Source organism: Micromonospora sp. NPDC050276 (genome assembly GCF_044459545.1).
GTDB lineage: Bacteria > Actinomycetota > Actinomycetes > Mycobacteriales > Micromonosporaceae > Micromonospora.
The window spans coordinates 1-56,094 of sequence record NZ_JBITJA010000003.1; the positions used below are offsets into that span (position 1 = coordinate 1).

Below are 56,094 nucleotides of genomic sequence, written 5' to 3' on the forward strand. Positions count from 1 at the left end.
AGCCGGCTCTTCGGAGAAGTCACTTCCCGGACCCGCCGAGACCCAGGATAGAACTCTCCTCCCAGCGGTGTCTTGACACAGAGGGGAGCCAGATGCGGATGCCCCGCGCGATCGTCACGCCCCGCTGCGGGCTTCCGCCAGGTACTTGATGTGGGCTGCCCGGCGCGTCAACAGGCGCCGTAGGTACGGCGCGATCAGGGCCCGGCTTACCACCGCGCCCAACGGTCCCAAGGGGGCGCTGATGGTCATGCGGTCGGTCATCTGCGTTCCGAAGCCATCGAGGTCCTCGAGGTGGTGCTCGTGGCGTAGGACGCGGAAGGGCCCACGTGACTGTTCGTCGACGAAGCGGTGCGGACGTTCGTAGGCGGTGATTCGGCTGGTCATACGCCAGCGCACACCCAGGTGGCGGGCCCGGAAGGTGACCTCGTCTCCGAGCGTGAGTTGGCGTCGGCCGCTGCTGGTGTTGGCCGTCTCCTGGCTGCCGGGCAGGGATGCGGCGTGAACGTCGACATCGAGTTCCAAGTCGAACACTACGCTCGGGGCGGCATGGATCAGGGACACGATCTCGATCAGCACCGGCACATCGGCAGGCTAGCCCCGATCGAGGTTGCTGGTCATCTGCTCATCGGCACGGCAGAAACGGGACGTCCGCGACTCGGCTACATGCGGTGATGGCCGGGTAGCCGGACAAGGCGCGAACTGCGGCATGAGCGGACATCTGGTTTAGCCGAAGTCGTCGTGGTGCGGTACACCGTAGGGCGAGAGCCAGATCCATTGGTAGGTTGCCCGCCATGACTGAGCTCGGACCCGTCGCCTGGCCACCTGCCCCGATCAGGACCGAGCGGCTCGTGCTCCGTGAGCCCGAGGCCCGGGACCGCGTGGCGGTCATCGAGCTGTTCGCCTCGCCAGAGGTTGGCACCTACATCGGTGGCCCTCGCCGCCGTGATGAGCTCGAGCATACGGTGCCTGAGGTACCCCGGCGGCGCCCTGGCCTGTTCGTGGTCGATCTTGACGGAGCGTTGATCGGCATGATCACGTTCGATCGGCGCGACGCAGAGCGTCCGGGTCACCTCCGTCCGGATGCCGGGGAGGCTGAGCTGGGCTACATGTTCCTGCCAGAGGCATGGGGATGCGGGTACGCCGGCGAGGCGTGCGCAGCGGCACTCGACTGGTTCGCCGGCGCGCTTCCCAGCGAGCCGGTAGTGCTCTGCACCCAGACCGCCAACGACCGCTCGATGCGCCTCGCGGCGAAGCTGGGGTTCACCGAGGCCGACCGGTTCGAGGAGTACGGCGCCGAGCAGTGGTTCGGCGTGTGGTCCTCGGTCAAGTCGTCCGGTTGAGCTCGTGCTCGACAGTGCAGCGGATCGATAGCCACCCACCACATCGCCTCGGCAGCGTCGCTGATGGCGGCATGAGAGTGTTCTCGTGAAGCCGTCCCCATGAGAAGGTCGGTTGATGTTACGTGGACGACTACTAACCGAGAGCCTGCGCGTTGGCGTCGACGTGCGCGTACCTTCGCTACGCGTCGTCCGAGTGGGCCGACACGATGTATCAAGTTCAACGTCGGCTGACCAGCCGAGTGTCTGGACTTTTCTGGACTTCGAGGCACCCGACGATGTAGCCGACGAAGTGGCAGCGGCGCTGGCGGGATCCTTGGTTAGCGACCAAGGCTGGTACGCGGACTTCGAGGTGGGCGATGATCACGTCGTCGTCTTTCCCGGTCGGGTGTTCCGATACACCAAAGGTGATCGCGCGGGAAGAGACGCCGCCGTGGAGTACGGCCGGACCGTCGGCGTACCCGGCCATCAACTCGACTGGGGCGAATAAGAGCGTCGCTAAAGTCAGGCCAGGAGGTATCAGGCTGCAAACGGGATGCCGGCGTGCACTGACATCGGCATGTGCGGACGCCGCTCTACCGCCTCCGCGGGAGCGCCAACGCTGACGACTTCGGATCCGCTGAAGAGGTCCTTACAGGCGCTTGTAAGATCAGACCATGGAGTCGCCATTCTTCTGGCGCATCGTCGAAGACGCCCGCTCCGAGATGGGCAGCGACAGCGAGCAGGTCGCCCAGGCGTTTGTTCCGCCGCCTCCGAACGCTGGATCCGAACGAGATCGAACAGTTTCAAGAACGCTGGGAGCAAGCGCAGGGCGAGGTCTACCGGTGGCCGATCAGAGACGCCGCGACCCTGCTGCTCGGACCGCTCGACGATGAAGACTTCCTGGCGGTGCAGGACTGGATCGTGTCCCACGGACGGCAAGCCATGCACCGTGTCCGGGACGACCCTGACAGTCTTGTCGAGTTGGTGTCCGATCGGCACAACGCTCGGATTGACTGGTTCTGCGGCCTCCCAATGGACGCACATATAGGCGCGACTGGGGCTCCTTTTGCTGTCGATGGCCCATTCGTGCCGGACACGCCACACGGAACGCCGTCCGACCTAACCGACGAGATTGGCACAAGGCGCCGGTGGCCCCGGCTGACGGCCTACCTGGACGACAACCCGTGGATTGCACCTCCTTGGCAAGATGCCCGCTAGTTGGCCGACCGCGGGCTCAACGGCAGATCCGGACTCTCGATCGACCGCCGGACGTCACGGATACTGCCTCAATGATCAGGTTCCGGTTCGAGCTGTACCCACCGGACGAAGTGTCGCCGGGGAGCAGTGACTAGCCGAGGCTCCACTGGTCCCGCGCTACGGGCCCGCCCCCCAGCGGCATCGGGTCGAAGGGGCGCGCACTACGTTACGTTGCTCCCCTGCTCCGCTACCCAGCCACCGTACGGACCTCGGCCGACGTCATGTCCTCACTTGACCCCGATTGGGACTACGTGCCGGCGGCCTGCCGCATGAGTTCGAACATGAGCCGGTCCTGCGGCTTCAGCGCGCCCCGGCTCTTGTAGTTCGCCTCGCGGAACAGCAGTTGCCGCTGACCGTTGCCGACCTCCCGGTCGAGCATCCGCCGCAATGACCGCTCAACCCGGGCGTTAACGTCATCCGCTGGCCGGTCGGCCAACAGTGACAGGGCACGGTGCAGGGCGGCCTCAGCGTTCGGCACGTACAGGTAGTCCGGGCCGCTCGGCAGGCGCTGCCGAGTCAGGTCCACGCCATAGCGGAACGCCGTATCGACCAGGTCGGCAGCGGAAAAATCATTGCCGTGAAACTCATTGGACTCCCGCAGCGCAAGCGCCCGATACCCCGGCGGTTCCGCCCGCCCCTGCCTCGCCAAAAACGCCAAATTGCTGGCGAACCGCTCCGCGGAGCCGGGCGGCGGAGCGCCCCAGAACGTCGTTGACCTGATCCGCCCGGTGAACACGCAGTCGATGAGCTCCAAATAGCTCGCCGTCAGATCACGGATCTCCGCGTCGCGGAAGGTGCAACCAACAAACCGGGAGTAGCCAGCCCCTCCGGTCAGCAGCGCGCCGTCGAAGGAGCACTCGACGAACTGCGACAACTCCATGCCCGAGCCGAGCGCCACGTCTTGGAACCGCAATCCGTCAAAGCGGCACCGCTCAAAACGGGCACCGACGCCGACGAGCCCGGTCAACCCCTGCCTGGAAAAGTCGACCCCAACAAATTCCTCGTGCTCGACGATCAACCGGTTGCCCTGCTCACCTGCCACGATCTGCCCTTACCGCTCGCATCCGCTACTTCTTCCAGTTGTACAAGGCGTAGTCACACGTCTTGTACTCGCCTCCCTTGTCGACGTGCCGCTTCTTCGAGCCGGGCGACCGGCGGTGGATAGTCCCACAGGTCGTTCTCGCCAGATCGCGGACGCTGGCCTGAGGTATGGCCATCGGAGCAGCCACCTCCCGCAGCTACGGCCATGGCTGACTGTGGGGCCCACCGGAATGGGGAGCAGGAACAACCGGCGACGTATACGAACCCCCTACCAGGGCTTGGACGCACTAACCTCGGAGGCCGGCCTGCCCAACGTGCGGCGCCGGTACCGCACGTCACTGACCCAGGGATGGCAGCACCGTTCGAGCCGGGCCAGGCTCCGGGGAGCCCGCTCATCGTGAGCGGGCTCCAGAAACGGCTCAGCCGGGGCCCAACAGTTCAGCTGCAGTCGCGCGGATCGCGGCTAGATGAGGGCGTCTTCAGGCGCATTCGCTGGGGCCGCCGGAGCACCGCTCTGCGGTGCGGAGGTCGCAAGCAGTGGCGGGCGGTGCAGCGGGTCGACTGCCGTGCGTTGCGGGCGGCCAGGACGGTCACTCCCAAACTCGATGTAAAGAATTCTGGACACCACGTCAAACATCCGTTACGTTCATGGTGTCGAAAATGTTGTACACCGAGGAGCAGGCATGGCGCACAGAGAGAAGCGCGCGTGGATCATGTTGGTCGTCGCCGTGGTGGCGTACGCCGTCTACGTGGTCACTGTGGTGGGCCGCGCGGGTGGGCGGCCGTTGACGGAGGTTCCTTACGCGGCGGCGTTGCTGTGGACCGTCGGTGCGTCGATCGTTGCGAACATCGTGGCCGAGACCGCGATCAGTGTCGTGAGCCCCAAAGCGTCGCGCGCCGCGGACGTGCGTGACCGACAGATTGGCCAACTCGGCGACTACGTCGGTCAGTCGTTCCTGGTCATCGGGGCGGTCACGGCGATGCTCATGGCGATTGCTGGGTGGGACCGGTTCTGGATCGCCAACGTGATCTACCTGGGCTTCACGCTGTCGGCGGTCCTGGGCTCGGTCGCGAAGATTGCCATGTACCGCGGGAGGCTCCCGCAATGGTGAAGCCGACCCGCGTGACGAACTGCATCCGCGCACTGCGCTTCGCGCACGGCGAGATGACCCAGGCCGAACTGGCCGAACGCGTCGGCGTGACCCGGCAGACCGTCATCGCCATCGAGCAGGGCCGGTACTCGCCCTCCCTCGAAGTGGCCTTCCTCATCGCCAACGTCTTCGGCGTACGGCTCGACGAGGTATTCCAGTACCCCAACTCTGGCGAGGAGACATCATGAAGGCGATCGTTCAGGACGTGTACGGCCCGGCGGACGTGCTGGCACTGCGTGACATCGACCGGCCCTCGGTCGGTGACGACGAGGTGCTCGTACGGGTGCGTGCCGCAGGCGTGGACCCGGGCGTCTGGCACCTCATGACCGGCCGGCCGTACCTGGTGCGAGCCTTCGGGTTCGGACTGCGCAGGCCCAAGGTGCCGGTACGCGGCCGGGACCTGGCCGGGGTTGTGGAGGCCGTCGGTGCGCGGGTTACCCGGCTGCGACCGGGGGATGAGGTGTACGGGACCTGCGAGAGCGGCTCCTTCGCCGAGTACGCGACCGCCCGGCAGGATCGGCTGGCGATCAAGCCGGCGAACCTCTCCTTCGAGCAGGCCGCGGTCACGCCCATCTCCGGGATGACCGCGCTGCAGGGCCTGCGCGACTGCGCGGGCATGCGGCCAGGGCAACGAGTCATGGTCATCGGCGCGGCGGGCGGCGTGGGCAGCTTTGCCGTGCAGATCGCCAAGGCATTCGGCGCTACGGTCACCGGCGTGTGCAGCACCGCAAAGGTCGACCTCGTCGGTTCCCTCGGCGCCGCCGACGTCATCGACTACACCCACAGCCAGATCGACGGCAACGGGGCACGGTACGACGTCATCATCGACACGGCGGGCAACCGTCCGGTATCCCTGCTGCGGCGCGCCCTGACGCCACACGGAACCCTGGTCTTGGTCGGCGGCGAGCATGGTGGCGGCCGGCTACTCGGCGGCTTCGACCGACAGATGCTGCGCGCACCGCTCATGTCCATCTTCGTCAGTCAGCGCCTGCGCAGCCTGATGGCCAAGGAACACGCCGCCGACCTCGAGGAACTACGACGGCTCATCGACTCCGGCGCCGTCACCCCCGTCATCGACCGCGCCTACCCCCTCGCCGACGCCGCCGACGCGATTCGCCACCTCGCTCAAGGCCACGCCGCCGGAAAGACCGTCGTCACCGTATAGGTACTCGACCCCGTATCTCAGCACCCGGTCGACAAGCCGCCCGCAGCGACGCGATATCCGCGGGGACACTGCGACACCCGACCACATAGTCATCCAACGACACCCGCACCACCGACGTCCCAACGTCCGCTCATCGGCAGAAGCGGATACGCCATACCGCCGGTGCCGGCTTGCTGGTAACGGAACGTCACGATGGTCGGACGCCTGTTCCTGTGGGGGCTCGCTGAATCCGCTGACCGGCTCGCGGGCGGTTGAAGGCTCGGACGTGCCTCCGCCGTCTGCAGGACGCTGTGCACGTTCAGCTGTACCTGGCTGTGCACCTTGACCCGTGCGCCGACAACATCCGAGCCGCGCGGATTGCCGACACGATCGGTGATCGGTTGAACAGGATCCTCGCTGGCTTGAAAAGATCGACATCTGCTTGAACACGAGGCGGCCGACCGCCTCGGGACCTTGAACAAGATCGCGATGGGGCGTGAGTGCGCCCGGCGAGCGCCGCTCGTGGCCGTCCCGCTTCACCCCGTGGCTGCCTCGCGGGCGGCGCATGTTCAAGGGTGCCGTCTCGACGTGGCTGCGTCCGGCGTGAAGGGCCTTGAACAGCCTGGCCACGGGTTGCACACCCCGACTCGGGGTGTCCGCCGGCTGACGTCGAGGCGCATTGACGGGGATTGGCAACGGCTGGGTTGAACACGGGTCGAGACACCTTGAACAAGATCAAGAGTGTTCATGATCTGTTCAAAGGCCCTGGTGGCGTGGTGGCACAGCGCCGATCGGCATTCCCGCCGGACGGCACACGGTCATCACGAGGGAGCACCACCATGGACCGTCGTACCCCCGCTACCGAGCCAGCCGTCTCCCGGCGCGGCGAGACGCTGCTCAACGACATCGAGTACCGATTCCGGCTGATGGGGCAGGGGCCGAGCCCGCTGTCGGTGGACGGCCGCAGCCTCGGCCACGGCCTGCCCCGCCGTCGCATCGCCCTGCCGGAGCTGTCGGCGATCCTCATGCATCCGTCCTGCGGCTATGCCGCCCGGGACGCGGCGTGGCGGCTGCTGGTGCAGCGTGCCCGTCCTGGTGACCCGGCGTGGCGTGCCGGTGCGGTCGGCGTTGCGCTGCCGGGCTTGCGGTTCAAGGCGTACCTGCTGGCCAAGCTGTTCACCGGGGACGTGCAGGCCGCCATCGTCGAGCACTTCCTTCGGGCTCTCGGCACGGTCGATGTGGCCAAGCCGGGCGTGGTCGGGAACCTGCTGTCCGCCGCGTTCTCCAAGGCCCGCGCCGAGCTGCGCGACCTGGAGCCCGCCTCGTCCGGGGCGCCGAACCACGCCCCGGGGGCGGTGTTGCCGCCGGCCCCGTACGGCCATCCCCGCCCCCGGCAGCTGGGTCTGGGCCTACGGCCTGATCGCGAACTTCAAGCCCGGCAGGCAGGAAACCTGGGTGAACTTCCACAACGAGCAGCGCGCCCCGCTGCTGTTCATCGCCGGCGGCGCCGACCACATCATGCCCCCGTCGGTGAACAAGTCCAACGCCCACCATTACAAGGCCCCCGGCACCATCACCGACTACCACGAGTTCCCCGGCCGTTCCCACTGGACCTGCGGCGAACCCGGCTGGGAACAGGTCGCCGACCACGCCCTCGACTGGGCACTGCGGCACGCCCGATAAGCACCCGAGGCAGGACCTCGCGCTACCGGACGTGGGCTGCCGAGAAGAACCGCCCCGAGCGGCGACGGGGATCGCTGGGTAACGCAGTACCGATCGCCCTACGAGCGCCGCAGGGGGGCACCAGAAAGGCCCTACGGTTGCTCACCAGTTCGGTAATTTCGACCGGTGAGCAACCGTACGCCCGTAACCGTCCAGGATCGAATCCACTCAACCAAGCAGATCCGGGTACCGGGTGGGGTGTGGCCTCACAGGAAACGGCGAACGTTGCGCGCATGTTCGGGACGTGTACGCCCAGCTCAGCAACGGTTCAACACCCACCCGCGGTCGGTAAGCTGGAGCAGGACTACCTGCGCCGCATCCTGCTACGCGAACGCGACAAGCCCGGCGGTGCGGCACCGGCGTTGATCGGGCAGACCGTTCGGTTCGCCCTCGACCATGGCTACCACGTGGTGCTCGAAGGCATCATGCACAGCAGCCGCTACCGCAGCATGCTGACCTCCCTGCGGGACGGTCACCGAGGGCGGTCCCTGTTCTGCTACCTCGATGTGTCCCTGGCCGAGACCCTGGACGATCTGCTTCCGAGCGTTCCGCCTCCGTAGAGCAGCCCAGCCCGTCGAGGGGCCACCCGTCGGACCGCAGCGACACGGCGCACGACCAGAGCCGCTGACGCCACCACCCGCACTATCGGGCGGTCTTGTCGCGGACCGGTCGCGGGTGCCGGAACGCGCTCAGCACGGCGGTGACGAGAGCAGCCGCCAGTAGGACCCGCACCACGTTCAACAGCAGAGTGTCGCCGGTGGAGTGGGGCGGGAAGACGTCCTTGGCGAGCCAGCCGACGCCCATCCCCAACCCAATGCAGGCGTGCATCGTGGCCCGCAGGCGCGGGAGGGGCTGACGACGGCCGAAGATCCGGGGCACCGTCTTGCCGCCACGGCTCCGGCCGATCAGGACAGCGGCGAAAGCCAGGTTGGCTGCTGCGGCGATGACGGCCAGGACCAGGTCCACGGAGCCCATGGCGCGACACGCTATCGCACCGATGCTCGCGGTGAAGATCAGCGGCATGCCGTGGACCGAGCGGCGGGCGCAGCCATCCCACGAGAGGGGGCGAATACATTCCCTGGGTACGACCCTCGCCGCGACTCGAGAAGATGTGGCGGTCATCGACGCCCTTCTCCGGGACATCGCTGACCGTCCGGTGGACCTGGCTGATCCGGACTGGCAGGTGAAGCTGTCGGCCGCCGCGCCGCCTGCGCAGGAAGCCGGGGTGGCAGCCGAGGCCGCAGAAGCCCTGACCGCACTGCTGGACATCCACGAACCAGACCCCGTACGGCTGCCTCAGCAGTTTGGCGGGACCGTGCGCTGGTGATCAGGCAGTCGCCGAGGGGGTCACCGGGCAGGTTGGACGAAGGCGCCGCTGGCCAGCTGCGTCACGCCGTCGGATGGAATTCGTGTTCCAGGCCGCACCGGACACATTGCGTGTGATCCACGCCGGGTGCAAGGCTGGATCGATGGGTTGGTGGAATCGATTTCGACGCGGATCGCGTCACCCGCTACGACGGCCAGGCCTGGGTGTACAACCGGCCTCCGGGTCGTCCGACCTGTGGGAGCTGATCGAGGACCTCTCGTCGGCCCAGCCGGAGAATCGGGCCGAGCTGATGGCTCTGCTGCGGCGGTTGGCGTCGGCGAGGCACCCGCACACACCCGAGCCGGTGTACGAGATCGGCGAGATGATCCGCCGGCACACGTCAGTGCCGGACGACGACGCGACCGCGGCGGCCTGGGCGGTCTGGCACGCCGTGCCGGAGCTGGACCTGATGGCGAGCGCCCGGGATCGCTGCCAGCACGCCAAGAGCCTGCTCGGCACGCTGCGCGAACTGGTGCTGCACGGCCCGGACCCGGCTTTCGAGATCGGCGATCCGGACACCACCATCGCCGATGCCCTCCGGCTTGAGGCGGAGCGGATCGGTCACGCACCGGTGGCCGGCGAGGGCGAACACCAGGCCGGCTACCGGGCCGCGTACGCCGGGTTCGTCAAGCAGATGGCGCATCGGGCGAGGGAACTCGAGGGGATGCCGGAGCGCAACCCCCGCCGCGGCGTCCTGGCCACGACTGCTCCGTCCGCAGACACGGTCGATTCGCCCACCCCGGTGCTGGTGGCCCTACGCGAGGCCGTGGCGGCACTCCCGCACCAGCGGGACGCTCGGCACGAGCAGTGGGCGGCGCGGGTGACCAGCGCCATCGAGCCGTTGCACTTCGGCGGCCCGAGCGTGGATCCGACCGCCCTCGGGCGGGCGATCGTGGCCGACCTGCCGGAGCTCGACCGACTCGATGAGACGCTGGATCGTCTCGAACGGATCGAGGAGCAACTGGCCGCGATGCAGCGTCGGGTGACGGCTCAGCGGGCGCACCTGACCGAGGAGGTGATCCGCTGGCGCAACGCGCTCGCCCGCGAGCTGCGCCAGCAGGCCGACCATCACGTCGCCGCGACCGGTATCTCCCTGGACGTCGATTTCACCGCCGGCTTCACCTTGGCCAGCGACCAGATCGCCCGGCACCTGCGCGAGCGGGCCGACCGGCTTGCCGTCGCGGACCTACCCAAGCCCTCCTTTCCGATGACCCGGGCCAGAGACGCGACCTGACCGCGGACCAGCGTCAGCCGCCATGATGTCGTCGACGGTCACCACGTCGAAGCCCTTGGTGGCGAGCAACATCAGGGCGGCGTCGTGCCTCGGCCTGGTCACCACCCGGGCGCTCGCCGGCCACGGCGCGCGCGTCGTCATGGCCGTCCGTGACGACGAGAGAGACCGCCGGGTGGCCGCCGACATCATCGTGTCCCGGCCCGGCGCCGACCTGGAGGTACGCCCCATCGACCTAGCCGATCTCGACTCGGTGCGGAGGTTCGCCGACCGGATGCACGCCGACGACCGCCGGGTGGACGTGCTGATCAACAACGCTGGGGTGATGGCCGTGCCGCGCACCCTCAGCCCGCAGGGGCACGAGGTGCAGTTCGCCACGAACCACCTCGGGCACTTCGCCCTCACCGGGCTTCTGTTGGAGCTCCGGCTGGCCCAGCCGGTCGAGCGCGGCGTCTGGCCGCAGCTGTTCGCCGCCACCGACCCCGCCGCGCGACCGGGCCAGCTCGTCGCCCCAGGCGGGCCGGCCGAGCTGCGCGGCCACCGCGCGCCGGGGAAGCTGTCCGCGGCGGCGACCGACCCGGAGCACGGCCGCCGGCTGTGGGAGCTGTCCGAACAGGCCACCGGCGTACGGTTCGGCTCGCTGCGGCCTGCCGGTCACCCGTCGATGCCGATGCCCCGCATCCTCCGGCAGGAGGCCGTCGGCCGGATGGTGACATCCGGCCGACGGCCGTGGATCGCCGATCAGCAGCAGCCCGTGGTGTAGCTCACCGAGGACGCGTTACAGTCCCTCGCCGTGTTGGCGTAACAGCGGACCTGTCCCGCGACCACCTTGTTGTAGTAGTAGTAGCAGTACGGGCCTCCACACCCGACATAGGCGAGAGAGCAGACGTTGCACGCGGATGCCGTGGCCTTCGGCAGCAGCGTGGCCAGTAGTTTGTCGGCCAGCCTGTTGATAATCATATGACCTCTCTCCTTCTCCGCCGGTACGGCGGTTCGTCGACAGGGTCACGATGTCATCGACGGCTTACGATCCGCTAACGGTGCGCTAATGCCATCGCAGCCGGCGGTGCGGCGGCATTCTCGCTGGTTATGGGCGGCGGTGACGGCGACGCCGCCTCCCTGGGAGTTCGGCTGCGACGGCGGGCGGGCGAATGTGCTACCGCTGGCTGCTCTCGCGAATGAGGCCGACCAGCCGGCCGATTCGTTGACCGGGTGCGACGCCGAGGTCCCGGGCCAGGATCTCGCACAACTGATCGTGGGCGGCCAGGGCGGACGCGATGTCACCGCGCCTCATGTGTGCCTCGATGAGATGTTCCCAGGCCCGTTCCCGATACGGCCACTGGCGGACGAGAGGTTCCATCGCGTCGATGACGGAGTTGTGGTCACCGAGGACGAGTTGCGCCTCGGCGAGATCCTCCATCGCCCGCCACCGTCGCTCGTCCAGTGACGCCGCCATGACCGCCACCCCGGCTGATCTGGCATCGACGCAGGCGTCCCCCCGCCACAGCCGCAGTGCCGCGGAGAGGGCGGCAACCCGGCGTTCAGCGCCTTCGGGGAGTCGTGCGCCGGCACCACGTTGCGTCAGATCGTCGAAGCGGGCCAGGTCGGTCGACGCGAGACGGGCGCACAACACGTAACCAGGTGGTCGGGTCTGCAGGATGTTCACGGCATCCGGGCCGCCGAGCCGGACGAGGCTTCGCCGCAGGGCGTAGACGTGGCCCTGTAGCTTCGTCGTCGCCGTCGCCGGCGGGTGATCGTCCCAGATGACCTCGATGAGGCGGTTGACAGCGACCACTGTGCCCAGATTGAAGGCGAGCGCCGCCAGCAGTGCTCGTCTTCCCAGGCCGCCAACGGCCATCGGCTGTCCGCCGACACTTGCCTCGATCGGGCCCAACAGTGACACTCTGAGCAGCGTGTTAGCGTTCACATCAATGTCCGAGTGGTGATCGCGTCGTCGTAACCCGATGCCTGGAGATGGAACAGCTCGGCATAGCGCCCTCCCGATGCCATCAGCTCATCGTGGCTGCCCTGTTCGAGAATGCGGCCGTCGGACAGCACAGCGATGCTGTCCGCCTCCCGGACGGTGTTGAGCCGGTGCGAGATGAGCAGGCTGGTGTGTGTGCGGCGCAGCGACATCAGCCGCTGGTTGATCTCGTGCTCGGTCGCTACGTCGAGACCTGACGACGGCTCGTCGAGGATCAACATGTCAGCGCCCTCCCTGAGCACGGCTCTGGCCAGCGCCAGCCGCTGCCACTGCCCCCCGGACAGCACCACCCCCACTCCGGGCAGATCACCGTCGCTGAAGGCGCGCGTCAGCATGGTGTCGTAGCCGTTCGGCAGTGCGCCCAGGGTGGCGTCCATGTCGGCCGTGGCGGCTGCCGCCCGCACTCGGGCGCGGTCGTCCAACGCGCTGACGTCTCCTACCGCGATGTTGTCGTGGGCGGAGAACTCGTAGGTCATGAAGTCCTGGAATGTCGCCCCGAGGCGGGCGCGGAGCGAAGCCGGGTCGATGGTGGTGATGTCGACGCCATCCCATCTAATGACGCCCCTGTCCGGGACGTGGAAGCCGCAGAGGAGTTTGACCACCGTCGACTTGCCGGCGCCGTTGTCGCCGACCAGCGCGAGGGACGAGCCGTAGGGGATCCGCAACGTGAGGCCGCGCAGGACCCAGTCGTGCTCGGGGGCGTACCGGAACCAGACGTCGTCGAACTCCAAGCCTCGCTTCAGCGCAGGCAAGGAGGGCAGCGGAGCGGCACGCCGGGCCTCGCGGATCACCGCGGTGATGTCGACGTAGTGGCCGAATACGATCAACGTCTCGCCGAGCATCGCGATCTGCCGGACCAGGCTTGACGCGGACATCTGCAACGCGGTCAGTGCCGCGATCACGACCACGAGGTCGCCGACGGTGCCGTGTCCGTCGGCCACCCGTGCGACGAAGACGGCCAGCGCGACCAGTGACACGACACCGGTCAGTGTCGCGAGAGCACTGTCGACCCACAGGGCCAGGCGGTCCTGGTGTCGCTCCTGTGCCTGGGCTGCTCGCAACTCGCGCAGCAGACGTCCCTGGAAGAACGGGCCGAGCCCGAACAGTCGGATCTCCTTCGCGGCGCGCATGTCCAGCAGGAGTGCGGCGTAGAACGTCTGCCTGCGAAACATCGGCACGGTGCGCTCCAGCATCGCCCCGCGCATCCGTGCCAAGCGGATCTGGGCCACGAGCGTGGGCAGCACCGCCAGCATGACCAGCGCGCTCACCAGTGGCGACCAGCGCACCAGCGTCACGCCGAAGGCCACAATGGTGATCATCTCCTGCCCGATGCCCAGGACCATGCTGTTCAGCTGGGTCGGCGCGAAGCGGCTCGCCTCATGGGCGAGCCGGAGCCGATCATGAAACTTGCTGTCCTCCAGCTCTGTCAGCCGGGGGTGCGCCGACACCGCGGTGAACAGTTCCTGCTGCGTGCGTATCGTCACCCGCCGTTCGGCGTCCCGCTGTACGTACTGGGAGACGTGCAGGATGAGGGGCGACACGATGGCCAGGGCGCCGAACCCGGCGACACCCAGCCAGATCGTCGACGTGGCCCCGGCGGAGAGGCCATCGATGAGCGCTCGGGTGAACCAGGCGGTGGCCACCGCGGTCAGGCCACCCACCACCATGATCACGATGCTCACCGCCGCCGCCCAGGGCGCGGCGCCGAAGTAGATCCCGAAGGCGCGACGCATCAACGCTGCCGACCGCCTCATCGGCTGCCCAAAACCTCGCTCAGGTCATGCCCGCGTGCCGCCAATCGTCCGTCCGCGCCGAACAGCACGAATGAGGGAGTGCCCTGCACCTGGAACGCGGCCATCACCGCGCTCGGGCTGTCGTCCATGACGAGGAGGCCGGCCTTTCGCAGCGTCGGGCCGAGTTCGTCGGTCATGCCCTCACCCACCGTGAGGAAGCTGATCACGCGTACACCGGCGCCTCCGAACTCCTCGGCGCGGTCGGCCAACTTCTCCGCCTGGGCGGGACAGTGCCGGCACCCGGCCGAGAAGAACCCGATGAGGGCCGGGCTGCCGGTGAGGTCGGCGCTGGAGACCTGGCCGTCGGGCGAGACGAACTCTGGCAGGGGGGCGCCAACGGACAGCCCAGAGGCGGGCGGGGAGGTCATCTCGACGATCTTCGCCTCGGTCTCACGTAGCCGCCTGATGACTGCGGCGCTCAGCGCGAGATCGACAAGGACGAGCGCCGCGAGTATGGCGACAGCAGTGGACAGAAATAGCACGTGGGCTCCTTGGATCGGTGCGACAAAACGCAGCGCACGAGATGCGCGCATTCGATTGGGAGAGATTCAGCGTGCGGGTGACGCTCCGCGGAGGAGCCAGGTGAGGTCGTCAAGCCTGACCAGCGTCGCGACGATGAATCCGGCTAGAGAAAGGGCCAATATGAGATGCGGCGGCTCGAGGCTTCTGGGCGATATTGCGGGCAGCGTAATGGTGCCAATGAGGGCCCCGGCGGCCGCGCTGGCGAGGAAAGCGCTGCGAACGACATGCCGCCACGCGACAGGCGTGTTCGTCGGGCCGAAACAGTGACACCCCGCCGTGGACCCTCGTCGGACGGCCCGCGCCAGCACGACGGTGAACGCGCCGAAGAGCAGTACGGCTGCGGCCAGGCCGACGATCGTGCTGCCAGGCCAGAGAAGAAGCGCCAGTACGGAAATTTCGGCTGCGATCGATGCCATCGCCACCGGGCGGGACCAACGCATGGGGGCGACCCGCAGTTCCGCAATGGCCTCGGCGAACGCACGAAAACTCATTCGGCTGCGCACTTTTGCGATAGCGGATACCGCAAGAACGCCGGCCAGCGTCAACATTGACGCGACAACAACGACGCCCACATCGTCCCCCGTTCCCCGTGGTGCCCACGTGCCGCGGGGCGTGAGTCAAGCAGGACTCAAGAACCCCGGCTGGGAATCTCGAGGCTATCGGCGTACATTGATGTTGTCAATGGGTTGATTTGACGGCGCAAAGATGAGAGTAATACCCCTCAAGGGGGTTTTATGACCGACGAGTCGCAATTCCTGCTAGCTGTGCTGGGCGGGTCTGCCGCGCTTGTGGCACCCGTCGTCGGCGTTGTCGTGGCGCGTCAGCGACTGATGATAGTCGATGTGATGGGGGACAGCATGGCCCCCACTCTGGCTCATGGCGACCGCCTCCTGGTCCGCCGAACGCGCCGGCTTCGGGCCGGTGGCATCGTCGTCGCGCGCCATCAGGAGGGCGGACCCCGGGATGTCGTCACTGGCTCTGCGGCGTCCGCCTGGCTCGTCAAACGCCTCGTGGCGCTACCGGGCGACGCCGTCCCGGCAGCGGTCGCCCCGGCCGTGGGCGACGGGGTGCGACGCGTGCCGGCTGGCATGGCCGTGTTGCTCGGCGAGCATCCAGGCAGCGTTGACTCGCGCCGGTGGGGATTCGTTCCGCTGGAGGACGTCGAGGGCGTCATGGTCGGGCGGCTGAGGTCCAGCGGCGGGTAGGGCCAGCGGGTATTGCCGACCCATTGGCATGGATCTATAGTTGCGCGGATCACAACAATCATGGCCGTGGTGATGCGGCCGGGTCGTCGAAGCGCTTCGACGATCCGTCGTTCAGGCCCGTCAGCCGGGTGTCGAGCCTGGTCACGCCGGTCTCGGCGCCCGCTGGGCGGCTGTCGTACGACATGAGGAGAACCGCATGCGGAACTGGCGCCTTCGGCGCGGAATCACCGCGCTCGCGCTCGCCCTGCTGGCCCTACCGGCCGTTCCCGGCACCGCGCTCGCCGAACCCAGCTACCCGTTCCGAGATCCACACCTGCCCGTGGACGCCCGGGTCGACGACCTGCTCGGGCGGCTCACCCTGGACGAGAAGGTCTCCTGGTTGCACCAGTACCAGCCGGCCGTTCCCCGGCTGGGCATCGGCCTGTTCAAGACCGGCACCGAGGCGCTGCACGGGGTGGCCTGGTCCACCGACATCGACAACAACGGCGCGGTGGTCAAGGCTCGCGGCACCGTCTTCCCGCAACCGGTGGGCATGGCGAGCACCTGGAACCCCGACCTGATCCGGCAGGTGGGGTCCGCCGTCGGCGACGAGGCACGCGGCTACCACGCGCAGGACCCCCGGGTCTGGGGGCTCAACCTCTGGGCACCGGTGGTCAACCTGCTGCGCGACCCCCGCTGGGGCCGCAACGAGGAGGGCTACTCGGAGGACCCACTGCTCACCGCCGCCATCTCCACCGCGTACGGCTCGGGGATGACCGGCGGTGACCCGGACCACCTGAAGAGCGCGCCGACCCTGAAGCACTACCTGGCCTACAACAACGAGGTCCGGCGCGACGTGACCTCCTCGAACGTGCCGCCTCGGGTGCTCAACGAGTACGACCGCGCCGCGTTCAAGCCGGCCATCACCGCCGACGCGGCGACCGGAGTGATGGCCGCGTACAACCTGGTCAACGGCCGTCCGGCCACGGTGGACCCGGACCTGGCCACGGTGGTCCGCGGCTGGACCGACCAGCCGCTGATGAACGTCACCGACGCGTGGGCGCCGAACAACCTCGTCGCCTCCCAGGGGTACTACGCCACCCAGCCGGAGGCGAACGCCGCGATCATCAAGGCCGGTCTCAACAGCTTCATCACCGACGACACCAACGCCCAGCCGACCGTCACCGCCATCAAGCAGGCGCTGGCCGCCGGCCTGCTCACCGAGGCGGACATCGACGCCCGGATCCGGGAGATCCTGAACGTGCGGTTCCGGCTGGGTGAGTTCGACCCGGGCGGCGGCCGGTACGGCGGCATCACCCCGGACGTCATCAACAGCCTGGAACACCAGCGACTCGCCCGGCAGGCCGCCGGCGAGGCGATGGTGCTGCTGAAGAACGAGCGGCAGGCCCTGCCACTGGACCCGTCCCGGACCCGCAAGGTGGCCGTGCTCGGCCCGCTGGCCGACACGCTCTACTCCGACTGGTACGGCGGCGACCTGCCGTACCAGGTGACGGCGCTGGACGGCATCCGTGAACGGCTGGGCAACTCGGCCACTGTGAGCGGGCTCGACGGGGCGGACCGGATCGCCCTGAAGGACGCCGCGACCGGCCGATACGTCACGGCCACCGGCACCACCGATGCCAACCCGGTCACCGCGACCGGTGCCACCGCCTCGCTCGCCGCCCAGTTCGACGTGGTCGACTGGGGGCAGGATGTGGTGACGCTGCGCAATGCCGCCAACGGTCGCTACCTCGGCTACAACTGGGGGCCGTTCCTCACCCGGGACGAGCAGCCGAACGGCTGGTACGTCCAGCAGCAGTTCAAGCTGGAGCCACAGGCCGACGGCACGGTGGCGCTGCGCTACGTCGGCTACGAGACCAAGGAGAGCTGGTTCGGCCCGGACAGGTACGTGACGGTCGGCGACGACGGCGCCCTCAAGCTCGGCGCCGCCACGGCGGCTGACGCGACCCACTTCAGTCGCGAGGTGCTCAGCAGCGGAATCGACCGGGCCGTGGCGGCGGCCAGGGCGGCCGACACCGCCGTGCTGGTGGTCGGCAGCAACCCGTTCATCAACGGCCGGGAGGCGCACGACCGCAGCTCCACCGCGTTGAGCGTCGGCCAGCAGGCCCTGGTCAAGGCCGTGACCAGGGCCAACCCGCGCACCGTGCTCGTGCTCCAGACCAGCTACCCGGTCACCATGAGATGGGAGCAGGAGCACGTGCCGGCGATCGTCTGGACCACCCACGCGGGCGCCGAGACCGGCCACGCCGTCGCGGACGTGCTGTTCGGTGACCGCAACCCGTCCGGTCGGCTCACCCAGACCTGGTACCGCTCGGACTCGCAACTGCCGCCGGACCTGCTGGAGTACGACATCATCTCGTCCAAGCAGACGTACCTGTACAGCGCCGCGAAGCCGCTCTACCCGTTCGGCCACGGTCTGTCGTACACCCGTTTCCGGTACGGCCAGCTACGTGCCGGTGCCCAGTCGGTCGCGGCCGACGGCACGATCGCGGCCAGCGTCGAGGTGACCAACGTCGGCAGCCGGGCCGGGACCGAGGTGGTGCAGCTCTACACCCACCAGCGCACCTCGCGCGACACCACCCCGATCCGCCAGCTCAAGGCGTTCCAGCAGGTGAAGCTCGCACCCGGGCAGACCCGGATGGTGACCCTGCGCCTGCCCGCCGCCGACCTGGCGCACTGGGACGTCACCCGCAGCCGGTGGGTCGTCGAGTCGTCCGTCTACGACCTGATGGTCGGGGCGTCCGCCGAGGACATCCGGGCCCGCGGCGCGGTCCGGGTCCGCGGTGAGACGATCCCGGCCCGCGACCTGTCCCGGCCCACCAGGGCGGAGAACTTCGACCGGTACGCGGGCGTCCGGCTCGTCGACGAGACGAAGCCCAGCGGTACGGCGGTCGGTGCCACCGCGGCCGGTCAGTGGATCTCCTTCGACGGATCCGCGCTGCGTGCCGGCGCGCACACCTTCAGCGCGAAGGTCGCCAAGGCCGGCGCGGAAGCCGGCAGCATCCAGATCCGGTTGGGGTCGCCCACCGGCCGGCTGCTCGGCACGGCCACCGTGCCCAGCACCGGCGACGACTACCGATACGTCAGCACCAGCACCGAGTTGGCCCGGGCCGTCGGCACCCAGGACGTGTACCTGGTGTTCGACTCCCCGCTGCGGCTGGCGGAATTCTCCATCGGTTGACCGGAGCCCGGGGCCGGGTCGATCGTCGACCCGGCCCCGGGGCGGTCGCTGCGTCGTCGCTGCGGATTCGTCGGACGACGCGAGCTGGGGCGCGCGGCCAGTGTGGGCGATCTGCCCGATCCGGGACCATTTCTGTATAGACGCCCTCCAATTGACGGTTGCATTGGTCAGACGTGTGACCTACGCTCCCAGTAAGAATTTCGGGGCGGTTAACAAAGAGTGCGGTCGGGGCGACGGAAGTCCCGCCGGCCCTTAGTGGCGTCGCTGTTCCGTACTCGTCGCTCGATACGCACGTTGGGCACCACGTCGACGACCAGTGAGAGGAACAGAAGTGAAGTCAGCCGTATCCACCGCTCGAATGTCACTGTTGGCGGTGGCGGCGCTTGTCGCCGCCATGTTGCCGGCAGTGCTGACACATCAGTTGCCGGCGTCGGCAGCGGTCCAGGCGAGCTACTACGTCGCCCCCGACGGAAACGACGCCAATCCGGGAACGCTGCAATCGCCGTTCCGGACTCTGCAGCGCGCACGGGACGTCGTTCGCACGATAAACGCGAGCATGACCGGTGACATCAACGTATATCTCCGTGGTGGCACCTATCCGGTGACCAGCACCGTCGAATTCGGGGCGGGCGACTCCGGCACCAACGGATTCCGCGTCTCCTATGCCGCCTACTCCAACGAGAAGCCCGTCCTCGACGGTGGCGTCCAGGTGACCGGGTGGACCCAGCACAGCGGCAACATCTGGAAGGCTCCGCTCGACCGGGCCAACAAGCTGCGGGCGCTCTACGTCAACGACAAGCGCGCGTACATGGCGTCGAAGACGATCAGCTCGGCGGGCTGCTACGGGACGTACAACATCACGGCCAACCAGGCCGCGTGGGCCTGGGAGTCGGGGTCGCAGTGCGACGGCGCCAAGTACAGCCTGAACGACTTCCCCGCCGTCCCGCGTAACCAGGACGACATCGAGATCGAGACGGGTACGACCTGGACCACTGCCATCGTGGGCGTCCGCCAGGTGACCACGAGTTCCGACGGCGCGAACCGGGTCGCCCTCTTCCAGCAGCCGGGCGCGGCCATCGCGCAGGGCGCGTTCAACGGCAATGCCCAGGTCGGCGGCACCCACAAACTCATGAACGCGTACGAGTTCCTGGACGCGCCCGGTGAGTTCTATTTCGACAAGGGCACCAAGACGGTCTACTACTACAAGGCCAGCGCCGAGAACATGTCGACCGCGACGGTCTACGCGCCGAACAACGTCACCACGGTGCTGCGGGTGGCCGGCACCTCGACGACCAGCCACGCCCGCAACATCACGTTCTCCGGTCTGACGGTGCGGCACTCGGACTGGAACCTGTTCAACGTCGCCGGTTCGTCCTTCAAGCAGGCGCAGCAGGGCAATCTCGGAGCGCAGGTGTACGCGAAGGGCAACTTCCACGTCTACTACTACCGCAACGTGGACGTCACCCCGGGCATCATCCAGATCCAGAACGCCGACGGCCTCCTGCTGCAACGCAACCGGATCGAGCACACCGGCGCTGACGGAATCAACATGGTCAACGACGTGCAGGGCACCCAGTTGATCGGGAACGCCACCAACGACATCGCCGGGTCGGCCATCACCGTCGGCCATCCCCAGCACGTCTACATCGGGGACGGCACGTCGACCAACCGGGAGAAGTACTCCGCGCAGGTCGAGGGACTGCCGAAGAACATCGACATCAAGAACAACTATCTCTACGACAGCGCCGTCCTGTTCAACGGGCACAGCCCCATCTCGGCGTATTTCGCGGACACCCTCACGATCCAGCGCAACCGGATCGAGAAGGCCCCCTGGTCCGGCATCACCCTCGGCTGGGGCTGGTGGAACTTCGACGGCTCATCGGGCTCGATCGTGCCCAACCGGCCCACCACGACGGCGCGGAACAACACCATCAGCTACAACCACATCATCGACACCGTGCAGCGGCTCAGCGACACGGCCCCGATCTACACATTGGGCAGCCAGCCCGGGACCACCATCACCAACAATTACCTCCAAGGCGTGCCGTCGGGCCACAAGTACGGACTGCACCCGGACGAGGGATCGGCGTACATCACGTTCCGGGACAACGTTCTGAGCATCGACAAGAACGTCACCTGGATGATCAATTCCGACGACTTCGGCCGGAAGCACGATCTGAGCATCACGCAGATCTACGGCCCGATCAACAAGGTCTCGAACAAGAACCTGCCGAACAGCACGGTCGCCGACATTCTCGTCTCCTCCGACTATGTCTGGCCGGCGGCGGCCTATGCCATCGCGGCGAACTCCGGCCTGGAGGACGCGTACCGGGACATCATTCCGGCGAGCAATTTCTCCGCGCCGAACTATGTGCTGTCGGCCAGCACGTTCGTCACCAGCGCCACGGCGTCTATCCCGATCCGGAGCACGGGCGACGCCACCAAGTCGGTCTGGCTGGCCCCGTACGGCACCACGACCTTCACCACCGGGGCGACCATGACCAGGGCGGCCGGCACCGCCACGTCCATCGCCGTGCCGAGCACCCAGGGGGAGTACCGGCTCTACGTCGTCGACGCGCAGGGTAACCGGTCGGCCGAGTCCACCTCGATCGTCCGGCAGCAGCAGGGCGGCGGCAGCGGTACGGGGACCGGACAACTCGTGGGTGGCCAGTCCGGCCGCTGCGTCGAGGTGCCCAACTCCTCGACCACCAACGGCACTCAGACGCAACTCTGGGACTGCTCCAGCGGCACCAACCAGCGGTGGACCCAGACCGCCAGCAAGCAGTTGACCGTGTACGGCAACAAGTGCCTGGACGCCTCCGGGGCCGGCACGGCCAACGGCACCGCGGTCATCATCTGGGACTGCCACGGCGGGCTCAACCAGCAGTGGAACGTCAACACCAACGGCACCATCACCAACGCCCAGTCCGGGCTCTGCCTCGACGCCAACGGCGCCGCCACCGCCAACGGCACCAAGGTCATCCTCTGGTCCTGCAATGGCGGCACGAACCAGCAGTGGACGCTGCGTAGCTGACCGACCAGACTCCGGGGTCAGGCCGACACGGGCCTGGCCCCGGCTTCTTCTTCTTGGCATCGCCGGAGATCATCCGCGGGCCGGTGGGCACCCAGTACGCGGAGTGGTCCTGGACCGGCGTGCAGGAGGTGGCCGTGAACTGCCTTCCAGGCCGTCTTCCTTAAAGTACGACCCCGGTGTCCACATAGGTCGGTGCAACGCTCCTCGTCACAGATGTAGAGCACCTGGATGTTACGAAGGGAATGCTCAGGCTGAGTGACATGTATCGCTTCCCCATTGCGTCGAGGACGAAGGTTGCCTCGGGCTACCTTGACCCCGGATCAATGATCATCGTGGGCGGCCGGCATCCCGGCCGAACCCGCGAGAACCGGGTAATCACCCGAAGGAGGTTCCATGGCACGCACCCGCATGGCTGGGGCGCTCGCCGCTGTCCTCGTCGTACCGGCTCTCACCGTCGTGGTCGCGGCGTCGCCGGCGGCGGCGGAAGCCGCCGCACCGAAGGCCGCCCTGCCGAGTGACATGCGTGAGCTCACCCGCAAGGACTTCACGCTGGACGGTCGGCCGATCGAGACGTCCTCGCGGTATCAGCCGCGTACGAGCGCGCGGAAGCAGGCGGCAGCCGAGACGCCGGCGGTCGGCACGGTCCGCCAGTGGCTCGGCCTCGACGACGTCCAGGGGACGGTCTACCGCAAGGACTACACGTTGCGGGCCGTCGGTGAGCACATCGAGGTCTGGGTCGCCAACGACCTGTCGTTCCCGGCCGGTGACTGCCGCGCCCAGGTGCCGTCCTCGACGCAGGTCACCGACGCGCAGGTGCAGCACCTCGTCGACGAGTTCGACAACAACATGTACCCGAAGGAGACCAACGCCTTCAGCACCCCGCCGAACCGGGACGGCACCAACGCCCAGGTCCCGGCGGACGAAAACGGCAACGGTGGGGTCTACACCGGCGCCGGTGACAAGACCGTCACGCTCGTCGACAACGTGCGCGACGACAACTACTACACGTTCCCGGCGGCCCCGACGTACATCGCCGGGTTCTTCTCCGCCCAGTTCAACGAGCTGTTCGACCGGAACGTGATGACGGTCGACGCGTTCGACTGGCTGCACCGGATGACGGCGAACCCGCCGGATGAGCCGACCAGCGACCTGTGCACCAGCCGTGGCGCACGGCCGAACAGCTACGAGGGCACGTTCGCGCACGAGTGGCAGCACCTCGCGCACTACTACACGGACCCGTTCGAGGAGAACTGGATCAACGAGGGCCTCTCCGACTTCGCCATGTCGTTGACCGGGTACAGCGACTCGAAGGCCACCGTCTTCGACCGCGGCGCCGATGGTCACCTCTTCTGCTACCAGGGGTTCGGCACGGTCCAGACGCCGTACAATACCAACCCGCGCGACTGCGGTGGGCCGGAGAACTCCCTCACCCTGTGGGACGAGAGCCCGAACCCGAACGCGGTCCTGGCCGACTACGGCAACGCGTACTCGTTCATGCTGTTCCTGTACGACCGCTACGGTGCCGACTTCATGTCCCGGCTGCACCGTGACGGTGCCCGGCAGGGCCTCGCCAGCCTGGACGCCGAGCTGGAGACGGTCGGGGTCCACGACGTCTACCAGGTCATCCACGACTTCCAGTCGATGACGCTGCTGGACAAGCTCGTCGGCGAGTCGAAGCTCGGCATCACCCTCGGCGTCGCCAAGAGCCGGGTCACCACGCCGAGCCTGCGCTCCACCGTCAACCTGGCCAGCACGGCGGCCAACGGCACGCCGGGCGTCGCGCCGAACGGCGCCGACTACGTGCAGTTGGGCGCGGCGAAGGGCAAGGTGCTCAGCGGTCGCGACCTGCGGTCGGTGAAGTTCCAGGGCGCGAAGACGCTGCCCGCGCTCCCGCTGTCGTGGACGAGCACCACCCAGGACCCGGACCGGCCGGGCAACGCGGTGCTCTTCTCCGGCAACGCCAACAGCCTGGACTCGGCGGCGGTCACCTCCGTCACCGTGCCGACCGCTGACCCGACGCTGCGGTTCCTCGCCAAGTACGGCGCGGAGCTGGGTTACGACTACGGCTACGTCACCGTGTCGACCGACGGCGGCGCCACGTACACCGCGATCCCCGGTGACAAGACCGTCGACGGGCCGCGCGGTCCGGCGCTCAACGGCACGACGAGCGGCTTCGAGGCGCGTTCCTACGACCTGTCGGCGTACGCCGGCAAGACCGTGCTGCTCGGCTTCGAGTACGTCAGTGATGGTGGCACCAACGAGGGCGGCCTGCTGCTCGACGACATCACCGTCGGCGGGAAGCTGATCAGCGACGGCGCCAGCCTGGCACCGTTCGACTCGCCCACGGAGATCCGGCCGACCCAGATCAGCAACTGGAACCTGCGGCTCGTCGGCATCGACGAGAAGCACTCGATCGCCTGGCAGTTCGAGTCCAACGGTCGCTCCGATGTCACGATCGGCAAGCTTGAGCTGGCCGTGCTGGACGCGTTCCCGAAGGTCGTCGCCATCGTGGCGTACGACGAGCCGACCGAGCAGGTGCGGCAGTACGCGCCGTACCAGCTCACCGTGAACGGTGTGGTGCAGCCCGGGGGCAGCGGTTCGCTGAGCTGATCTCCAACCCCGTTGCGGGGGCACTCGCCGTCGAGGTCGACGGCGGGTGCCCCCGCGCCTGTTCTGGATCGTGCGATGCGGTCGTCGGAGTAAATGTTGGCTGGAGAGGTGCCGCCGGGCAGCGTGCGGGTAATGCGGGAGGATGAAATCAACCTGGAAGCCGCACGAGAAGCACGGTGGCCTGTCGGAGAAGGACAAGCGCGAGCTGCCCGAGACCGTGTTCGCGTTCCCCCGCAAACGCAAGGAACCGATGACCGACGCCAGTCACGTCCGCAACGCCGTCGCCCGGTTCGATCAGGTGCAGGGCGTCACCGACGAGGACCGCGACCTTGCCTTTCAGAACATCCTCGCCGCCGCCGCGCACTACGGCGTCGACGTCGCCGAGACGAACTGGCGGCAACTCGGCAAACTCCCGCACACTCCGAATCCCGCCCACTGACGAGACGGGCGTAGGCGCGCGCCGGACCCCAGCCGTCCGCCCACCCGCCGGTTGGGCCACTCCGGCCCGGTCAGGTCGCCTTCATCGATGCGAGGACGTCGAGGTAGTGCGGGTTCTTCATGACGCCCAGCACGTTGCCGAACGGGTCGACCACCGACGCGGTGATGAAGCCCTCGTCCCCGTGCGCGGTGATTGGTTGGTACTCCGTGGCGCCCATCGCCAACAGCCGCTCGACGGTCGCGTCGAGGTCGTCGACGCACCAGTGCATGACCACCCCGCCTGGCCCGGTCGTCGCGCCGGCCGGAGCCCACCGGCGGTCGATGATGCCCATCTCGGCCTGGTAGTCCCCGATGCGGAACTCGGTGTAGGCCGGGCGTCCGTCGGGGCCGGGGCGCATAAAGTACGCCTCGACGCCGAGAAAGTCCGCGTACCACGCCGTGGCCGCCGCCACGTCGTCCGCCCAGATGTTGAGGGTGGCAAATCCTCGCAGGCTCATCAGGTGTCCTCTCGTCGATGTCGTCGGTGCTGACGCTATCGACGATTGCGGAAGGTTTGCTTCCGCAATGATCGGTCGATTCGCTCGTGTCGAACTGGAGCGGCGAACCAAGTGAAACCTCAACTAGATGCTTGCGATGTCAATAAAGTGCGGCGACGATGGTCGGAAGATCCGTCGACGCATTGGAGTATGTGCATGCGAGCAAGAGCAGCACGGGCCGGCGCAGTGTTGACCATGTCCGCGATCATGAGCGCCGGGCTCGGTGTCCTGGCCTCGCCCGCCTCGGCTCAGGAATCCGGCCTGACCTTCTACAGCGGGACCTTCACCACGGTCGTCGCGCACTTCCCAGCACCGACCGGTGCCTGCACGCCGCTGCCCGCTACCGCCGACAGTCACGTCGGCTGGAGCGGCTTCCGGGACGTCACCTTCTACCGGACTGCGGACTGTTCCGGGCAGGCGACGGGTGCGGGCACGCTCCTGACCTATCCGGCCGGGCAGTACCTGAGTTTCCGCGCGATTTGAGCGCCTGACCGTACTCCGGGACGGGGCCGACGGTGACGGTACGCCCTGTCCCGGGCCGGGAGCCGGCACCCGGCGGGCCGCATCTTTCGTCGGTTGCCGGGTAGTCGCCGCCATTGCCAGCACGAATGGCGGGAGACAGCGTGGAGAGCTACCCGGCAGTCGAGAACCACGGTCTGGTCGGTGAACTGCAGACCGCGGCGCTGATCAGCACGGACGGCACGGTCGACTGGTTCTGCGCGCCGCGCTTCGACTCGCCGAGCCTCTTCGGCGCGCTGCTGGACCGCCGCCACGGCGGCCACTTCCAGCTCTCGCCCGACGGTGTCGACTACCCGAGCAAGCAGCTCTACCTGCCCGGCACGCCAATCCTGATCACCCGGTTCCACAGCGCCGACGGCGTGGGGGAGCTGCTGGACTTCATGCCCGTCACCGGTGAGCGCGCCACCGACCAGCACCGGCTGATCCGCCTGGTCCGGATGGTCCGGGGAACCATGCGGTTCCGGTTCCACTGCAACCCACGGTTCAACTACGGGCGCGATCCGTTCGAGCTGGAGGTGCACCCTGAGGGCGACGTGTTCCGGAGCGCTCGGCCTCTATTCCGAGGAGATCGCGCCGACCGGAGAGCAGATCGGCAACTTCCCGCAGGCGTTCAGCCACCTCTCGCTGATCAGCACGGCGGCCCACCTCGACGACCTGCTCGACCAGCAGGGCTGACCGTCCACCTCAGAACAGCGTCAGCGGCTCGACCGGGATCGGCTCGGGCAACGCGTCGAGCCCGGGTAGGCGGGTCCGTACCTCGTCGTGGAACCGGCGGGCGAGCGCCGGCGCGTCGGCGTTGTCGGGGGTGTGGATGAACATCGTGGGCGAGCGCCCCTCGCGTAGCCAGGTGACGGTCACGTCGATCCAACGCTGCCACCCCTCGACCGTGCGCGTCGAGTCGTCGCGACCGAGGTAGCGGACGATCGGCCGGTCGGTCAGGGCGAGCGACCGCAGCGGCACGCGTGGCTTCTTGGTCCAGGCGTCCCGCTCCGCGTCGCTGGTCGGTGGGCTCGCGAAGAAGGCGGTCGTGTCGAAGGGAATCCACTCGGCGGAGACCGCGGCGAGGGTCGCACCGAGCAGGTGGGCCGCGCGGGCGTCGGTGAAGAAGGCGGGATGGCGGACCTCCACCGCGTACCGGCGCGACTGGGGAAGTTGCGCCAGGAAACGGCTCAGGGCCGGGACGTCGGCGGGTGCGAACGAGCCGGGCAGCTGGATCCAGAGTGCGTGGGCGCGCGGGCCGAGCGGCTCGATGGCGTCCAGGAAGGCACGCAGCGGTTCGCCGATGTCGTTGAGTCGACGTTCGTGCGTGATGACCTTGGGCAGCTTGAGGACGAACCGGAAGTCGGGGTCGGTCTGCGCGGCCCACGAGGCCACGGTCTCCCGTGCCGGGGTCGCGTAGAACGTCGTGTTGCCCTCCACGGCGTCGCACCAACTGGCGTAGTGCCGCAGGCGCTCCGTGGGCGGCAGCCGGTGGCCCGGCCACGACCGGTGGCTCCACATCGCGCACCCCACGTGCAGACGCATGACCGCCCTTTCCGCCGGTGAACCGCCCTCGACCGGAGCCCACCGTATCCAGACCGTCGGACCGGACCGGAGCCGACGGTGCGGCAGGTAGGGTCCGACGCCATGCGCGTGTTGTTCGCCAGTCTCGCGTCCGTCGGTCACACCTACCCGCTGATACGCCGCCTGACCGAAGTCGTCAACTAAAGGTTGACGGGACACATGCGTCAACTTATGGTTGACGCATGACGGATCCTCTCCAGATGAGCAACAACGTCAAGCTTGACGACCTGATCCAGGCGATCAAGAAGGTGCACACCGACGCGCTCGACCAGCTCACCGACGCGGTCATCGCCGCCGACCACCTTGGTGAGGTCGCCGATCACCTGATCGGGCACTTCGTCGACCAGGCCCGGCGCTCGGGCGCCTCCTGGACCGACATCGGCCGCAGCATGGGGGTCACCAAGCAGGCCGCCCAGAAGCGCTTCGTGCCGAAGGCGACCGACGCCGCGGCGCTCGATCCGAACGCCGGCTTCGGCCGGTTCACTCCCCGCGCCCGCAACGTGGTGATGGCCTCCCAGGAGGAGGCCCGGGCCAGCGGCAACGCCGAGATCGGCCCCGAGCACCTGGTGCTGGGCCTGCTGGCCGAGCCGGACGGGCTGGCTGCCAAGGTGATGGCTGGCCGGGGCGCCACCCCCGAGGCGGTACGGGAGGCGGTCGGTGCCGTCCTTCCGCCCCGGGCCGAGCAGGTTCCGGACCTCATCCCGTACGACGCGCGGGGCAAGAAGGCGTTGGAGCTGACCTTCCGGGAGGCGCTGCGCCTCGGGCACAACTACATCGGCACCGAGCACCTCCTGCTCGCCCTGCTGGAGCAGGAGGACGGCGCCGGCGTGCTCACCACCCTCGGCCTGGACAAGGCGGCGGTCGAGGCCGACCTGTCCGCCGCTCTCGCCGCCGTCGTCGGTAAGGAGTAAAAACCCGGGGTCAGGACGCCTCAGGGAAGCCGTAACGCAGGGCGTGCTCCGGATCGGCCGGGTCGATCTGGCGTACGCCCGCGTCGGCGAGGCGCTTGTTGACCTCGTCGAGCTGCTCGCGCACCAGTCGGGCCTCCTCCTCGGTGACCCGGCCCCGGTGTGGCTTTCCGGCGTGCTCCAGCGTGCCGTAGTCGATCTTCTCGGCGCTCTTGCGGGCCTTGGGCGGGCGGACCCGCTCGGCCGTCTTCAACAACTGCGCCATCGGCACGTCGGTGGCCATCGCGTCGAACTCGCTGGCGGTCAACACCACCCGGCGGGGCTCGCCACCACCGTGCCGGTCGTGGATCTCCACCACCGCCACGTCCAGCGCGGCATCGTCGATGTTCTCCACCTCGCCGGGGGTGGCGTCCAACTGCACGGGCCCGGCGACCAGGTCCGGGTGCTCCAGCACGACGACGCGGACCACCTCGTCGTCCTGCTGCAGAACCGTGCCGGTGAAGTCGGAGACGTGGATCGTCTTCTTGCCCATGCGCGGAGCTTCTCCTGTCGTAGGCCGGGATGACGGACCACAAGAAATTACCCGACAGGTGTGCGAAAGCCGCCGCTGGACCTCCTCCGGTGTGTCGCCCAGCGGCGAACGTCGGAGGCTGCCTTTGCTGCCACCCAGTCGGTGACTGGCCGGCGCTGCGTCAGTGGGTGTTCAGGCGGTGCCGACTGGAGTTGCCGGCGGACAGTTTGTTCAGCCCGGCCCAGGACAGGGCTCCGCCGCCGGCCGTCCGGGGGTTTCGGTAGCGCGGCTGCGGCGGATTGCCTCCGACGGCCTCGGCCGCCCGCCAGAGTCGCTCAGGGTCCTGCTGGTAGTGGTCGTTCGGCTGAATCGGCATGCGCCTACCGTCCCAAACAAAGGTGTCCAGATATGGAAATACCTATGACGGTCGATTTGTGCGACGCGTTTCCGCACCCCTGGCACTGACGTATCCCGCGCCCGGCCCTGCCGTCCGGCGTACGGTGATCTACGACTTGTCGGGTGACGGGGAGGTGCGCATGCTCAACCGGCGCCTGCACCTGCATCTGGCCAGCTGGCTCGGTCAGTGGCCGGCCGGGCCGGGGTTGCACGTGGTCGCCTCGCGGCGGCGGGCCGAACCGGCCTGGGACGGCCGGCTGCGTCCCGCGCTCGCCGTGGACACCGGCCAGAGCGCCGTGCTCTCCGTGGTGCCGGACCGGGTGGAGGCGATCCGCGCGTTGGTTCGACGTACGCCGGCTCGGCTGCTCGCCGCGCTGCCGGACGCCGTCGGGCGGCCCGACTTCTGCGTGCACGACGGCCCCTTCCGGTGGAGCCTGGCACCCGCGCCGCTGCCCGACGTGGGGGAGTGGGCCGAGCCGACGGCTCCCGGGCTGCCGCCCTGGCTGCGACTCTTCGACCGGCCGGTGTTGGTGGTCCGCGACCCGGACGGTGCCTACCTGGCCGGCGCCGGCATCAAACGGCACGACGCGTACGGGCATGAGTTGGCCGTCGGCACCGTGCCGGCGGCCCAGGGGCGGGGCCTCGCGCGTCGACTGGTGGCCCAGGCGGCGCGGCGGGTCCTCGACGAGGGAGCGGTCCCCACCTACCTGCACGAGCGGGACAATCACGCCTCGGCCCGGGTGGCCGAGGCGGCCGGTTTCCCGGACCGGGGCTGGCGCTCGTACGGGGTCTATCCGCGCTGAGCGGGCAATGGGCGCGGACCGTGGATCCCGGGCCGGATCCACGGTCCGCAACCTCCCCCCAGGCCCCGGTTCCGAGGTAACGGCCTCGCCGGGGGGCGAGCCGCTACGTGTCGATCACGCTACGTATCGAACAGGCGCGGGGCAAGGTTGGAGCTGTCGGTTCGGAGTGTCGAAAAGTGGACTTGACCTGCGGCTGGTCCTGTCAGCGAGCCGGCCTGTCCAGTGACGTAGCGTGCGGTCAGCGGGTCAGGCCGAGTGCCTCGGCCGCCGCGCGGCCGTTGGCGTGGCTCGCGCCGTACGTGGTGACGAACGCCCGGACGCCCGCCGGACGCCACTGTGCCGGCCAGCCCATCTCGACCACGGTCACCGGATGCTGGGCGGCCAGGTCGGCGATCAGTTCCGGACCGCCGGGCAGCCGGTGCAGGTGTCGCCCGACCAGCACGATGGGGCGGTCGCCGGCCAACCCGCGCAGGGTGGCCGGGTCGGTCTCGGTGGCGATCACCCGGATCTCGGACACCCCGTCCAGGTGTGGACCGAGGCCCCACGGCACCCGCCCCTCGGCGATCGTCGACTCGGTGTGCAGTTGCACCACCAGTGGCTGATCCAGGCCGGTGAGCAGGCCGTCCACCCGGATCGCCCGGCGCGCGGCCGCGTACCCCAGCTCGGTGTCGTCGGTGGCCGGCGGCCTGCCGGCGGCCCGGGTCCAGGCGGCGAGGTCGGCGGCGCGGCCGGCGGCCTCCTCGACCCGAGCGGTCGCGAGCCGGCCGTCGGCGAGCGCGTCGACGATCTCGGCGGCCACCCGCTCGACCAGCTCGGCGTCGACCTTCGCGCCGATGCAGAGCAGGTCGGCGCCGGCGCTCAGGGCCCGGACCGCGGCCGGGCCGACGCCGCCGGCGGCCACCGCGGCACCCTTCATCTCCAGCGCGTCGGTGACGATCGTCCCGGTGAAGCCGTATTCGGCACGCAGCAGGTCGACCAGGACGGCTCGGCTGAAGGTGGCCGGGTCGGCGCCGGTGAGCGTCGGCACCCGAATGTGGGCGGTCATCACGGCGCGTGCGCCGGCGGCGACGACCGCCGCGAACGGCGGCAGGTCCCGCTGGCGGAGCAGGCTCAGCGGAGCGTCCACCGTGGGCAGTTCGTGATGGGAGTCGGTAACGGTGGCGCCGTGCCCGGGGAAGTGCTTGGCGCAGGCGGCCACGCCGGCGGCCTGCAACCCGGTTACGGCGGCGGCCGAGTGGGCGGCCACCCGGACCGGATCGGCGCCGAACGACCGGGTGCCGATCACCGGGTTGTCGTCGGCGGTGTTGACGTCCACGGTGGGGGCGAGGTTGACGGTGATGCCGAGCGCGGCCAGTTCGACGCCGATCGACTGGTAGACCCGGCGGGTCAGGGCCACGTCGCCGATCGCCCCGAGGGCGGCGTTTCCGGGGTACGGGCTGCCGGTGGCGTGCGCCAGTCGGGTCACGTCGCCACCCTCCTCGTCGATGGCGATCAGCGCGTCTGGTCGGCCGGCGCGCAGCGCGGCGGTGCTCGCCGCCACCTGGGCGGGGTTGTGCACGTTGGTGCCGAACAGGGTGTGCCCGGCCAGCCCGTCGGCCAGCAGGTCGACCGCCCAGTCCGGCGGGACCGGTCCGGGGTACGCGGCGAGCAGCGTGCCCAGCGCGAGCCGGCGCAGTCCTGGATCCAACCCCACGTGATCTTCCCCCTTCGGTGCCCCGCGGGTACGAAACGTCGTACCGGTGGTGGTCTTGGCCCTGCCGAGTCGGCGGAGCTTCCCACCGTCGGGTGGCCGTTACGCTACGGCTACCCGTTCGCAGGTCGGTTTACAGTTAGCAAAGTTTACTAAAACTAGAGGACGTGTCATGAGTGCGACCCGGCTGCCCGGCACCCCCCGCCTGTTGCGGGCGCTCAACGACCGTGCCGCGCTGGAGCTGCTCCTCGAACGCGGCCCGCTGACCCGGGCTCGACTCGGTGAGCTGACCGGGCTGTCGAAGGTCACCGCCTCGCAGCTGGTCGAGCGGTTGGAGGAGCGCGGCCTCGTCGCGCGGGTCGGCGAGCAGGCCGGCGGGCGGGGACCGAACGCCCAGCTCTACGCCGTCCGCCCAGGAAGCGCGCACGTGGTCGGCGTGGATGTCGGGCCGGACCGGGTGGTGGCCGCGTGCGCCGACATCACCGGTGCGGTCATCGGCCGGGTGGAGCAGTCGACCCGGGACACCGACGACCCGGTGGGCGTGGTGCACAACGCCGTCGTGCAGGCGGCGAGCAGCGCCCAGGCGCAGCTGAGCAGCGTACGACGGGTCGTGCTCGGCACGCCGGGTCTGGTCGACCCCGGCACCGGCGACATCACGTTCGCCTTCAACCTGCCGCGCTGGCACAGTGGCCTGCTCGCCGCGCTGCGGGAGGACCTGCACACGCCGGTGGTCTTCGAGAACGACGTCAACCTGGCCGCAGTGGCGGAGGCGCAGTCCGGCGCCGCCCAGGGGCTGTCGGACTTCGTGCTGGTCTGGGTGGGCGCCGGCGTCGGCCTGGCGATCATGCTGGGTGGGCGGTTGCATCATGGCAGCAGTGGCGCGGCCGGCGAGATCGGCTACCTGCCGGTGCCCGGCGCGCCCATCCCGCGCGACGTCTCCCGGCGCGCCAAGCCGGCGTTCCAGCAGTTGGTCGGTGCGGACTCGGTGCGCGCGGTGGCCCGCGAGCACGGCTACCCGGACGCCGACGCCGCCGAGGCGGTCCGCGCGGCCGTCGCGGCCGGCGCCGACGGCGGCCCGATGCTCGACGAGTTGGCCCGTCGGCTCGCGCTCGGGGTGGCCAGCACCTGCGTGGTGCTGGACCCACCGCTGGTCGTGCTCGCCGGTGAGGTGGGCCAGGCCGGTGGCGTCGCGCTCGCCGACCGGGTGCAGCAGGAGGTCGCGGCGATCACGCTGGTCCGGCCTCGGGTGGTGCCGACCGGGCTGACCGAGGAGCCGATCCTGCACGGCGCGCTGCGCACCGCCCTGGACGCCGTACGCGACGAGGTGTTCGGCTCCACCGTCGGCTGAGCCCGCTGCGGCGGTCATGTGAAGGAATATTTCACCGCGTGTCCGCAGGTTGCAAGCTCTTGCCGCGCATCGGTCCGCCCCGTCCGTCGGGCCGCCCCGAGTAGGGCGACCCGACGGACCGTGCCTCAGATCAGGTCGCGGCGGCGGAACACGGCGAACGCCGCGGCGGTCAGCCCGCCGGTGAGCAGGACCAGCACCGCCAGTGCCGTTGGCCAGGTCAGGTCGTAGAAGCCCTCGCAGTAGCCGGTCCCCGCGCTACCGACACAGAGCCGGGGGTCGAAGAACCGCGCCCCACCGCCGAGCCACGCCCCGATGTGGCTGGAGAGCATCAGCCGATCCGGCCGCCGGGCGTCGATGATCTCCAACACCAGCCGACCACCCAACTCCCAGACCACCCCGTACGCCGCCACCGCTCCCAGCGCCGCCGACGTGTGCCGACCCAGCGTGGCGATCGCGAAGCCCAGCGCGGAGGCCAGCAGCACCAGCACCAGGCCACGGCCGTGCACCGCGCCGAGTGACTGCCAGAAGTCGCCATCCAGCTGGCCCGGCAACCCGGCGGTCTGCCCGATCATCCAGAACGTGGCGAGGTAGAACGCCGACGCCAGCAGGGCCAGGATCAGCACCGCGCCGAGCAGGGTGCCCAACTTGGTCGCGAGCACCGTCAACCGGCGCGGACGCCAGAGCAACAGATTCACCACGCCACCCGAGTTCAGGTCCGCGCCGATGTAGGACGCACCGACCAGGAACCCGAAGAGCACCAGGAACGCGATGAGGAAGTACAGCAGTGGCTTCGCCTGGTCGGCGAAGGTGAACACACCCGGCAGATAGTCGGCGGCGATCGGCAACCGGTCCTGCCGGATCGGGTCGATCGCGGAGCAGTCGCTGGGGAAGTACTTGTCCGTGTCGGCCGGCAAGCTGCCGTTCTGGCGGGCCAGGCACTCCTGGTGGGTGGCCTCCAGGTCGCGCCGCGCCTCGGCGGCCTGCGCCCGCGCCGAATTCAACTCACTGAAGGTCGGCTTGTGTGAGCCGGCCAGCGTGGTCGCCGCCGTCACGGCGAACGCCAACACCAACAGGACGACCATGAGCTGCACGAAGCGACGCGCGGACAGCCGCTCCAACTCAGCACGCACCAGGTTCACGCGTCCACTCCCCGGTCGAGATCGATCACAGCTTCGCCCTGCGGCAGCGACGAGTCGTCGACCTGCCGGGGCACCGACGGATGCCCGTACCCGCCGGTCAACTCCAGGAAGACGCTCTCCAGATCAGGGCGGAGCGGTGTCAGCTCGCCCACCCACAACCCCTGCTCGCCGAGCACCCGGCTGACCACCGTCGGGTCGCTCACCCCGCTCACCACCAACGCCTCGCCGTCCACGACCGCCGTCAGCTCGGCCGCGTGCAACAGCTCGACGGCGCGCTCCGGCTCGGCCACCCGGACCAGGAACTCATGCCGGTCGTGGCCCGCCAGCACCTCGTCCACCCGACCGGCCGCGACCCGCCGGCCCTGGGAGATGATCGTGACGTGGTCGCAGATCAGCTGGATCTCGGCCAGGATGTGACTGGACACCAGCACGGTCACCCCGTTGGCCGCCAGCGATCGCATCAGGTCCCGCATCTCCCGGATGCCCGCCGGGTCCAGCCCGTTCGCCGGCTCGTCCAGGATGAGCAGGCGCGGGTCCTTCAGCAGCGCGGACGCCACCGCGAGGCGCTGCTTCATGCCCAGCGAATAGCCCTTCACCCGCTCGTCGCCCCGGTCGCGCAGGCCCACCAGATCCAGTGCCTCGTCCACCCGCGAGACCGGCACCCCACCGGCGCGGGCCAACAGCCGCAGCGTGCGGTGACCGGTGAAGTTGCCGAAGAACTGCGGGCTCTCCACGATCGCGCCGACCTGGCCCGCCACCCGGGGCAGCAACTCCGGCGACGGTTCACCCAACACCCTCATCCGCCCGCCGTCGGCGCGTACCAGCCCGAGCAGGGCCCGCAGGGTGGTGGTCTTGCCGGATCCGTTGGGGCCCAGGAAGCCGTGGACCTGACCCGCCTCGACCAGCAGGTCGAACCCGTCCACCGCCACCCGCCGGCCGTTACGCAGGCTGTGGAAGGTCTTGCGCAGACCCTCGATCTCGATGACCGCGCTCATCCGCGCGGCTCCGTACGTCGACGGGGCATGGGCCGTCCTTCGGGCTTGGTGATCAACGACACGGCGCTTCACCCTATGGCCGAGGTGCCGCCCATGGGGGGCACCTCGTCGCTGCGTGGTTGGATGGGGCGGTGACTGGTGACCTGATCCCCGGCGCTGCCGGTGCCGCGCCTGCCGCCGCTTTCGTGGACCCGGATCTGGTGGTCAGCCTCGACGGCGTCGGCGTACGCCGCTCTGGCACCGCCCTCCTGCAGGACCTGACCTGGCGCGTCGAACTCGACGAGCGGTGGGTCGTGCTCGGCTCGAACGGCGCCGGCAAGACCACACTGCTCAACCTCGCCGCCGGCCGGCTGCACCCCACCACGGGCGTCGCGCACGTGCTCGGCGAGCGGATCGGCCGCACCGACGTCAACGAGCTGCGTACCCGGATCGGGCTCACCACCGCCGCGATCGCCGAGCGACTGCCCGCCGACGAGCGGGTCAGCGATGTGGTGGTGACCGCCGCCTGGTCGGTGGTCGGCCGCTGGCGGGAGAACTACGACCGTGGCGACGAGGCGCGGGCGCGGGCGCTGTTGGGTCAACTCGGCGTCGGTGGCCTCGCCGAACGCCGCTACGGCACCCTCTCCGAGGGTGAGCGCAAGCGGGTGCAGATCGCCCGTGCCCTGATGACCGACCCGGAGTTGCTGCTGCTCGACGAGCCCGCCGCCGGGCTCGATCTGGGTGGTCGGGAAGACCTGGTCGCCCGACTGGCCGAGCTGGCGTACGACCCGGACGCCCCGGCGATGGTGCTGGTGACCCACCACGTGGAGGAGATCCCGCCGGGGTTCACCCACGCGCTGCTGCTGCGTGAGGGCGGGGTGGTCGCCCAGGGCCTGCTCGCCGAGACGCTGACCGGTGACAACCTCTCCAAGACCTTCGGTCTGCCGCTGGTCGTCGAGCGGTCGGGCGACCGCTTCACGGCCCGCGCCGCCTGAGCGTCGGACCGGGCAGGAGACGACCGTGCCGCAGACCCGGGTGGCCGTGGTGGGCAGCGCCAACATGGACCTGGTCGCGATGGCTCCCGCGCTGCCGCGACTGGGCGAGACCATGCTCGGCACCGACTTCGTGATGGTGCCCGGCGGTAAGGGCGCCAACCAGGCCGTGGCCGCCGTACGGGCCGGCGCATCCTGCACGTTCCTCGGCGCGATCGGCTCGGATGCCTTCGGCGTCACCCTCAAGGCCCGCATCACCGCGGCCGGGGTGGACACCAGCCAGCTGCGCGTGGTCTACGGCACCTCCGGGGTGGCGCTGGTGATGGTCAACGCCCAGGGGGAGAACGCCATCGTGGTCACCCCCGGCGCGAACGATTCGTTCGTCGGCCTCACCGAGGACGAGGTGGCCACGGTGCGCGCGGCGGACGTGCTGGTCGCCCAACTGGAGATCCCTGTGCCGACCGTGACCGCCGCCGCGGTGGCCGCCCGCGACGCCGGCACCCGGGTCATCCTGAACGCCGCCCCGGCGCGGGACCTTCCGCCCGAGCTGCTCGCCGCCGTGGACCTGCTGGTCGTCAACGAGGGCGAGGCACAGGCGCTCGCCGGTCGAGGCCGGGAGGAACCCCGCGCGCTGCTCGACCTGACGCCCCGGGCCGTGCTCACTCTCGGCGGCGAGGGCGCCTGGTACGTCGACCGGGACGGCGCCGAGGTGCACGTGCCGGCGGTACCTGTCGACGTGGTCGACTCCACCGCCGCCGGTGACGCCTTCACCGCCGCGCTGGCCGTCGGCTGGGGCGAGGGGCGTGACCTGGTCGACGCCGTGCGCTGGGCGTCGGCGGCCGGCGCTGCCTGCGTCCGCAAGCTCGGCGCGTCGGTGGCGCTACCGCAACGCGCCGAGATCGACCGGCTGTACGTGCCGGCCTGACCGCACCCGTCTCACGCCGGTCGGCCGGCGCGGATCACCTGCGACTGCTGATCCGTCGCGTCGGCGGCGAGGGCTCAGAGGGCCGGGTCGAGTTTCTCGCCGCGTCGGCGCAGCATGCCCAGCCCGGGGATGCCGGCCACGGCCAGCTTGAGGTCCCGGGTGACGTCGAGCAGGTCGTGCAGGTCGGGCCCGACCCGGTCGAGGGTGGCCAGGATCGGCAGGATGTCCGCCGTCAGGTGCTCCTTGAGCTTGGGCAACTCGTCGATCAGGTGGATCGCGGCGGTGATCTCCTCGTGGCTGAGCTGCTCGACGAACCGCTCGGTCATCGGCGCGGCCCGCCGCAACGCCGGCTCGTACGCCGTCATCAGCTCGGCCGCCGTCGCGGCCGCCTGCGCAGCGGTCTGCACGGTGACGGCGGCCCGGTCGGCCACCGCGTCGGCCTTGGCGACCACCTGGTCGGTCCGGTCCAGGGTCGTCTCGATCCGGTCGACCACGTCGTTGATCCGGGCCAGCAACGCCTCCACCCCGTCCAGCACCGCGAACGCGCGGGCGGGCAGGGCGGCCATCGAGGCGGCCGAGCCGAGCGCCTGGTCGAGAGCGGAGCGGGTCAGGCCGACCACGGCGGCCGGGGTGGGGAGGGGGATCGCCATGGGGTCAAGTGTGCGTCGGCCCTGCCACAACCGCCCGTCCGCCGCAGTCGGCCTCGCCGCGGCGGGTGGTCACCGGTGGTCTCCCTGCTGTTCGACGGCGCGCTGCACGGCCCGGTAGATCTGCCCGAACCGTAGCGCGTCCGGGGTGCGCACCAGCAGGTCCTCCCGGCCGTGGTGCTGCACCCACAGCTCGTGCACGTGGCTGCCGCGCTCGTAGGAGCGGTCCAGCCAACCGAGCGGGATCTCCAGGAACGGTGTCAGCGCCAACGCCCCCACCGCGCAGGCGGCGAGGATGATCAGCGCCAACTGCCAGTTGCCCCGATCCTGTGCCGACCAGGCCAGCGACAGCACGCAGACCACGGCGACCAGCGGCGGCAGCGAGAGCAGCAGGACCAGGACGCCGCGACCCAGCACACGGCCGCGTACGGCCAGGGTTTTCTGACCCCGCGCGTGCCAGACGAACGTCACGTCGGACAGGGCGATCACGTGACCGCCCGCCCGGATCGACTCGGAGGTCACCTGCACCGCGTCGTCCCGGTAATAGAGGGTCATCACTAAGCCTAACCACCGGCAGGCAACCCTCGCCTCGGCAATCTTGGACAGTTTCCGTTAACCGCTAACGGAAACTGTCCAATATTTGCGAACGGGCTAGCGGCGCGTGACGGGGTGGGCCGGCTGGCTGTGCTCGACCGCGCGCTGCACCGCCCGGTAGATCTGCCCGAAACGCAGCGCGTCACCGGTGCGCAGCAGACGCACCGGCTGGCCGCGCCAACGGGTCCAGATCTCCAGTTGCCGGCTGCCCCGGGCGTACGAGCGGTCCAGGTGTTCGAAGAGGAAGTCGGCGACCGGCCCGACGGCCAACCCGACCAGCACCGATGCGCCGACGATCGCGATCGTCACGGTGGGTGAGCGGTGCAGCCAGACGGCCAGGCCGATGCCGAGCACCGCCGCGACCAAGGGGCCGGCGAGCGCGGCGCCGATCGCACCCCGCCCCACCAGCACGCGCCAGGAACGGGTGCCACGGCGGTGCCAGATCATGGTGATGTCGGCCAGCGCGTAGCTGCGACCGTCGACGCGGACGGTGGTGGAGGTGACCTGCACCGATCTGTCGTCGTAATACGTGATCATGGCTGGACTCCCGCCCACGGGGCTGATACCACACTACTTACCCAAACGAGCCGGGTCGTAAGGTTGGCACGCGACTTCGACGAGGAAGTGAGGGCAGCGTGGGCGAGTTCGTTCGGCTGGAGACCAAGGACGGCATCGGCACGATCCGGCTGGAGCGGCCGCCGATGAACGCGCTCAACACCCAGGTGCAGGAGGAGTTGCGGGCCGCCGCCACGGCGGCCACCGATGATCCCGAGGTCCGCGCCGTCATCGTGTACGGCGGGGAGAAGGTCTTCGCCGCCGGCGCGGACATCAAGCAGATGGCCGAGATGTCCTACGTGGACATGGCCGACCGGGCCGCGAACCTGTCCAGCGCGCTCGGCGCGATCGCCCGGATCCCCAAGCCGGTGGTCGCCGCGATCACCGGGTACGCCCTCGGCGGTGGCTGCGAGTTGGCGTTGGCCTGTGACTGGCGGGTGGTCGCCGAGGACGCGAAGCTCGGCCAGCCGGAGATCAAGCTGGGCATCATCCCGGGGGCGGGCGGCACTCAGCGGCTGGCCCGTCTGGTCGGCCCGGCCCGCGCCAAGGACCTGATCATGTCGGGGCGGATGGTGGACGCGCAGGAGGCGCTGCGGATCGGCCTGGCCGATCGGGTCGCCCCGGCCGCCGAGGTGTACGACACGGCCGTCGCGCTGATCACTCCGTACCTCACCGGGCCGGTGCAGGCGCTGCGCGCGGCGAAGCTGGCGGTCGACGGTGGGCTGGACATGGATCTGAACTCGGGCCTGGCCTGGGAGAGTCAGCTCTTCGCCGCGCTGTTCGCCACCGACGACCGGCGGGAGGGCATGGCGGCCTTCGTGGAGAAGCGCAAGCCGGGCTTCACCGGCCGCTGACGATTAGCCGAGAACGGTTCACATTGTTCCTACCGGCCAGTAGCGTGGGGCCTCGGTCACGAGGGACGAAGGGGAGCGGCGAATGACGGAGCGGATCGAGGGTCACGGCGGCGAGTTGGCGCTGGCGGCACTACGCGCGCACGGTGTACGGGAGATGTTCACGCTCTCCGGCGGGCACGTCTTCCCGCTCTACGACGCCGCGTACAAGACCGACTTCCCGATCTACGACGTCCGGCACGAGCAGTCCGCGGTCTTCGCCGCCGAGGCGGTGGCAAAGCTCCAGCGCCGTCCCGGCCTCGCCGTGCTCACCGCCGGGCCCGGCGTCACCAACGGTATCTCCGGCATGACCAGCGCGTTCTTCAACGCCTCCCCCGTGCTGGTGCTCGGCGGCCGGGCACCCGCCTTCCGCTGGGGCTCCGGCAGCCTGCAGGAGATGGATCACCTGCCGCTGGTCGCCCCGGTCACCAAGCACGCCGAGACGGTGTTCAGCACCGACGACATTCCACGTGCGGTGGGTGCGGCGCTCACCGCCGCGCTCACCCCGCATCGCGGCCCGGCCTTCCTCGACTTCCCGTTGGAGACGGTCTTCTCCGTCGCCGAGGCCGAGCTGCCCGCCGTGACCGGCCTCGACCCGGTCGCGCCGGACCCGGAGGAGGTCGGCCGTGCCGCGCTGCTCATCGCCGGGGCACAGCGCCCGGTCATCATCGCCGGCTCCGACGTGTACGCGGGCGACGCGGTCGCCGCCCTGCGCGAGGCCGCCGAGGCGTTGCAGGTGCCGGTCTTCACCAACGGCATGGGGCGCGGCTCGCTCCCGCCGGAGCACCCGCTCGCGTTCGCGAAGGCCCGGCGGGCCGCGCTCTCGGGCGCCGACGTGGTCGTGGTGGTGGGCACCCCGCTGGACTTCCGGCTCAGCTTCGGCGACTTCGGTGACGCCAAGGTGGTGCACATCGTCGACGCGCCCAGCCAGCGGGCGACGCACGTGCAGCCGGCCGCCGCCCCCGCCGGCGATCTGCGTCTGATCCTCTCCGCGCTGGCCGACCACTCCGGCGACCGGGCCGACCACGCCGACTGGATCGCCGACCTGCGCGTCGCCGAGGACGCGGCGAAGGCTCGGGACGCTGCGGAGATGGCCGCCGAGACCGACCCGATCCGCCCGGCCCGGATCTACGGCGAGCTGCGCCGGGTGCTCGCCCCGGACGCGATCACCATCGGCGACGGCGGCGACTTCGTGTCGTACGCGGGGCGCTACCTGGAGCCGGCCCAGCCCGGCACCTGGCTGGACCCGGGCCCGTACGGCTGCCTCGGCACCGGCATGGGTTACGCCATGGGGGCCAGGGTCAGTCACCCGGACCGGCAGATCTGCGTGCTGATGGGCGACGGCGCGGCCGGCTTCTCGCTGATGGATGTCGAGTCGCTGGTCCGCCAGAAGCTGCCAGTGGTGATCGTCGTCGGCAACAACGGCATCTGGGGGCTGGAGAAGCACCCGATGCGGGCGATGTACGGCTACGACGTGGCCGCCGACCTGCAACCGGAGCTGCGGTACGACACGGTGGTCAGCGCGCTCGGCGGAGCGGGGGAGACGGTCGCCAAGGCGGCCGATCTGGGCCCGGCGCTCCAGCGTGCGTTCGACTCGGGAGTGCCGTACCTGGTGAACGTGCTCACCGACCCGACCGACGCGTACCCCCGGTCGTCGAACCTGGCCTGAGTCGCACCCGCCGCCGCCGTCGCCCCGGTCGGGCGGCGGCGGCGTGTTCACACCTCTGGCCGGTCACCCTCACGCGGCGGTTCGCCGTCGCGGCGGCGGAGGTCGTCCTCGCGCCGACGCAGGTCTTCCTCCCAGCGGCGGAAGAGCTCCTGGTCCTGCTGCTGGGCGCGTTCCTCGACGGAGCGCAGGAACTCCGGGTCGTCGTCGGGGGCCACCGGCCGGGGGCGCTGCCGCTCGGCACCGCCGGTGCCGCCCGGCCAGCCCTTGCGGGCACCGGTGCTGGGCGCGCGGCCGGCGATGAACCAGGCGATCGACCCGACCAGCGGGAAGAACAAGATGATCAGCACCCACGCGATCCGGGGCAGGGCGCGGATCTGGCCCTCCTCGGCGGAGAGACAGCTGATCAGCGCGCAGACCGCGAGGACGATCTGCACCAGGAAGAGAAGTACGCCAAGCCGGGCCATGCACCCATCATGGCTCACCGGATCCCGTCACCACAGTCCGCGCAGCACCAGCAGCACTCCCAGTAACGCGAGCACCACCGTGCCCACCGCGACCAGGGGAAGTGTGCGGCCGCCGCTACGGGCCGGACCGGTGCCGGTGCCGCGGGGCCAGCAGAGCACCAGCAGGGCGCCCCACACCAGCACGGTGGCGCCGGCGATCAGCGCCCCGGTCGGGTCGCCGGTCGCCGCCAGCCGGACCGCGAGTGCGGTCACCACGGTCACCGTGAGCAGGGTGCGCCGCCAGGCCAGCCGGGTCCGCTCCGGTTGCAACCCGGGGTCGCGTCCGGTGCTCACCGACCGCCGACCGCCCGCATCAGGACGGCGACCACCAGCAGCAGCGCCCCGACGCCGACGGCGAGGGCGAGGATGGCGGGAAACCGGGACGCGGGCAGTTCCTGACCGAGTCGGATGGCCCGCTCGGTACGCGCCCAGTGGTCCACCGCGCGGATCGCGACCGCCGCGCCGAGCAGCAGCAACGCCACGGCGATCACCTCGCGCAGATGGCTCATCGGCAGGGGTGGCAGGAACTGCGCGGCGGCCAACCCGCCGCCGACCAGCGCCAACCCGGTGCGCAACCAGGCGAGGAAGGTCCGTTCGTTGGCCAGTGAGAACCGGTAGTCCGGCGTTTCACCGACCGAGCCCAGCTCCGCCGGGTCGAACCACCGACTGATCGTCTTCCACACGCTGCCGATTATTCGCTTCGCCTCCGACTTAGCCTGGGCCGGTGACTGATCTCGACGTACAGACCCTGCGGACCGCCTACGACAATCAACTCCGTCCGGAGATCCCCGACCCGGTGCCGGCCGGGGTGACCGTGGAGCGGGACGGGCCGCTGGTCCGGATCTCCGGGCTCGACGCCGGTGGCTTCATCACCTACCGAAACCTGGGCGGGTTGACCGGCGACGCGCTGGACGAGTTGATCGCCCGGCAGGTGCGGTTGTGCCGTGAGCGGGGCGAGTCGGCGGAGTGGAAGCTCAACGAACACGACGAACCGGCGGACCTGGCGGACCGCCTGCGCGCCGCCGGCTTCGTGCCGGAGGACCGGGAGACCGTCGTGGTCGGGCCGGTCGCCCCGCTGGCCGCCGCGCTGCCGGTCGCCCCCGAGGGGGTACGCCTGCGTGAGGTGACCTCCCGGGAGGACCTGGAGCGGATCGCCGCCATGGAGGAGGAGGTCTGGCAGGCGGACCGCTCGCACCTGGTGTGGGGGCTGGCCAAGGAGATCGACGCCGACCCGAACTCGATCACCGTGGTGATGGCCGAGGCGGACAAAACGGTGGTGAGCGCCGGCTGGGTGCGGTTCCCGGCGAACACCGGCTTCGCCACGCTGTGGGGTGGCTCGACCCTGCCTCAGTGGCGGCGTAAGGGCATCTACCGGGCGCTTGTCAACCACCGGGCGCGGCTGGCCGAACAGCGGGGTCGGACGCTCATGCAAGTCGACTGTTCCGAGGACAGCCGGCCCATCCTCCAGCGGCTCGGCCTCGTCCCGATCACTACCACCACCCCGTACGTCTACACTCCGTGATCATGGAGCAGCGGTTGACGGACGAGGAGCGGCTGACCCTCAAGACGGGTGCCTTCGGCGCTGTTTTCCTGGTCTCCAACGCCGACCCGGGAGTGCTGGGAGTGATCCGGGAGAGCATCGCCGCGTCCGGCGTGCTGGCCGACGCCAGCGGCACGGTCAAGGAGGCGCTGACCACCGGCCCGTTGCCGCGACTTCCCCGGGACTCGCAGCTGGAGATCGAGTCGGTGGTGCTGCCGGCGTTGGGGCGGGCGGTGCGGATTCTGCGCGAGAAGTCCCCGCAGGACGTGGACGCGTACCGCGCACTGGTGTTGGCGGCGGCGGACCGGGTGGCCCGGGCGCACGACGGGGTGGCGCCCGCCGAGGCGGCGGCCATCGACCAGATCCGGGTCGCGCTGGCCGAGCCAGCCTGATCGGCGACCCGCCGGTGAGCTGTGTCACCCTGAGTGCCGCAGGAGCGCAACCTACTGGCAGGTAACATTGCGCCGTGGGCAACTGCACAACCGCCCTCGGTTGACCTGGTGTCGACCGACGCGCGACGCTGCGCCCCAGACCGGGCGAGCGAATCGCAACACCACACAGGAGGGTCGTCGAAGCGCGATGAACATCGTCGTACTCGTCAAGCAGGTGCCCGATTCGGGCGCGGACCGCAACCTGCGCAATGACGACAACACCGTCGACCGCGGTTCCGCGAACAACGTGATCAACGAGATGGACGAGTACGCCATCGAGGAGGCCCTGAAGATCAAGGAGGCGCACGGCGGCGAGGTCACCATCCTGACCATGGGTCCGGACCGGGCGACCGAGTCGATCCGCAAGGCGCTCTCCATGGGCCCGGACAAGGCCGTGCACGTGCTGGACGACGCCCTGCACGGCTCCTGCGCCGTCGCCACCTCTAAGGTGCTCGCCGCCGCGCTCGGTCAGCTCAACGCTGACCTGGTGATCTGCGGCGCCGAGTCCACCGACGGTCGGGTCCAGGTCATGCCGCACATGATCGCCGAGCGGCTGGGCGTCGCGGCGCTCACCGGTGCCCGCAAGCTCACCGTCGACGGCGCCACGTTGACCGTCGAGCGGCAGACCGAGGAGGGCTACGAGGTCATCACCGCCTCCACCCCGGCCGTGGTCTCCGTCTGGGACACCATCAACGAGCCGCGCTACCCCTCCTTCAAGGGCATCATGGCCGCCAAGAAGAAGCCGGTGCAGACGCTCTCGCTGGCCGACCTCGGCGTCGCGCCCGACGAGGTGGGCTTCGACGGCGCCACCAGCGCCGTCGTCGAGCACACCAAGCGCCCGCCGCGCTCCGGCGGCGCCAAGATCACTGACGAGGGCGAGGGCGGCGTGAAGCTGGTCGAGTTCCTCGCCACCGAGAAGTTCGTGTGAGAGGGGGATCTGACGTGTCTGAGGTTCTCGTCGTCGTCGAAGCCACCAAGGAATTCGGCGTCAAGAAGGTCACCCTGGAGATGCTCACCCTCGCGCGTGAGCTGGGCACCCCGAGCGCGGTCGTGCTCGGCGGCGCTGGCGCCGCCGAGGCGCTGAGCGGCAAGCTGGGCGAGTACGGCGCGGAGAAGATCTACGCCGCCGAGGGTGACGAGATCGACGGCTACCTGGTGGCCCCCAAGGCAACCGTGCTGGCCGAGTTGGTCCAGCGGGTGCAGCCGGCCGCCGTGTTGCTGGCGTCGGCCCAGGAAGGCAAGGAGATCGCCGCCCGGCTCGCCGTCAAGCTCGACAACGGCATCCTGACCGACGTGGTCGGCCTCGACGCCGACGGCACCGCGACGCAGATCGCCTTCGCCGGCTCCACCATCGTCAAGTCCAAGGTCACCAAGGGCCTGCCGCTGGTCACCGTCCGGCCCAACTCGGTCACCCCCGCCCCGGCGGCGGCCACCCCGGCGATCGAGCAGCTCACCGTGTCGGTCACCGACACCGACAAGCTGGCCAAGGTGGTGGAGCGGGTCGCCGAGCAGAAGGGCTCGCGCCCCGAGCTGACCGAGGCCGGCGTGGTCGTCTCCGGTGGCCGTGGCGTCGGCAACGCCGACAACTTCAAGCTGGTCGAGGAGCTGGCCGACCTGCTCGGCGGCGCCGTCGGCGCGTCCCGGGCGGCCGTCGACTCCGGCTTCTACCCGCACCAGTTCCAGGTGGGTCAGACCGGCAAGACGGTCTCCCCGCAGCTCTACGTCGCCCTCGGCATCTCCGGTGCGATCCAGCACCGGGCCGGCATGCAGACCTCGAAGACCATCGTCGCGGTCAACAAGGACGGCGAGGCGCCGATCTTCGAGCTGGCCGACTTCGGCGTGGTGGGGGACCTGTTCAAGATCGTCCCGCAGGCCGCCGAGGAGATCCGCAAGCGCAAGTAAGCCCTGAGACATGACAGTGGCCGCCCGTGGAAACGGGCGGCCACTGCTGTCGTGGGGAGCTGATCGGCGGGCCGGGGAGCTGAGCCGGCCCGCCGATCAGCCCGTCAGGGTGCCCCTCAACAGGCTGTCGCCGGAGTGGCGGGTGTTGTTGTCGATGAGCCAGACCTCGTAGTACCCCGGGACGCGCGGGAGATTCGCCACATGCAGATGTAGTTGGCCGCCCTAAAGAACCCGGGCGTCACCCGTGGCCGCCGGCGGCGTCGACCCGTACGCCGCCAGCGGTGCGCTCGCCACCACCACCGGCGTCGGGGCAGGCGTCGGGTCGTCCGGTCGGAGTACGCAGACGGTGCCGACCACGCCGACCGCCGCGCGGTGCCCGCCTGACCGGGCCCGTCCGCGTCGGCCGGGGTGGGAGTTCCGCCCCGGCCGTCGCGGGCAGTCCCCTCCGCCATTCGGCCCCCAAGGTGTCGGCCGTACGCTGAACGACGATGGCTTACCTGGATCACGCGGCGACGACTCCGATGCTCGACGAGGCTCTGGAGGCGTACGTCGCTACCGCCCGCGAGGTCGGCAACGCGTCCTCCCTGCACGCGGCGGGCCGCCGTGCCCGTCGCCGGGTCGAAGAGTCCCGCGAGCGGGTGGCCGCCGTGCTGGGCGCCCGGCCCTCCGAGGTGATCTTCACCGGTGGTGGCACGGAAAGCGACAACCTCGCGGTCAAGGGCATCTTCTGGGCCCGCCGGGGAGCCGGCCCGGACCGCCGCCGGGTGGTCTCCAGCGCCGTCGAGCACCACGCGGTGCTGGACGCGGTCGACTGGCTGGCCCAGCACGAGAGCGCGGAGGTCGGCTGGCTACCGGTGGACGCCGCTGGTCGACTCGACCCGCGGGCCCTGCGCGCCGAGCTGGCCGCGCACGCCGACCAGGTGGCCGTGGTCACGGCGATGTGGGCGAACAACGAGGTGGGCACCGTCCAGCCGGTGGCCGAGCTGGCCGCTGTCGCCGCCGAACACGGTGTGCCGTTCCACACCGACGCCATCCAGGCGGTCGGTCAGGTGCCCGTCGACTTCGGCGCCAGCGGGGTCGCCGCGCTGACCGTCACCGGGCACAAGTTGGGCGGCCCGACCGGGGTGGGCGCGCTGCTGCTCGCCCGGGACGTGCCGGCCACACCGCTGCTGCACGGCGGCGGCCAGGAACGCGACATCCGCTCCGGCACGCTGGACACCGCCGGCATCGTCGCCTTCGCGGTCGCGGTGGAGACGGCCGTGAAGGGCCAGCAGGAGTACGCGGCCCGGGTGGCCGCGCTCCGCGACGACCTGATCGAGCGGGTCCGTCACGCGGTGCCCGACGTGATCTACAACGGGGACCCGATCGGCCGGCTGCCCGGCAACGCGCACTTCTCCTTCCCCGGCTGTGAGGGCGACGCGCTGTTGCTCCTGCTCGACGCACAGGGGATCGCCTGCTCGACGGGCTCGGCCTGCTCCGCCGGCGTGGCCCAGCCCTCGCACGTCCTGCTCGCCATGGGCGCCGACGACGACCGCGCCCGCTCCTCGCTGCGCTTCACTCTGGGCCACACCAGCACCCAGGCCGACATCGACGCCCTGATCGCAGCCCTCCCCGCAGCGGTAGACCGAGCCCGCCGAGCCGCCGCCCTCCGCACCCCCCGCTAACAGCCTTTCCCCGCCCCCGCCCCCGCCCCCGCCCCCGCCCCCGGCGATCTTGCACTTTCTGTTGGCGGTTCGGGCCTTGCGCGGCATATGTCGCCGCAGAAAGTGCAAGATCGCGGAGGTCGGGTGTGTCGGGCGCTGACCGGGGGTTCGGGGGGTTTGCGGGGCTGGTGGATAGGGTTGTCGTGGGGACGGGGAAGGGAGTGGGTCGTGAGGGTTCTGGCGGCGATGTCGGGCGGGGTTGACTCGGCTGTGGCGGCGGCGCGGGCGGTGGCGGCCGGGCACGACGTGACCGGGGTGCACCTGGCGCTGGCCCGCAACCCACAGACCTACCGGACCGGGGCGCGCGGCTGCTGCACCCTGGAGGATTCCCGGGACGCCCGGCGGGCGGCCGACGTCATCGGCATCCCGTTCTACGTGTGGGACATGGCCGACCGCTTCCACGAGGACGTGGTCGACGACTTCGTCGCCGAGTACGCCGCCGGCCGTACCCCGAACCCCTGCCTGCGCTGCAACGAGAAGATCAAGTTCGCGGCGGTGCTGGATCGGGCGGTGGCCCTCGGCTTCGACGCGGTGGTCACCGGGCACCACGCCCGGCTCGGCGCGGACGGGCTGCTGCGGCGCAGTGTCGACCTGGCCAAGGACCAGTCGTACGTCCTGGCCGTGCTCACCCGCGAGCAGCTCGACCGGTCGATCTTCCCGCTCGGCGACTCCACCAAGGCGCAGGTCCGCGCGGAGGCCGCCGAGCGTGGCCTGGCGGTTGCCGACAAGCCGGACTCGCACGACATCTGCTTCATCGCCGACGGTGACACCCGCGGTTTTCTCGCCGGCCGGCTCGGTGAGGCACCCGGCGACGTGGTGGACGCGAGCACCGGCGCGGTCGTCGGCAGCCACAGCGGCGCGTACGCGTACACGGTGGGACAGCGTCGCGGGCTGCACCTGGACCGGCCCGCCCCGGACGGCCGGCCGCGCTACGTGCTCTCCATCACGCCCAAGACCAACACGGTGACCGTCGGCCCGGCCGAGGCGCTGGAGGTGTCCGACGTGCACGCCGTCCGTCCGGTCTGGACCGGTGGCGCACGCCCGGACGTACCGGTCGAGTGCGAGGTGCAGTTGCGCGCGCACGGTGACGTGGTGCCGGCGACCGTCGCGCTCGACGGGGACCGGCTGCACGCCGAGCTGCGCCGACCGGTACGTGGCGTCGCCGCCGGCCAGGCCGTGGTGGCGTACCGGCCGGACCCGGCCGGCGACGTGGTTCTCGGTTCCGCGACCATCACCGGCTGACCGCACGGCCCGGCTGTTCGCGGGATAGCCTTCGGCCGTGACAGATCAGGCGTGGCCCTGGCCGGCCGGCGCGGCGACCGGAATTGGTTCGCTGCCCGGCACCGACATCGGCGAGGCTCAGCGGGTGGTCCTCGGTGAGCTTCCCGAGCTGCCCCACCTGCCCGAGTTGCCGGCCCGTGGCCCCGGAGCGGACATGATCGGCCGGTCCGCCGGGCTGCTGGTCGACCTGCCCGTCGAGGTCTATGCCGGCCGGTGGCGGGTCGCCCCGCGCCCGGGCCGCGACCTGCGCCGGGCCGCTGACCTGATGGAACGCGACCTGGACCAGCTCGCCGAGCAGGCCGAGGAGTACGCCGGGCCGATCAAGGTGCAGGCCGCCGGGCCGCTCACCCTGGCCGCCTCCCTGGAGTTGCCGATCGGTGGCCGACTGTTGCGTGACCCCGGCGCGGTCCGCGACCTGACCGGCTCCCTCGCCGAGGGGCTGCGCGCGCACGTCGCGGCGGTGACCCGCCGGCTGCCCCGGGCGTCGGTGCTGCTCCAACTGGACGAACCGTCACTGCCGACCGTGCTGGCCGGGCGGGTGCCGACCGAGAGCGGGTTGGGCGCGTACCGGGCGGTCGAGTCGGTGGACGCCGCCGCCCTGCTGCGCACGGTCGTCGAGGCGGTCGGTGTGCCGACCCTGGTGCACTGCTGCGCCCCGGACGTGCCGCTGGAGCTGATCCGCTCCGCCGGCGCTGTCGCGGTCGCCCTCGACCTGGACCTGGTCACCAAGCTGGATCCGCTGGGCGAGGCGCTCGACGCCGGCCTCGGGTTGTTGGCCGGGGCCGCGCCGACCCGGCCGCCGTCGGCCGGTGGCGCGCCGACCTCCGCGCAGATCGCCGACCGGGTACGCCAGGTCTGGGACCGCCTCGGCTTTCCCCGCCGGCAGCTCGCCGAGCAGGTGGTGATCACCCCAGCCTGCGGCCTCGCCGGCGCCACCCCGGAGTACGCCCGGGCGGTGCTCGCCGCGTGCCGGGACGCCGGCCGGCGGCTCGCCGAGGTGTGAGGTTTCCTGTCGTATCCGGTGGGCAGGATGACGGTCATGATTGGACAGCTGCGTTCAGTGGTGATCGACTGCCCGGATCCGCGGGCGTTGGCGGCGTTCTACGCCGAGCTGCTCGGCGTGCCGCTCGCCGAGGGCGACTCCGATGACGACTGGGTGGTGCTGGGCGGCCCGCCCGGTCACCAGCCGCGCCTCGCCTTCCAGCAGGCGCTCAACCTGCGCCCGCCCGCCTGGCCGGATCCCGAGCGCCCACAGCAGTTCCACCTCGACGTGACGGTGGATGACATCGAGGCCGCCGAGAAGGCGGCGCTCGCGCTCGGGGCCCGGCGGCTGCCAGGTGAGGGCGAGGGCTTCCGGGTCTACGCCGATCCCGCCGGCCACCCGTTCTGCCTCTGCTGGGACTGAACCCGCCGTGGGGTTGCGGCGGCCGGGCGTGCTGGCCGCCTGGCTTGGCTTGGCCTGGCCTGGCCTTGAGCCTGGCCCTTCGGTCATGATCGACTCGGGGTTCTGAAAACCGGGGCATCCGGAACCTCAGGACACCGCGACTTTCAGGAGCACGAGTCGATCTCGGCCGGCGGCCGCCAGCCGGCGGGCGGCGGTGACGTCGGCCGGCGGGCTGCGGTGACCTCGGCCGGCCGGCCGGCGGCGGCGGGGACGGCGGCCGGCGGGCGGCAGCGAGGGCGAGGGTGGGCGGCGGGCGGCGGCCGGCCGTGAGAGTCAGGGGGTGGGCAGGTGGCGCAAGCTGCGGATCTTCCGCCACAGGTCGGCGTCGCAGCGGCCGGCGTGGTCGGCGAAGGCGGCCGAGTCGAGTCGGATCGGCTCGGTGAGGCTGAGGTAGCTGTCGTGCTCCGCACCGGGGTCCCAGTCCCGGGTGGGGATTCGGACGTGGTCGTCTCGGTCGCTCTTGTCTTGGCTGGTGATCTTTAGGACGTCGGCGCCCCGGGAGTCGGCACGCAGCACCAGACACGGGCGTACCTTCGATCCGCTGCCGTCGGCGTACGGCACGTCGGCCCACCAGATCTCGCCGGGCGTCGGGGCGTCGTGCCGGTCGCTGTCGCGCGAGCGGGGTTTGCTGGGTGGCCGTTCGGTGCCACGGGGCCGTGGCGCGGTGGGACGGCGGCCGCCGGTGCTGCCCCTACCCGGCCGGCTGCCTGGACGTGGGTTGGCCGCCCGGTGCCGCCAACTGTTCCACGCCCAGCCGGCGGCCACCGCCAGCAGGATCGCGACCGCCCAGAGCAGTGCGTCGGGCATCCGTACCTCCACGTCCCGGCGGCCCACGGACCGCCATCGTCCGGCGATCCTCGCACGCCCCGGTCCGTGCCGCCCGCCAACCACACCGCCGCGGACCAGCCACGCCGCCGCGGACCAGCCACGCCGCCGCGGACCAGCCACGCCGCCGCGGGCCAGCCACGCCGCCGCGGGCCAGCCACGCCGCCGCGGGCCAGCCGCGCCGCCGCGGGCCAGCCGCGCCGCCGTGGGCCAGCCGCGCCGCCGTGGGCCAGCCGCGCCAGCCGCGCCGTCGCCGGGCCAGCCGCGCCGCCGCTGCCCACCGTCCCGCTTCGCTCTCCTCCGCCGCCCTCGATCACTTGACGCTGGGTAGCCGGATCGGTCGGGCGACGACTTCTGCGCATCGAATGGTCACCAGTCGTGGCTGAGGGCGAGGTCGCTCCCGGCGCGGGCGGGCGACGGATTGTCCCACCGGCCCGATACCGTGCCGGAGTAGCGTGATCAGGGAGGTCGCAGGCGTGTCCGAAGGTGGCGGTGTGTCCGAGGAGCAGATCGGTCAGCAGGTCAGCCCGGCGCAGGAGGCGGCGGCCGGGGCTGAGCCGACGCCGCAGATCAGGGAGCGGCATGCCACGCTCAGCCAGGAGCTGACCGAGCACCAGTACCGCTACTACGTGTTGGACGCGCCGACCATCCCCGACGCCGACTTCGACCGGCTGTTGCGCGAGTTGGAGGCGTTGGAGGCGGAGTTCCCGGCGCTGCGGACGCCCGATTCGCCGACCCAACGGGTGGGCGGCACCTTCTCGACCGACTTCACCCCGGTCACCCATGCCGAACGGATGCTGTCGCTCGACAACGCCTTCGCCGACGAGGAGTTGGCGGCCTGGGCCGAGCGCGTCGAACGGGACGCGGGCGGCCCGGTGCCCTACCTGTGCGAGCTGAAGGTCGACGGGCTGGCGATCAACCTGACCTACGAGAACGGCCGGCTGGTCCGGGCCGCGACCCGGGGTGACGGCCGCACCGGTGAGGACGTCACCGCCAACGTTCGCAGCATCCGGGATGTGCCCAGCCAGCTCGCCCCGTCCGCCGAATTCCCGGACATCCCCGAGTTGGTGGAGGTGCGGGGCGAGATCTACTTCCCGGTCGCCGCGTTCGCCGATCTCAACGCGGGTCTGGTGGAGCAGGGCAAGGCACCCTTCGCCAACCCCCGCAACGCCGCCGCGGGCAGCCTTCGGCAGAAGGATCCGCGGGTCACCGCCTCCCGGCCGCTGCGCCTGGTGGTGCACGGCATCGGCGCTCGCCGTGGGTTCCAGCCCACGGCGCAGTCCGAGTCGTACGCGGCACTGAAGTCGTGGGGGCTGCCGACCAGCGACCGGTGGCGGGTCGTTCCGGACCTGGCCGGGGTCGCGGAGTTCATCGCCTACTACGCCGAGCACCGGCACGACGTCGAGCACGAGATCGACGGTGTGGTGGTCAAGGTCGACCCGGTCTCCATCCAGGGCCGGCTCGGGTCGACCAGCCGCGCCCCCCGCTGGGCGATCGCCTTCAAGTACCCGCCGGAGGAGGTCACCACCAAGCTGCTCGACATCGACGTCAACGTGGGTCGTACCGGCCGGGTCACGCCGTTCGCGGTGCTCGAGCCGGTGCGGGTGGCGGGCTCCACGGTTGCGCTCGCCACCTTGCACAACGCCCGCGAGGTGGAGCGCAAGGGCGTGCTGATCGGCGACACGGTGGTGCTGCGCAAGGCCGGCGACGTCATTCCCGAGGTGCTTGGCCCGGTGGTCGATCTGCGCCCCGCCGATGCCCGGCCGTTCGTGATGCCGACCAGTTGCCCCGCCTGCGGCACCCCGCTCGCGCCCTCGAAGGAGGGCGACGTCGACATCCGTTGTCCCAACACCCGCAGCTGCCCGGCCCAGTTGCGGGAGCGGGTGTTCCATCTCGCCGGCCGCGGCGCGTTCGACATCGAGGTGCTCGGCTACAAGGGCGCCGCAGCCCTGCTCGACGCGGAGATCATCAGCGACGAGGGGGACCTCTTCCAGCTCGACGCCGAGCAGTTGTCCCGCTCACCGTTCTTCGTCAACAAGGACGGCAGCCTGGGCAGCAACGCCAGCAAGCTGCTGGACAATCTCGCGGTCGCCCGGGAGCGGGACCTGTGGCGGGTGCTGGTGGCGCTCTCCATCCGGCACGTCGGCCCGACCGCGGCCCAGGCGCTGGCCCGGCACTTCCGTTCGATGGACGCCATCGACGCGGCCACGGAGGAGGAGCTGTCCTCGGTCGACGGGGTCGGCCCGACCATCGCGGCCAGCATCCGGGAGTGGTTCGCGGTGGACTGGCACCGCGAGGTCGTCCGCAAGTGGGCCGAGGCCGGCGTACGGATGGCCGAGGAGGCGGTCGACGAGGGGCCGCGCCCGTTGGAGGGGTTGACCGTGGTGGTGACCGGCACGCTCGCCGGTTTCTCCCGCGACCAGGCCGCCGAGGCCGTGCAGAGCCGAGGCGGCAAGGTCAGCGGGTCGGTTTCCAAGAAGACGAGCTTCGTGGTGGTGGGGGACAACCCCGGCTCCAAGGCTGACAAGGCCGCCAGTCTCAAGGTGCCGGTGCTCGACGAGGACGGGTTCCGGCTCCTGCTGGACGCGGGTCCGGACGCCGCGCGGGGCGTCGCTCAGCTGGGCGGCTGACCCGGCCAGCGGCTGGTCGCGGCGACTGGCCGCGTATACCAACTTAATTACGACTACGACCGATTCGTGACTGTCATACCGGGAAACTGGGTGCCGAGGGCGTTTCATTGGGTCACGGCGTGCGCACCGGCACGCCAATGGTCGGTCGGGAGGTGTGGTGGAGGTCGCCGACCCACGCAACTCGCTTCCGGCGGGACGGGTCGCACCGTTCGCCGCCTTCGTCGTCGGCATCCTGCTGGTCGCCGCGCTGACCGCTGCGGTTCCACTCGCGACGCTCCCCGGCGAGCTGTCCGAGCTGCCGGTGGCGTTCTGGACGATGGCCGCGCTCGCCGTGGTCTGCGACGCCCGCCCGTTCGTTCCGCCGGGGCGTCGGCAGACCTCCGCGGTGTTCCCGTCCACCTGCTTCACGTTCGCGATCCTGCTCGGCTGGGGCCTCGGCCCGGCGGTCGTGGTGCAGGCGGTGGGGGTGGTCGTCTCGGGCTGGCGGATGCGGCACGCCGCCTGGCGCACGGCGTTCAACGTCGGCCAGTACGCGTGCGCCCTCGCTGCCGCGTACGGGGTGATCCAGCTCGGGTCGGGCACCATCTTCTCCGGCGGGCGGTTGCACTGGACCGACGTGGCTGCCGTCGGCGGTGCCACGCTGGCCTGGTTCGTCGTCAACTACGGGCTGGTCAGCTGGGCGGTGCGACTGCGTTTCGGAGGCCGCTGGTGGCCCACCCTCCGCCAGGGGCTCGGCTTCGAGTTGCTCTCCACCGGTTCACTGCTGCTGCTCGCACCGGTGCTGGTCGCCGCCGCGCGGGTCAGCGCCGCGCTGATCCCGCTGGTGCTGGTGCCGCTCTTCGCCGTCTACCGGATGGCGCGGTTGACCAACGAACAGGAGCACCTGGCCGCCGCCGACCCGCTGACCGGGCTGCCCAACCGCAAGGCCCTCCTGGCCGAGGTGGCGGAGCAGGTGCACGTGCATGCCGAGCGGACCGCTCGGGGCGAACCGAATGGGCAGTTGGCATTGCTGCTGATCGACCTGGACCGGTTCAAGAACGTCAACGACGCCCTCGGGCACGCCGTGGGTGACCGGCTGCTGGTCGAGGTCAGCGCCCGGCTCACCGACGTGCAGCCTCGACCGCAGATGATCGCTCGGCTCGGCGGCGACGAGTTCGCCATCGTGATGACCGGGCTGACCGACGTCGGTCAGGCGCGGGAGTTGGCCGACCGGGTGGTTGAGGCGTTGGCCGAGCCGGTGCCGTTGGACGGGCTGCCGCTGGATGTGGGCGGGTCGATCGGGATCGCCCTCTTCCCCGAGCACGGCGAGGACTTCGCCACCCTGATGCGCCACGCCGACGTGGCGATGTACGACGCCAAGCACCGCAACGACACGGTGGCGGTCTACGCCCCGGAGTCCGACCACAACTCGGCCGAGCGACTCGGCCTCCTCGCCGACCTGCGCCGCGTACTGGAGGCCAGCCCATCGTCCGACGGGCCGTTCGACAGTGAGCGCGGCCGGGCCGACGGGCCGTTCGACAGCGAGCGCGGCCGGGCCGAGCCGCCGTTCGACAGTGAGTCGACGGGTCAGGGTTCGGGCGAGGGGACGACCACCGGCGACGCCGGGGACGGCCGGCACAGCATGCCGAACGGCGCCGAGCTGGCCGACGTACCCCTTGTCGCGACGGCGGAGGTGCGCGGTGGCGACGGGGCGGCGCTGCCCAGCGCGCCCCCGGCCGAGGCCGCGTCACACCGGACCCCGGCCGAGGCCGCGTCACACCGGCCCCCGGCCGAGGCCGCGTCACACCGGACCCCGCCCGAGGCCGCGCCACACGCGGACCCGGCGCCGGTGGTTGCCACGGCGCGGTCCGGTGCCGGCCGGTGGTGGGCACGCCGTCGGCGCACCGATGTCGAGCTGATGCACGCCGACGAGTTGATCAACCGGATCGCCACCGGGGCCGACCCGATCCGGGGCCGCAACACTCGCGCCACGGTGACCGGGACCCGCCCCGTCCCGGCCCGGGAGCGGCGCGCCGGGGGCGGGAACGGCCGGCGGTCCCCGAACGGGAGCGCGGTGGGCAACAACGGCCCGGGGGCGCGGCGGGACGTCGGGTCCGGTACGCCTGCCCACCCCATCGAACCGTCCGGATGGGCGCACCCGGACGGTGAGCAGGTCGACGACGCTGGCGAGATCACCAT

Annotated in this window: 55 protein-coding genes and 2 pseudogenes (1 of these 57 only partly in view); 35 read left to right on the forward strand and 22 right to left on the reverse strand. The window is 70.3% G+C overall.

The features are described from left to right. Positions 1–114: 114 nt before the first annotated feature. Positions 115–582 (reverse strand): SRPBCC family protein, encoded by a 468-nt coding sequence (locus tag ACIBF8_RS06050; protein WP_396781263.1) that lies wholly within the window; start codon positions 580–582, stop codon positions 115–117. Positions 583–791: 209 nt separating this feature from the next. Between ACIBF8_RS06050 and ACIBF8_RS06055 the strand changes: the two genes are divergently transcribed. Further along, positions 792–1,340 (forward strand): GNAT family N-acetyltransferase, encoded by a 549-nt coding sequence (locus ACIBF8_RS06055; protein ID WP_396781264.1) that lies wholly within the window; start codon positions 792–794, stop codon positions 1,338–1,340. Between the two features lie 558 nt (positions 1,341–1,898). Continuing rightward, a complete protein-coding gene (locus ACIBF8_RS06060) occupies positions 1,899–2,537 on the forward strand; it encodes a DUF4240 domain-containing protein (RefSeq protein ID WP_396781265.1) in 639 nt (212 codons plus the stop codon). Positions 2,538–2,823: 286 nt separating this feature from the next. On the opposite strand, the gene ACIBF8_RS06065 is transcribed toward ACIBF8_RS06060, so the two are convergent. Beyond that, positions 2,824–3,618 (reverse strand): hypothetical protein, encoded by a 795-nt coding sequence (locus ACIBF8_RS06065; RefSeq protein WP_396781266.1) that lies wholly within the window; start codon positions 3,616–3,618, stop codon positions 2,824–2,826. A 682-nt stretch (positions 3,619–4,300) separates the two neighbouring features. On the opposite strand from ACIBF8_RS06065, the gene ACIBF8_RS06070 reads away from it, so the two are divergent. The 5 genes and pseudogenes from ACIBF8_RS06070 to ACIBF8_RS06090 form a co-directional block, all read left to right on the forward strand. Then, positions 4,301–4,729: a hypothetical protein gene (locus tag ACIBF8_RS06070; RefSeq protein ID WP_396781267.1), complete on the forward strand. Its 429-nt coding sequence runs from the start codon at positions 4,301–4,303 to the stop codon at positions 4,727–4,729. Continuing rightward, complete coding sequence (locus ACIBF8_RS06075; protein WP_204944729.1) at positions 4,723–4,956, forward strand: helix-turn-helix transcriptional regulator; 234 nt, start codon at positions 4,723–4,725, stop codon at positions 4,954–4,956. Before ACIBF8_RS06070 ends, ACIBF8_RS06075 begins: the two co-directional genes overlap by 7 nt. Next, positions 4,953–5,933: an NAD(P)-dependent alcohol dehydrogenase gene (locus tag ACIBF8_RS06080; protein ID WP_396781268.1), complete on the forward strand. Its 981-nt coding sequence runs from the start codon at positions 4,953–4,955 to the stop codon at positions 5,931–5,933. The genes ACIBF8_RS06075 and ACIBF8_RS06080 overlap by 4 nt, the downstream gene beginning before the upstream one ends. A gap of 1,434 nt (positions 5,934–7,367) precedes the next feature. After that, positions 7,368–7,595, forward strand: a complete 228-nt coding sequence (locus tag ACIBF8_RS06085; RefSeq protein WP_396781269.1) for a hypothetical protein — start codon at positions 7,368–7,370, stop codon at positions 7,593–7,595. 332 nt (positions 7,596–7,927) lie between these two features. Continuing rightward, positions 7,928–8,161 (forward strand): annotated as a pseudogene (locus ACIBF8_RS06090) (kinase); the annotation flags it as partial. Positions 8,162–8,276: 115 nt separating this feature from the next. On the opposite strand, the gene ACIBF8_RS06095 reads toward ACIBF8_RS06090, so the two are convergent. Continuing rightward, positions 8,277–8,609 (reverse strand): hypothetical protein, encoded by a 333-nt coding sequence (locus tag ACIBF8_RS06095; protein ID WP_396781270.1) that lies wholly within the window; start codon positions 8,607–8,609, stop codon positions 8,277–8,279. A gap of 22 nt (positions 8,610–8,631) precedes the next feature. Between ACIBF8_RS06095 and ACIBF8_RS06100 the strand changes: the two genes are divergently transcribed. From ACIBF8_RS06100 to ACIBF8_RS06110, 3 genes are all read left to right on the forward strand, one after another. After that, positions 8,632–8,961 (forward strand): hypothetical protein, encoded by a 330-nt coding sequence (locus ACIBF8_RS06100; protein ID WP_396781271.1) that lies wholly within the window; start codon positions 8,632–8,634, stop codon positions 8,959–8,961. Positions 8,962–9,250: 289 nt separating this feature from the next. Further along, positions 9,251–10,234, forward strand: coding sequence for a hypothetical protein (locus ACIBF8_RS06105; protein WP_396781272.1), 984 nt, complete (start codon positions 9,251–9,253; stop codon positions 10,232–10,234). Positions 10,235–10,256: 22 nt separating this feature from the next. After that, positions 10,257–10,994: an SDR family NAD(P)-dependent oxidoreductase gene (locus ACIBF8_RS06110; protein WP_396781274.1), complete on the forward strand. Its 738-nt coding sequence runs from the start codon at positions 10,257–10,259 to the stop codon at positions 10,992–10,994. On the opposite strand, the gene ACIBF8_RS06115 is transcribed toward ACIBF8_RS06110, so the two are convergent. From ACIBF8_RS06115 to ACIBF8_RS06135, 5 genes are all read right to left on the reverse strand, one after another. Further along, entirely contained in the window at positions 10,973–11,191 is a 219-nt protein-coding gene (locus ACIBF8_RS06115) for a hypothetical protein (RefSeq protein WP_396781275.1), read from the reverse strand. The genes ACIBF8_RS06110 and ACIBF8_RS06115 overlap by 22 nt on opposite strands. Before the next feature lie 196 nt (positions 11,192–11,387). Next, a complete protein-coding gene (locus ACIBF8_RS06120; protein ID WP_396781276.1) occupies positions 11,388–12,134 on the reverse strand; it encodes a BTAD domain-containing putative transcriptional regulator in 747 nt (248 codons plus the stop codon). 20 nt (positions 12,135–12,154) lie between these two features. Further along, entirely contained in the window at positions 12,155–13,969 is a 1,815-nt protein-coding gene (locus tag ACIBF8_RS06125; protein ID WP_396781277.1) for an ABC transporter ATP-binding protein, read from the reverse strand. Continuing rightward, on the reverse strand, positions 13,966–14,490 hold the full coding sequence (locus ACIBF8_RS06130; RefSeq protein WP_396781278.1) for a TlpA family protein disulfide reductase: 525 nt from the start codon (positions 14,488–14,490) through the stop codon (positions 13,966–13,968). The genes ACIBF8_RS06125 and ACIBF8_RS06130 overlap by 4 nt, the downstream gene beginning before the upstream one ends. Before the next feature lie 66 nt (positions 14,491–14,556). Beyond that, on the reverse strand, positions 14,557–15,078 hold the full coding sequence (locus ACIBF8_RS06135; protein ID WP_396781279.1) for a MauE/DoxX family redox-associated membrane protein: 522 nt from the start codon (positions 15,076–15,078) through the stop codon (positions 14,557–14,559). Positions 15,079–15,264: 186 nt separating this feature from the next. On the opposite strand from ACIBF8_RS06135, the gene ACIBF8_RS06140 reads away from it, so the two are divergent. From ACIBF8_RS06140 to ACIBF8_RS06160, 5 genes are all read left to right on the forward strand, one after another. Continuing rightward, complete coding sequence (locus ACIBF8_RS06140; RefSeq protein ID WP_396781280.1) at positions 15,265–15,735, forward strand: S26 family signal peptidase; 471 nt, start codon at positions 15,265–15,267, stop codon at positions 15,733–15,735. Positions 15,736–15,931: 196 nt separating this feature from the next. Next, positions 15,932–18,916 carry a glycoside hydrolase family 3 C-terminal domain-containing protein gene (locus ACIBF8_RS06145; RefSeq protein WP_396781281.1) on the forward strand — a complete coding sequence of 995 codons (2,985 nt, stop codon included), beginning with the start codon at positions 15,932–15,934 and terminating at the stop codon, positions 18,914–18,916. Between the two features lie 358 nt (positions 18,917–19,274). Continuing rightward, on the forward strand, positions 19,275–21,950 hold the full coding sequence (locus tag ACIBF8_RS06150; protein ID WP_396781283.1) for an RICIN domain-containing protein: 2,676 nt from the start codon (positions 19,275–19,277) through the stop codon (positions 21,948–21,950). A gap of 393 nt (positions 21,951–22,343) precedes the next feature. Further along, positions 22,344–24,560 carry a peptidase M6 immune inhibitor A gene (locus ACIBF8_RS06155; protein ID WP_396781284.1) on the forward strand — a complete coding sequence of 739 codons (2,217 nt, stop codon included), beginning with the start codon at positions 22,344–22,346 and terminating at the stop codon, positions 24,558–24,560. Positions 24,561–24,702: 142 nt separating this feature from the next. Beyond that, the gene (locus tag ACIBF8_RS06160) at positions 24,703–24,999 is read left to right on the forward strand and encodes a DUF6582 domain-containing protein (RefSeq protein WP_396781286.1); all 297 of its coding nucleotides are present in this window, start codon (positions 24,703–24,705) and stop codon (positions 24,997–24,999) included. Between the two features lie 70 nt (positions 25,000–25,069). Here the strand turns inward: ACIBF8_RS06160 and ACIBF8_RS06165 are convergent, their stop codons facing one another. Continuing rightward, on the reverse strand, positions 25,070–25,495 hold the full coding sequence (locus ACIBF8_RS06165) for a VOC family protein (RefSeq protein ID WP_396781287.1): 426 nt from the start codon (positions 25,493–25,495) through the stop codon (positions 25,070–25,072). 195 nt (positions 25,496–25,690) lie between these two features. Here ACIBF8_RS06165 and ACIBF8_RS06170 point away from each other — a divergent pair, with 195 nt between their 5' ends. The 3 genes and pseudogenes from ACIBF8_RS06170 (at position 25,691) to ACIBF8_RS06180 (ending at position 26,728) form a co-directional block, all read left to right on the forward strand. Then, positions 25,691–26,017, forward strand: a complete 327-nt coding sequence (locus tag ACIBF8_RS06170) for a hypothetical protein (RefSeq protein WP_396781289.1) — start codon at positions 25,691–25,693, stop codon at positions 26,015–26,017. Between the two features lie 140 nt (positions 26,018–26,157). Then, positions 26,158–26,598 (forward strand): annotated as a pseudogene (locus ACIBF8_RS06175) (trehalase-like domain-containing protein); the annotation flags it as partial. 43 nt (positions 26,599–26,641) lie between these two features. Continuing rightward, positions 26,642–26,728: a hypothetical protein gene (locus ACIBF8_RS06180; protein ID WP_396781750.1), complete on the forward strand. Its 87-nt coding sequence runs from the start codon at positions 26,642–26,644 to the stop codon at positions 26,726–26,728. Positions 26,729–26,737: 9 nt separating this feature from the next. On the opposite strand, the gene ACIBF8_RS06185 is transcribed toward ACIBF8_RS06180, so the two are convergent. Next, positions 26,738–27,553, reverse strand: a complete 816-nt coding sequence (locus ACIBF8_RS06185; protein WP_396781751.1) for a DUF72 domain-containing protein — start codon at positions 27,551–27,553, stop codon at positions 26,738–26,740. 245 nt (positions 27,554–27,798) lie between these two features. Between ACIBF8_RS06185 and ACIBF8_RS06190 the strand changes: the two genes are divergently transcribed. Then, positions 27,799–28,527 carry a Clp protease N-terminal domain-containing protein gene (locus tag ACIBF8_RS06190; RefSeq protein ID WP_396781290.1) on the forward strand — a complete coding sequence of 243 codons (729 nt, stop codon included), beginning with the start codon at positions 27,799–27,801 and terminating at the stop codon, positions 28,525–28,527. Positions 28,528–28,537: 10 nt separating this feature from the next. On the opposite strand, the gene ACIBF8_RS06195 is transcribed toward ACIBF8_RS06190, so the two are convergent. Both ACIBF8_RS06195 and ACIBF8_RS06200 read right to left on the reverse strand, forming a co-directional pair. Next, positions 28,538–29,056, reverse strand: a complete 519-nt coding sequence (locus tag ACIBF8_RS06195) for a hypothetical protein (RefSeq protein WP_124771885.1) — start codon at positions 29,054–29,056, stop codon at positions 28,538–28,540. Positions 29,057–29,216: 160 nt separating this feature from the next. After that, entirely contained in the window at positions 29,217–29,411 is a 195-nt protein-coding gene (locus tag ACIBF8_RS06200) for a DNA repair protein (protein ID WP_396781291.1), read from the reverse strand. A gap of 160 nt (positions 29,412–29,571) precedes the next feature. Between ACIBF8_RS06200 and ACIBF8_RS06205 the strand changes: the two genes are divergently transcribed. Further along, on the forward strand, positions 29,572–30,234 hold the full coding sequence (locus ACIBF8_RS06205) for a GNAT family N-acetyltransferase (protein ID WP_396781292.1): 663 nt from the start codon (positions 29,572–29,574) through the stop codon (positions 30,232–30,234). A 238-nt stretch (positions 30,235–30,472) separates the two neighbouring features. Here ACIBF8_RS06205 and ACIBF8_RS06210 read toward each other — a convergent pair whose 3' ends face one another. After that, positions 30,473–31,927 (reverse strand): glycoside hydrolase family 3 protein, encoded by a 1,455-nt coding sequence (locus tag ACIBF8_RS06210; protein ID WP_396781293.1) that lies wholly within the window; start codon positions 31,925–31,927, stop codon positions 30,473–30,475. A 169-nt stretch (positions 31,928–32,096) separates the two neighbouring features. Between ACIBF8_RS06210 and ACIBF8_RS06215 the strand changes: the two genes are divergently transcribed. Continuing rightward, on the forward strand, positions 32,097–33,272 hold the full coding sequence (locus ACIBF8_RS06215; RefSeq protein ID WP_396781294.1) for an ROK family protein: 1,176 nt from the start codon (positions 32,097–32,099) through the stop codon (positions 33,270–33,272). A 125-nt stretch (positions 33,273–33,397) separates the two neighbouring features. Here the strand turns inward: ACIBF8_RS06215 and ACIBF8_RS06220 are convergent, their stop codons facing one another. Both ACIBF8_RS06220 and ACIBF8_RS06225 read right to left on the reverse strand, forming a co-directional pair. Further along, positions 33,398–34,411, reverse strand: coding sequence for an ABC transporter permease subunit (locus tag ACIBF8_RS06220; RefSeq protein ID WP_396781295.1), 1,014 nt, complete (start codon positions 34,409–34,411; stop codon positions 33,398–33,400). Continuing rightward, a complete protein-coding gene (locus ACIBF8_RS06225; protein WP_396781296.1) occupies positions 34,408–35,406 on the reverse strand; it encodes an ABC transporter ATP-binding protein in 999 nt (332 codons plus the stop codon). Before ACIBF8_RS06225 ends, ACIBF8_RS06220 begins: the two co-directional genes overlap by 4 nt. Positions 35,407–35,537: 131 nt before the next feature. Here ACIBF8_RS06225 and ACIBF8_RS06230 point away from each other — a divergent pair, with 131 nt between their 5' ends. Then, positions 35,538–36,380, forward strand: coding sequence for an ABC transporter ATP-binding protein (locus ACIBF8_RS06230; RefSeq protein ID WP_396781297.1), 843 nt, complete (start codon positions 35,538–35,540; stop codon positions 36,378–36,380). A 25-nt stretch (positions 36,381–36,405) separates the two neighbouring features. Then, positions 36,406–37,302, forward strand: coding sequence for a ribokinase (locus ACIBF8_RS06235; protein ID WP_396781298.1), 897 nt, complete (start codon positions 36,406–36,408; stop codon positions 37,300–37,302). A 74-nt stretch (positions 37,303–37,376) separates the two neighbouring features. Here ACIBF8_RS06235 and ACIBF8_RS06240 read toward each other — a convergent pair whose 3' ends face one another. The 3 genes from ACIBF8_RS06240 to ACIBF8_RS06250 all read right to left on the reverse strand — a co-directional run bounded on the left by ACIBF8_RS06240 (position 37,377) and on the right by ACIBF8_RS06250 (position 39,080). Beyond that, positions 37,377–37,952 carry a hypothetical protein gene (locus ACIBF8_RS06240; RefSeq protein WP_396781299.1) on the reverse strand — a complete coding sequence of 192 codons (576 nt, stop codon included), beginning with the start codon at positions 37,950–37,952 and terminating at the stop codon, positions 37,377–37,379. Positions 37,953–38,021: 69 nt separating this feature from the next. Next, positions 38,022–38,504 (reverse strand): DUF6232 family protein, encoded by a 483-nt coding sequence (locus ACIBF8_RS06245; RefSeq protein WP_282306720.1) that lies wholly within the window; start codon positions 38,502–38,504, stop codon positions 38,022–38,024. Positions 38,505–38,600: 96 nt separating this feature from the next. Continuing rightward, positions 38,601–39,080 (reverse strand): DUF6232 family protein, encoded by a 480-nt coding sequence (locus ACIBF8_RS06250; RefSeq protein ID WP_396781300.1) that lies wholly within the window; start codon positions 39,078–39,080, stop codon positions 38,601–38,603. 98 nt (positions 39,081–39,178) lie between these two features. Between ACIBF8_RS06250 and ACIBF8_RS06255 the strand changes: the two genes are divergently transcribed. Both ACIBF8_RS06255 and ACIBF8_RS06260 read left to right on the forward strand, forming a co-directional pair. Next, positions 39,179–39,952 (forward strand): enoyl-CoA hydratase/isomerase family protein, encoded by a 774-nt coding sequence (locus ACIBF8_RS06255; protein WP_396781301.1) that lies wholly within the window; start codon positions 39,179–39,181, stop codon positions 39,950–39,952. An 82-nt stretch (positions 39,953–40,034) separates the two neighbouring features. Further along, positions 40,035–41,657: an acetolactate synthase gene (locus ACIBF8_RS06260; RefSeq protein ID WP_396781302.1), complete on the forward strand. Its 1,623-nt coding sequence runs from the start codon at positions 40,035–40,037 to the stop codon at positions 41,655–41,657. Between the two features lie 47 nt (positions 41,658–41,704). On the opposite strand, the gene ACIBF8_RS06265 is transcribed toward ACIBF8_RS06260, so the two are convergent. The 3 genes from ACIBF8_RS06265 to ACIBF8_RS06275 are packed head-to-tail and all read right to left on the reverse strand — an operon-like array spanning position 41,705 to position 42,843. Beyond that, complete coding sequence (locus ACIBF8_RS06265; protein WP_396781303.1) at positions 41,705–42,121, reverse strand: PLD nuclease N-terminal domain-containing protein; 417 nt, start codon at positions 42,119–42,121, stop codon at positions 41,705–41,707. 27 nt (positions 42,122–42,148) lie between these two features. Continuing rightward, a complete protein-coding gene (locus ACIBF8_RS06270) occupies positions 42,149–42,454 on the reverse strand; it encodes a DUF202 domain-containing protein (protein WP_396781304.1) in 306 nt (101 codons plus the stop codon). Next, complete coding sequence (locus ACIBF8_RS06275) at positions 42,451–42,843, reverse strand: YidH family protein (RefSeq protein ID WP_396781305.1); 393 nt, start codon at positions 42,841–42,843, stop codon at positions 42,451–42,453. Before ACIBF8_RS06275 ends, ACIBF8_RS06270 begins: the two co-directional genes overlap by 4 nt. Before the next feature lie 41 nt (positions 42,844–42,884). Here ACIBF8_RS06275 and ACIBF8_RS06280 point away from each other — a divergent pair, with 41 nt between their 5' ends. The 8 genes from ACIBF8_RS06280 to ACIBF8_RS06315 all read left to right on the forward strand — a co-directional run bounded on the left by ACIBF8_RS06280 (position 42,885) and on the right by ACIBF8_RS06315 (position 50,422). Next, on the forward strand, positions 42,885–43,682 hold the full coding sequence (locus ACIBF8_RS06280; protein WP_396781306.1) for a GNAT family N-acetyltransferase: 798 nt from the start codon (positions 42,885–42,887) through the stop codon (positions 43,680–43,682). Continuing rightward, positions 43,679–44,092 (forward strand): hypothetical protein, encoded by a 414-nt coding sequence (locus ACIBF8_RS06285; RefSeq protein ID WP_396781307.1) that lies wholly within the window; start codon positions 43,679–43,681, stop codon positions 44,090–44,092. Before ACIBF8_RS06280 ends, ACIBF8_RS06285 begins: the two co-directional genes overlap by 4 nt. Positions 44,093–44,279: 187 nt before the next feature. After that, positions 44,280–45,059 carry an electron transfer flavoprotein subunit beta/FixA family protein gene (locus ACIBF8_RS06290; RefSeq protein WP_396781308.1) on the forward strand — a complete coding sequence of 260 codons (780 nt, stop codon included), beginning with the start codon at positions 44,280–44,282 and terminating at the stop codon, positions 45,057–45,059. A 14-nt stretch (positions 45,060–45,073) separates the two neighbouring features. After that, positions 45,074–46,033 carry an electron transfer flavoprotein subunit alpha/FixB family protein gene (locus ACIBF8_RS06295; protein WP_396781309.1) on the forward strand — a complete coding sequence of 320 codons (960 nt, stop codon included), beginning with the start codon at positions 45,074–45,076 and terminating at the stop codon, positions 46,031–46,033. A 488-nt stretch (positions 46,034–46,521) separates the two neighbouring features. Beyond that, positions 46,522–47,697: a cysteine desulfurase family protein gene (locus ACIBF8_RS06300; RefSeq protein ID WP_396781310.1), complete on the forward strand. Its 1,176-nt coding sequence runs from the start codon at positions 46,522–46,524 to the stop codon at positions 47,695–47,697. Between the two features lie 207 nt (positions 47,698–47,904). Next, positions 47,905–48,978 carry a tRNA 2-thiouridine(34) synthase MnmA gene (gene mnmA, locus ACIBF8_RS06305; protein WP_396781311.1) on the forward strand — a complete coding sequence of 358 codons (1,074 nt, stop codon included), beginning with the start codon at positions 47,905–47,907 and terminating at the stop codon, positions 48,976–48,978. A 37-nt stretch (positions 48,979–49,015) separates the two neighbouring features. Next, a complete protein-coding gene (locus ACIBF8_RS06310; protein ID WP_396781312.1) occupies positions 49,016–50,020 on the forward strand; it encodes a methionine synthase in 1,005 nt (334 codons plus the stop codon). Positions 50,021–50,056: 36 nt separating this feature from the next. Beyond that, positions 50,057–50,422 carry a VOC family protein gene (locus ACIBF8_RS06315; protein ID WP_181539234.1) on the forward strand — a complete coding sequence of 122 codons (366 nt, stop codon included), beginning with the start codon at positions 50,057–50,059 and terminating at the stop codon, positions 50,420–50,422. 312 nt (positions 50,423–50,734) lie between these two features. Here the strand turns inward: ACIBF8_RS06315 and ACIBF8_RS06320 are convergent, their stop codons facing one another. Then, a complete protein-coding gene (locus tag ACIBF8_RS06320; protein WP_396781313.1) occupies positions 50,735–51,268 on the reverse strand; it encodes a type II toxin-antitoxin system PemK/MazF family toxin in 534 nt (177 codons plus the stop codon). 512 nt (positions 51,269–51,780) lie between these two features. On the opposite strand from ACIBF8_RS06320, the gene ligA reads away from it, so the two are divergent. Both ligA and ACIBF8_RS06330 read left to right on the forward strand, forming a co-directional pair. After that, positions 51,781–53,916 carry an NAD-dependent DNA ligase LigA gene (gene ligA, locus ACIBF8_RS06325; RefSeq protein ID WP_396781314.1) on the forward strand — a complete coding sequence of 712 codons (2,136 nt, stop codon included), beginning with the start codon at positions 51,781–51,783 and terminating at the stop codon, positions 53,914–53,916. Positions 53,917–54,073: 157 nt separating this feature from the next. Continuing rightward, a protein-coding gene (locus ACIBF8_RS06330; RefSeq protein WP_396781315.1) for an EAL domain-containing protein crosses the window boundary here: on the forward strand, positions 54,074–56,094 show its 5' portion. Its footprint extends 766 nt past the window's final position; the window shows 2,021 of its 2,787 coding nt (coding positions 1–2,021); the start codon lies at positions 54,074–54,076; its stop codon lies off the right edge, out of view.

Coding starts and splice junctions, on each gene's coding strand:
- ACIBF8_RS06055 (WP_396781264.1), top strand. CDS start 792: ATGACTGAGCTCGGACCCGTCGCCTGGCCACCTGCCCCGATCAGGACC.
- ACIBF8_RS06070 (WP_396781267.1), top strand. CDS start 4,301: ATGGCGCACAGAGAGAAGCGCGCGTGGATCATGTTGGTCGTCGCCGTG.
- ACIBF8_RS06075 (WP_204944729.1), top strand. CDS start 4,723: ATGGTGAAGCCGACCCGCGTGACGAACTGCATCCGCGCACTGCGCTTC.
- ACIBF8_RS06080 (WP_396781268.1), top strand. CDS start 4,953: ATGAAGGCGATCGTTCAGGACGTGTACGGCCCGGCGGACGTGCTGGCA.
- ACIBF8_RS06095 (WP_396781270.1), bottom strand. CDS start 8,609: ATGGGCTCCGTGGACCTGGTCCTGGCCGTCATCGCCGCAGCAGCCAAC.
- ACIBF8_RS06100 (WP_396781271.1), top strand. CDS start 8,632: ATGCTCGCGGTGAAGATCAGCGGCATGCCGTGGACCGAGCGGCGGGCG.
- ACIBF8_RS06105 (WP_396781272.1), top strand. CDS start 9,251: ATGGCTCTGCTGCGGCGGTTGGCGTCGGCGAGGCACCCGCACACACCC.
- ACIBF8_RS06110 (WP_396781274.1), top strand. CDS start 10,257: ATGATGTCGTCGACGGTCACCACGTCGAAGCCCTTGGTGGCGAGCAAC.
- ACIBF8_RS06115 (WP_396781275.1), bottom strand. CDS start 11,191: ATGATTATCAACAGGCTGGCCGACAAACTACTGGCCACGCTGCTGCCG.
- ACIBF8_RS06125 (WP_396781277.1), bottom strand. CDS start 13,969: ATGAGGCGGTCGGCAGCGTTGATGCGTCGCGCCTTCGGGATCTACTTC.
- ACIBF8_RS06135 (WP_396781279.1), bottom strand. CDS start 15,078: ATGTTGACGCTGGCCGGCGTTCTTGCGGTATCCGCTATCGCAAAAGTG.
- ACIBF8_RS06140 (WP_396781280.1), top strand. CDS start 15,265: ATGACCGACGAGTCGCAATTCCTGCTAGCTGTGCTGGGCGGGTCTGCC.
- ACIBF8_RS06145 (WP_396781281.1), top strand. CDS start 15,932: ATGCGGAACTGGCGCCTTCGGCGCGGAATCACCGCGCTCGCGCTCGCC.
- ACIBF8_RS06150 (WP_396781283.1), top strand. CDS start 19,275: ATGTCACTGTTGGCGGTGGCGGCGCTTGTCGCCGCCATGTTGCCGGCA.
- ACIBF8_RS06155 (WP_396781284.1), top strand. CDS start 22,344: ATGGCACGCACCCGCATGGCTGGGGCGCTCGCCGCTGTCCTCGTCGTA.
- ACIBF8_RS06160 (WP_396781286.1), top strand. CDS start 24,703: ATGAAATCAACCTGGAAGCCGCACGAGAAGCACGGTGGCCTGTCGGAG.
- ACIBF8_RS06165 (WP_396781287.1), bottom strand. CDS start 25,495: ATGAGCCTGCGAGGATTTGCCACCCTCAACATCTGGGCGGACGACGTG.
- ACIBF8_RS06170 (WP_396781289.1), top strand. CDS start 25,691: ATGCGAGCAAGAGCAGCACGGGCCGGCGCAGTGTTGACCATGTCCGCG.
- ACIBF8_RS06185 (WP_396781751.1), bottom strand. CDS start 27,553: ATGTGGAGCCACCGGTCGTGGCCGGGCCACCGGCTGCCGCCCACGGAG.
- ACIBF8_RS06190 (WP_396781290.1), top strand. CDS start 27,799: ATGACGGATCCTCTCCAGATGAGCAACAACGTCAAGCTTGACGACCTG.
- ACIBF8_RS06195 (WP_124771885.1), bottom strand. CDS start 29,056: ATGGGCAAGAAGACGATCCACGTCTCCGACTTCACCGGCACGGTTCTG.
- ACIBF8_RS06200 (WP_396781291.1), bottom strand. CDS start 29,411: ATGCCGATTCAGCCGAACGACCACTACCAGCAGGACCCTGAGCGACTC.
- ACIBF8_RS06205 (WP_396781292.1), top strand. CDS start 29,572: ATGCTCAACCGGCGCCTGCACCTGCATCTGGCCAGCTGGCTCGGTCAG.
- ACIBF8_RS06215 (WP_396781294.1), top strand. CDS start 32,097: ATGAGTGCGACCCGGCTGCCCGGCACCCCCCGCCTGTTGCGGGCGCTC.
- ACIBF8_RS06225 (WP_396781296.1), bottom strand. CDS start 35,406: ATGAGCGCGGTCATCGAGATCGAGGGTCTGCGCAAGACCTTCCACAGC.
- ACIBF8_RS06240 (WP_396781299.1), bottom strand. CDS start 37,952: ATGGCGATCCCCCTCCCCACCCCGGCCGCCGTGGTCGGCCTGACCCGC.
- ACIBF8_RS06245 (WP_282306720.1), bottom strand. CDS start 38,504: ATGACCCTCTATTACCGGGACGACGCGGTGCAGGTGACCTCCGAGTCG.
- ACIBF8_RS06250 (WP_396781300.1), bottom strand. CDS start 39,080: ATGATCACGTATTACGACGACAGATCGGTGCAGGTCACCTCCACCACC.
- ACIBF8_RS06260 (WP_396781302.1), top strand. CDS start 40,035: ATGACGGAGCGGATCGAGGGTCACGGCGGCGAGTTGGCGCTGGCGGCA.
- ACIBF8_RS06265 (WP_396781303.1), bottom strand. CDS start 42,121: ATGGCCCGGCTTGGCGTACTTCTCTTCCTGGTGCAGATCGTCCTCGCG.
- ACIBF8_RS06290 (WP_396781308.1), top strand. CDS start 44,280: ATGAACATCGTCGTACTCGTCAAGCAGGTGCCCGATTCGGGCGCGGAC.
- ACIBF8_RS06300 (WP_396781310.1), top strand. CDS start 46,522: ATGGCTTACCTGGATCACGCGGCGACGACTCCGATGCTCGACGAGGCT.
- ACIBF8_RS06315 (WP_181539234.1), top strand. CDS start 50,057: ATGATTGGACAGCTGCGTTCAGTGGTGATCGACTGCCCGGATCCGCGG.
- ACIBF8_RS06320 (WP_396781313.1), bottom strand. CDS start 51,268: ATGCCCGACGCACTGCTCTGGGCGGTCGCGATCCTGCTGGCGGTGGCC.